Below are 56,930 nucleotides of genomic sequence, written 5' to 3'. Positions count from 1 at the left end.
CGGTACGTGGTCAAGGACCGCGAGGACTCCTACTACGTCCGCTTCGGCCGCCTGATCACCGCCATCGGGGTACTCGCCTCGATCGGCACGGCCTTCCTGGCCTCCTCGTTCTCCAACATCATGGCCTACCTCCAGACGCTGTTCTCCTTCTTCAACGTGCCGATGTTCGTGGTGTTCATCATCGGCATGTTCTGGAAGCGCGCGTCGATGAAGTCCGGCTTCTGGGGGCTGCTCGCCGGCACCACCGCCGCGATGGTGAACTACTTCGTGTTCTACAAGCAGGGCGTCATCGGCATCCCCACCGACCAGGGCGCCAACTTCGTCTCGGCGATCGCCGGCTTCGTCGCCGGCGGCGTGGTCATGGTCGCGGTGTCCCTCTTCACCGCGCCGAAGCCGGCCGAGGACCTGGAGGGCCTCGTCTACGGCACCCGTTCCCCGGGCATGGCGGAGCCGCCGGCCGAGGGCGACGACGCCTGGTACCGCAAGCCCGCCCTGCTCGGCTGGGGCGCGGTGATCCTGGCCGCCGCCTGCTACATCCCGTTCTCGTTCTGATCACGTCCCGGCCGGGCAGGTGATCACGCCCGGCCGGGGAGATGGAGAGACCATGTCCGAGCACTACTCCGACCGTGACCTGCAGCGGGAGATCTCCGAGCTGGAGGCCAAGTCCACCACGGCCGCCCGCCTCTTCGACATCCGCCGCATCATCGGCATCCTGTTCGTCGTGTACGGGGTCATCGTCACGATCGCGGGCATCGTGGCGTCCGACGAGGACATCGACAAGGCGGAAGGCGTCAACATCAACCTGTGGACGGGGCTGGGGATGCTCGTCCTGGGCCTGCTGTTCCTGCTCTGGCTGAAGCTGCGGCCCACCGCCCCGCCCCCGCCGGACGTCCTGACGGACGACGACGGTACGCCCGGCGGTGCGCAGGGGGCCGGTGAGGCCGGCGGACCCGGCGGACCCGGCGGCCCCGGGAAGGGCTGAGCGGACCCGTCGCGACGGCGGGGTCGGGCGGCGGACACGCCGGGCCGGCCCCGCCGTCCCCGTGCGGGCCCTGCCTCGCCGTGCGGGCCCTGCCTCGCCGTGCGGACCCCGCCTCCGCCCATGCGGGCCCCGCCGTCCCGCCTCCTGCCGGCCGGCGGTGGCCGCTCAGGGCTCCCGGGACGGCTGGGCGGCGGGCCGCAGCGGCCCGGCCCGGTCCAGCAGGCCGGTGCGGGCCGCCAGCGCCGCCGCCTCCAGCCGGGAACCCACCCCCAGCTTCATCAGGACCCGCTGGACGTGCGTCCGGGCCGTCGACGGGGCGATGTTCATGCCCGCCGCGATCTGCCGGGTGTCCTCGCCCTCCGCGACCCGGACCAGCACCTCCACCTCGCGCGGGGTCAGCATCCGCAACAGCCGCTGCCCCTCGTCGTCCGGCTGCGCCGCCGGGTGGAGCAGCTCCCCGAACGCCCCCTGGAGCAGTTGCGGCGCCACTGCGGCCTCCCCGGCGCGCGCCTTCATGATCGCGCGCTCGACCGTCTCGATGCGCTCGTCGTGCCGCACGTAGCCGGACGCCCCGGACGCGAACGCCGCCGCGATCCCGCGCGGACTGGGCACCGGGCCCAGGACCAGCACCGCCACCTGCGGCCGCTCCCGCTTGATCTTCACCACCGGGTCAAAGATGCCCGGCTCGGCCGGTGCCGCCGTGCCCAGCAGGCACACCTCCGGTGCCCGGCTGATCACCAGGTCCGCGGCCCCCGCCACGGGCGCCGCCGCGGCCAGCACCCGGTGCCCCCGCAGCTTCAGCGCCGAGGCCAGCGCCTCCGCCAGCAAGCGGTGGTCGTCGACCACCATCAGCCGTACTGCCATCCGACAACCCCCCAAGTCCCCCACCGGACACCCACGCACACCCGCGACGCCCCCGCGCCCATCCCCTGGATGCCCCCGGAAGCTACACGCTTGTTCGACGTCGCGCTTCCCCTACCGGCGAGAATCGCCCCGGATCACCGAAATTCTCTCATTCGCAGGCGTAGGGCACCGGATGCGCGGTACGCGCACGGCCCCGTCCCTGAGCGGGGACGGGGCCGTGGGGCGGAGGACCGGAACCGATCAGCCGGTTCCGAACGCGACCACCAGGTATTCCTTCCTGCTGCTCTCGTAGTCACTGGCGTACACGGCCGACATGTAGAGCCGTCCGTCCGAGAACAGGATCTCCGAGTACTCGGGCAGCATGCCCGTCTCGGCGTCGCGCACCGCCTTGTCCGACGGGTTGCGCAGCAGCGTCGTCGACTTGAACGAGCCGCCGTCGATGCTGACGATCTCGCCGCCCTTGTCGTACGGGGGCCGCTTGTAGGCGATGATGTCGGCGCCGTCCATGCGCAGCGGGGTCAGCGTGTAGCCGTCGCCCGCGTCGGCCCGCTCGCCGGTCTGCTTGCCGGTGGCCAGGTCGATGGCGACGACCTCGTTGGTGTCGCTGTACTCGCCGCTTCCCTCGTGCTCCTCGGTCGCGATGTACAGCTTGTCCTGGCCGACGGCGAGCCCGGAGCACTTCTCGATCTTGGTGATGCCGTCGCAGCGGGCCGCGTAGTCGTCGCCGGGGGCGGAGATGCGGGCGCGCAGCTTGCCGGTCTTGTTGTCGATGGAGAAGAAGTCGGAGATCCCGCTGCCGTCGCCGGCCGAGTCGCCGACGTCGGCGGCCACGACCAGCGGGTCGGTGGACACCACGCTCGCGTACTCGATGCCCTCGCTCATCTTGTACTCGGTGACCACCTTGCCGGACTTCGGGTCGATGGTCTGGATGTGCAGCTGGCGCTGCGAGTACGGGCCGCACTTGCGCACGGCGACGAGCTTCGCGCCGCCGCCGTAGCCGGAGTCGTAGCAGGAGTCGGACGGCTTGGGCGCCCACAGCTGCTTGCCGCCGTTGATGTCCCAGGCGGCGCCGCCGCTGGTGCTGCCCGCGGCGACGGTGTCGCCGCTGACGGTGACGTTGTTGAAGCTGATCGGCCGGGTGCCCGCCTTGGCGGTCTTGCTCCACAGCTCCTTGCCCTCGTCCAGGTCGATCGCCGCGACCTCGGTGCAGGACTGCGGCTCGGACTTGGTGGGCATCTCGGGCTTGTAGACGATCGCCGTCCTGTTGTCCTCGGTGGCGTGCCTGCTGGCCTCGCACACCGGACCGGGCAGCTCGATGGTCCACAGCTTGGTGCCCTTGTCGCGGTCGTAGCCGACAATCTCGGCGATGCCGCTCTTGGCGTACACCTTGTCGGTGAGCCAGGAGCCGGCGGTGACGATGGTGCTGCTGTCCTTGGGCGGCTTCGGCGACGGCACCTGGAACAGGACCTTGGAGGAGGGGTCGTCCGGGGCCTTCTCGGAGCCGGAGGTGCCGCCGCTCGTGCCGCCGGTGTCGCCGCCCTTGTCGTTCTTGCCGGCCTTGTCGCCGCCCTCCTCGGCGGTGGTCTGCTTGTCGTCGTCCTTGACGTTCGCGTAGAGGACGCCGCCCCCGATGATCAGGGCGATGGCCGTGACCGCCGCGACGATGATCGCCAGCTGGGCGTTGACCTTGCGGCCGCCGCCCGGCGGCTGGGCCTGCGGCTGCATCGGCACGGTGGCGTGCGGGTAGCCGTAGCCGGGCTGGCCGTAGGGGCCCGGCTGCTGCGGCTGGCCGTAGGGCGCGGTCTGGCCGTAGCCGGCCGGCGGCGTCGGGTGACCGTACGGGCCCGGCTGCCCGCCCGGGTAGCCGTAACCGGCCGGGGGCTGCTGCGGGTAGCCGTAACCGGGGCCCTGCGGAGGCGTCGGCGGACCGGCCGGAGGTGCCGGCGGGCCGGCCGGGGGCGGGGCCTGCGGGTAGCCGTAGCCGGGCTCGGGTGCCTTGGTGAGGTCCGGGCCGGCCGGGGCGGCGGGCGGCTGCGCCGGCGGGGCGGGCTGGGCGGCCGGCTGGTCCGGCTGCTGCTCGGGCTGTGCCTGCTCCGGCTGCGGGGCGTCCGCGGGCGGTTCCGGCTGCGCCTGCGCGGAGGACTGCTGGTCCGGCTGCGGCGCTGGGTCCTGCGGCGGGCCGAATCCCGGCTGCTGCGGGGGCTCGTTGGGCGGCTGGGGCGGCTGGGTCATGACGGGAACACCTCGGTGACGGGGACGGGCGACGGGGAAGTGACCGGACGGAGCGAGGGCGCCGGCCTCCGTCGGCCGACGCTCCTCGCCGCTGTCACGCGCCTCACTTGCCGTAGGCGAGCATCAGCTTCTCCTTCGCGTCGTCATTGCCGGACAGCCGCGTGGTCGAGATGTAGAAGCGCCCGTCGACCCAGTCGACGGTCTTGTTGTAGAAGCCGTTCTCGATCCGCGCGACGCCCTGCGGGTTCTGCATCAGCTTGACCGGCTTGTGGCTGCTGCCGGTGAGCGGGATGGACACGACCTGGCCGCCCGCGTCGTAGGACGGGTCCACGTAGGCGATGAGCTTGCCGCCCTCCACCTTGACGGGCCGCATCGGCTCGCCGACGGGGGACTTCACCCGCCACTTCTCCTTGCCGGTGGCCAGGTTGACGGCGACGATCTCGTTGGCCCCGGTGCGGGCCTCGGTGGGCAGGTAGAGCGTGTCGGCGTCGGCGGCGACGCCCTCGCAGCCCTCCAGGTTCCGGGCGAGGACGGCCCAGCCGCACTGGGGGGCGAAGTCCTCGTCGAAGCCGACCTGGGAGCGGAACTTCCCGCTGGACGTGAAGGTGGAGATGTTCCACGCCTTCTTGTCGTTGTTGGTGCTGTAGATGACCACCGGGTCGACGGAGTAGGCGCGCGAGATGCGCCAGCCCTTGTCGAACTTCTGGGTCCACTTCACCTTGCCGGTCTTCGGGTCCAGCTCGCGCAGCTCGTCGTGCTCGTTCTTGCCGCCGGCGCCGCACGAGGCGACCTGGAGCAGCTTCTTGCCGCCCGCGAAGGCGGTCGGGAAGCAGGCGTCGCCGTACTTCTTGCTGTCGAACAGCTTCTTGCCGCTGTTGACGTCGTACGCGGTGCCGGACTGCGAGCGGCCCACCATGAGGGTGTCGCCCGCCAGGGACATCTCGATGGAGGTCGCGCTGTCGAACAGGGCGCCGTCGGCGACCTCCTCGGACCAGCCCTTCTCACCGGTCTTCAGGTCGACCTGCTGGAGCTGGTTGCACTTGGCGCGGCTGCTGCTGCCGCTCATGGAGGCCACGACGATCTTGTCGTCGTCCGTGGTGCCCTTGGTGACGGCGCAGATCTTCTCCGGGAAGGTCAGCTCCTCCCAGGCGGGGCTGCCGTCGGCGACCTTGTACGCGAAGAGCTGCTTGTAGGCGGCCTTCACCGCCGTGTCGCCGGTGATCCACATGCCGGGGGCCTCGGCGCCGGAACCGGGGGCGTCGGGCGCCTCCTTGTACCAGAGCACCTTGGACTCGCCCGCCTGGCGGCCCGCGTTGAGGTCCTCGGGGTCGGAGTCGCCGTCGCCGCTGCCGTCGCCGGGGTTGACCGGGTCGTCGGAGGCGGTGGGCTTGGGGTCGTCGCTCTTGCCGGCGACGGGCTTCTTGTCCTTCTTGCCGTCGTCGTCACCGCCGACCAGGGCCCAGGTGGTACCGCCGGCGACGAGCAGCGCCGCCACCGCGGCAGCGATGATCATGGCCGGTCTGCCCTTGAACGGGTTGCGCGAACCGCCCCCGCCGGGCGGGGTGCCGGGCGCACCGGGGAACTGCGGCTGCGGGTATCCGTAGCCGGGCTGACCGTAGGGACCGGGCTGCTGCGGCTGGCCGTAGGGGCCCGACTGGTAGGGCCCGGGGGCGTAGGGGCCGGGCTGCTGCCCGTAGGGTCCCGCCTGCTGCGGGGGCTGCTGCGGGTAGCCGTACCCGGGCTGCGGCGCACCCGACGGCGGGCCCTGCGGAGGCGGCGGCGTCGGGGGCTGCCCCTGCGGGGGCAGCGGTGTCCCGGGCGGTCCGAAGCCCCCGGCGGACTGCGGATCCTGCGGCGCTCCGAAGCCACCCTGCGGCGGCTGGTTGGGCGGCTGAGACATCAGCGCGTTCCCCCTTACTCACTGATTTTTAGCCACGCCCTGAGGTAGCGATGAACCCAGAGTCGTATTCAGACGTGCAGACGGGCCCTTTCTATCACCCGGCACCGACACGTCACCGGGCCGCGTCCGCCCCTGTTCCCAAGGGAGGACCGGCCCGTGATGCCCCCGTTACGCGCCTTCACCGCCCCTTCACGACCCGCGCGCCCCGTGCGCGCGCCCCGGGGCGCGCGGTCAGGCGTCCTCGGCGAGTTCCAGCCACCGCAGCTCCAGCTCCTCGCGCTGACCAGTCAGTTCCCGCAGCTCGGCGTCGAGTTCGGCCACCTTCGCGAAGTCGGTGGCGTGCTCGGCGATGGCCGCGTGCAGCGCGGTCTCCCGCTCGGACACCTTGTCCAGCCGGCGTTCGATCTTCTGCAGTTCCTTCTTGGCAGCGCGCTGGTCGGCGGCGCTGCGCTCCGTCGTCGTGGCCGGGGTCACGGCGGCCGGGGCGGGTGACGCGGAGGCGGCGGCCTCCTCCATCCGCCTGCGGCGCTCCAGGTACTCGTCGATGCCGCGCGGCAGCATCCGCAGGGTGCCGTCGCCGAGCAGGGCGAAGACGCGGTCGGTGGTGCGCTCGATGAAGAACCGGTCGTGGGAGATGACGATCATCGAGCCGGGCCAGCCGTCGAGGAGGTCCTCGAGCTGGGTGAGGGTCTCGATGTCGAGGTCGTTGGTGGGCTCGTCGAGGAAGAGCACGTTGGGCTCGTCCATGAGCAGCCGCAGCAGCTGGAGCCTGCGCCGCTCACCGCCGGACAGGTCCCCGACCGGCGTCCACTGCTTCTCCTTGCCGAAGCCGAAGGTCTCGCACAGCTGCCCGGCGGTCATCTCGCGCCCCTTGCCGAGGTCGACGCGTTCGCGGACCTGCTGCACGGCCTGCAGGACCCGCCAGGTGGGGTCGAGTTCGGCGACCTCCTGGGAGAGGTAGGCCAGCTTCACGGTCTTGCCGACGCGGATGCTGCCCCCGGCGGGCTGCACGGCGCCCTCGCTGCGGGCGGCCTCGGTCAGCGCGCGCAGCAGGGACGTCTTGCCGGCGCCGTTGACACCGACCAGGCCGACGCGGTCGCCGGGACCGAGCTGCCAGGTGACGTGCCGGAGCAGCACCTTCGGTCCGGCCTGGACGGTGACGTCCTCCAGGTCGAAGACCGTCCTGCCCAGCCGGGACGAGGCGAACTTCATCAGCTCGCTGGTGTCCCGGGGCGGCGGCACGTCCTTGATCAGCTCGTTGGCGGCCTCCACCCGGAAGCGCGGCTTCGACGTCCGCGCGGGGGCACCGCGGCGCAGCCAGGCCAGCTCCTTGCGGACCAGGTTCTGCCGCTTGGCCTCCTCGGTGGCGGCGATGCGCTCGCGTTCGGCGCGGGCGAAGACGTAGTCGGAGTAGCCGCCCTCGTACTCGTAGACGTCGCCGCGCTGCACGTCCCACATGCGGGTGCAGACCTGGTCGAGGAACCACCGGTCGTGGGTGACGCAGACGAGCGCGGAGCGGCGGGTGCGCAGGTGCTCGGCGAGCCAGGCGATGCCCTCGACGTCGAGGTGGTTGGTGGGCTCGTCGAGGACGATCAGGTCCTGCTCCTCGATGAGCAGCTTGGCCAGCGCGATGCGCCGCCGCTCACCGCCGGACAGCGGTCCGATGACGGTGTCCAGGCCCTTGGGGAAGCCGGGCAGGTCCAGCCCGCCGAACAGGCCGGTCAGCACGTCCCGGACCTTGGCGTTCCCGGCCCACTCGTGGTCGGCCAGGTCCCCGATGACCTCGTGGCGGACGGTCGCGGCGGGGTCGAGGGAGTCGTACTGGGTGAGCACGCCGATGCGCAGCCCACCGGAGTGCGTCACCCGGCCCGTGTCGGCGTCCTCCAGCTTGGCGAGCATCCGGATGAGGGTGGTCTTGCCGTCACCGTTGCGCCCGACGACCCCGATCCGGTCCCCTTCGGAGACGCCGAGCGACACCCCGTCGAGCAGCGCACGGGTGCCGTACACCTTGCTCACGTTCTCGACATTGACCAGGTTGACGGCCATTTCTCTCCTGCCCGGTGGATCGATCAGCTCTCCAGCGTAGGGCCTGACGGAGGACGCTCCGCGCGCGAGGTGACCGTCACTCGATGTCATGACGTGATCGGAAAGAGGCGACTACCTTGGTATCAGGCAGCAGGATCCCGTCCATGGGAGGAACCATGACCGCCGAGTCCGCACAGCACCGCTGCACCTGGCCGGTGCCGCCCGTGGACGGCTACACCGTGGACGACCTGTTCACCCTGCCGGATCTCCCGCCGCACACCGAGCTGATCGACGGGAGCCTTGTCTTCGTGAGTCCGCAGCGGGATTTCCACAGCATCGTCATCGACCTGTTGGTCAACGGACTTCGTCAGACTGTGCCGCCCGGGCTCAGAATCAGGCGGGAGATGACCATCGTCCTCGACCGGCGCAACGGCCCGGAGCCCGATGTGAGCGTTGTCCGCACCGACGCGATCACCGGATCGGGCCAGACGCGCTACGCGGCGAAGGACGTGCTGCTCGCCGTCGAGGTCGTCTCGCCGGACTCCGAATCACGCGACCGCACCACCAAGCCGCAGAAGTACGCGGTTGCGGGCATCCCGAACTTCTGGCGCGTCGAGGAGAACGGTACGAGCGGCAGGCCCGTCATCCACGTCTACGAACTGGACCCGCTCACCCAGGCGTACGTGCACATGGGCATGCACCGCGACCGCATCAAGGTCGACAAGCCCTACTCCATCGACATCGACCTGACCGCCGTCGACGAGCTCTGAGCCGCTCCCCTCAGAGAACCGTCGCCCCGGGGACCGGCCCCGCCGCCGTGCGGACCGTGCGGCAGCTGTCCGAGGTGCGCAGGGCGGCGGCGATCGACACCGCCGCGTCCGCGTCCCGCGCCAGGAACGCCGTCGTCGGGCCCGAGCCCGAGACCAGGCAGGCGAGTGCTCCCGCCGCGCGCCCCGCCGCCAGCGTGTCCGCCAGTTCCGGGAACAGCGACAGCGCGGCCGGCTGGAGGTCGTTGGATACGGCGGCGGCGAGGGCGTCCGCGTCGCCCTTGGCGAGGGCGGCGATCAGGTCCTGCGAGGCGGTGGGCGCGGGGATGTCCCGGCCCTCGGCCAGCCGGTCGAACTCGCGGAACACCGCCGGGGTGGACAGCCCGCGCGGGGCCATCGCGAACACCCAGTGGAAGGTGCCGCCGACCTCCAGCTCCGTCAGCCGCTCGCCCCGCCCGGTCCCGAGGGCCGCCCCGCCGACCAGGCTGAACGGCACGTCGCTGCCCAACTCGGCGCAGATGCCGAGGAGTTCCTCGCGCGAAGCGCCGGTGCCCCACAGCGCGTCGCAGGCGAGCAGCGCGCCCGCGCCGTCCGCGCTGCCGCCCGCCATGCCGCCGGCGACGGGAATGTCCTTGGCGATGTGCAGGTGCACGTCGGCCGGGCGCCCGTACCGCTCGGCGAGGGCGACGGCCGCCCGGGCGGCGAGGTTCGTGCCGTCAAGGGGGACCTGCCCGGCGTCGGTGCCCTCGCACGTGACGCGCGGACCGCCGGGCGACGGGGTGGCGGTGACCTCGTCGTACAGGCCGACGGCGAGGAAGACGTTGGCCAGGTCGTGGAAGCCGTCGGGCCGGGCCGCGCCGACCGCGAGCTGGACGTTGACCTTGGCGGGGACACGGACGGTGACGCCTGCGCTCACGCGGCGGACTCCTTGCTCGGGGCGTGCTCGGCGATCCGCGCGAACTCCTCGACGGTCAGCGACTCCCCGCGCGCCTGCGGGGACACACCCGCCGCGACCAGGGCGGCCTCGGCCGCCGCGGCCGAGCCGGCCCAGCCGGCGAGGGCGGCCCGCAGGGTCTTGCGGCGCTGCGCGAAGGCCGCGTCGACGACGGCGAAGACCTCCCGCCGGGAGGCGGTGGTCTTCAGCGGCTCGGCCCGGCGGACCAGGGACACCAGTCCGCTGTCGACGTTGGGGGCGGGCCAGAACACGGTCCGGCCGATCGCGCCGGCCCGCTTGACCTCCGCGTACCAGTTGGCCTTGACCGAGGGCACGCCGTACACCTTCGAGCCCGGCGCGGCGGCGAGCCGGTCGGCGACCTCCGACTGGACCATGACGAGGGTGCGTTCGATGCTCGGGAACGTCTCCAGCATGTGCAGCAGCACGGGCACGGCGACGTTGTAGGGCAGGTTGGCGACCAGCGCCGTCGGGGCCGGACCGGGCAGCTCGGTGACGTGCATCGCGTCGGAGTGGACCAGCGCGAACCGGTCGGCGCGCTCGGGCATCCGGGCCTCGACGGTGGCGGGCAGGGCGGCGGCCAGCACGTCGTCGATCTCGACGGCGGTGACCCGGTCGGCGGCCTCCAGCAGGGCCAGGGTGAGCGAACCGAGCCCCGGGCCGACCTCGACGACCACGTCGTCGGGGCGCACCTCGGCGGTGCGGACGATGCGGCGGACGGTGTTGGCGTCGATGACGAAGTTCTGGCCGCGCTGCTTGGTCGGCCGTACACCGAGGGCCGCCGCGAGGTCGCGGACGTCGGCGGGGCCCAGGAGGGCGTCGGGGGTGGGGCTGGTCACGGGACAAGGGTACGGGGCGCCGGGACCGCCCCGGTCACGCACGGGGGCCGGAGCGGTGGCGGGGGCGGGGGCGGCCCGGTAAGCGCGGGGCGGGGGCGGGTGTACGCGGCGGGGATGGGTGTGGGCGCGGCGCGGGAGACCGGCGGTCGGCTGCCGGGCTCGCGGGCGTTCAGTCGTGCAGATGGGACCCGCAGTGCGGCCACGGGCCGGTGCCGCTGCGGGCGTACAGCTGCTGCGCGCGGTGCGTCTGCTCCTCGGCCGGGGCGTCCTGGGGCCGGCCCCGGCCGCCCAGACCCTGCCAGGTGCGGGTGTCGAACTGGTACAGCCCGCCGTACGTCCCGGAGGCGTCCACCGCGTCGGGTCGGCCGCCGGACTCGCAGAGCGCCAGCCGGTGCCAGGCGAGCCGTCCGGCCGGGGCGGGTGCCGTGCCGGTGCCGACCCGCACCTGCTGCGGGCGGGGCTCGCGGACCACCTCGGCGTGCAGCCTGCGCGGCTTCTGCCGGACCCCGTTGACCGTGCGCAGCGCGTACGTGACCCGGCGGACGCCCGGCCGGCCGGGCCGGTCGACGACCTCCGTGCCGCGCGGCAGGGAACGGTCCTCGACGCGCACCTCGTCGAACGGGACGAGCTCGTCGCGCACCTCCCGGCCGTCGGTGACCCGCAGCACGGTGACGGTCTGGCCGTCGCGCGGGAAGCTGCCGGGGTCGACCGAGAGGGTGTCCTGGCCGCGCAGCCCGACCCCGGCCCGATCGACGGCCTCGCGCACCGTCGCCGCGTTGGTGCGGACGGTGCGGGCCCGCCCGTCCGCCAGGACCGTCACGGTGCGTTCGGTGCGCACCTCCAGAGCGAGGCCCTCCCGCCCGATCCGGCGGGAGCGCGAGGTGGACAGGCGGGCGCCCTCCGCGCGCACCCCGAGCTCGCGCAGCGCCCCCTCGACGGTGTCGGCGGTGGTCCACACCTCGCGGCGGCGGCCGTCCAGGGTGAGCACCAGGGGCCGGCCGTGGCGGACCTCGACCTCGTCGCCGTGGCCGAGTTCGGCGCCGGGCCCGGGAGTCACCACGTCGTGCGGGCCGACCCGTACGCCCTCCTCGGCGAGGAGTTCGGTGACGTCGTCGGCGAAGGTGTGCAGGGTGCGGGTCCGGCCGTCGACGTCGAGCCGTACCGCCTTGTCCTCGGCGACGAAGGCGGCGGTGCCCCCGGCCAGGAACGCGACGACGAGCGCCCGCGGCAGCAGGCGGCGCATGCTGTCCGCACGGTCGGCGCAGCGGGCGCGGCGCCGGTGCGCGGACCGGCGGCCGGGGCCGGGGCTGCGACCGGGACCCGGACCGGGACCGGGACCGGGGTTCGTGTCCGGTGCGCCCCCGGCGCCGGGACCGGGGTCCGTGTCCGCTGCGCCACCGGCGCCGAGGACGGCCATGGCCCCGGTGCCGACAACGGTCTCCGCCCAGGGGCTGATGGCGGTCCCGGCCCCGGAGCCCGGAACGGTCTGCGCCCAGGCGCCGGGGGCGGCCCCGGCCCCGGTGTCGAGCAGGGTGGGCGGACCGTACGGGTACGGCCCGCCGGGGAGGCCGTACCCGACGGTCTCCGCGAGGTGCAGGGCGTCCCCGGGGGTCGTCCGAGGGGCCGCGCCGTGCGCGGGGTGCGTCTCGAACCGCGCGTTGCTCACGCCGACACGCTCCAGGGTCAGAGGGGTCCGGTCGAACTCCCGCAACGTAACCGAGCGCCGGTCACTCTCCCAAGCGACGCGACCACGGAACGTGTGCGCGAGCACCGCCCCTCGATCGCCCGGTCAGTAGCCGAACGCGCGTGCCGTGTTGGCGCCGAGCGCCGCCGCCATCGTGTCCTCGTCGATCCCCCGCACGGCCGCCATGGCCCGCACGGTCACCGGCACCAGATAGGGGGCGTTGGGCCGCCCCCGGTGGGGCACCGGGGTGAGGAACGGGGCGTCGGTCTCGACCAGCACCAGGTCGAGCGGGGCGACGGCGAGGGCGTCGCGCAGGTTCTGGGCGTTCTTGAAGGTGACGTTGCCGGCGAAGGACATGAAGTACCCGGCGCGAGCGCAGATCTGCGCCATCTCCGCGTCCCCCGAGTAGCAGTGGAAGACGGTGCGCTCGGGGGCGCCCTCCTCCTTCAGCACGCGCAGGACGTCGGCGTGCGCGTCGCGGTCGTGGATCACCAGGGCCTTGCCGTGCCGCTTGGCGATCTCGATGTGGGCGCGGAAGGACCGTTCCTGTGCCTCCTTGCCCTCGGGTCCGGTCCTGAAGTAGTCCAGTCCCGTCTCGCCGACCCCCTTGACCTGCGGCAGCGCGGCCAGCCGGTCGATCTCGGCGAGCGCCTCGTCCAGCGCCGCGTCGCCGCCGGGTTCCCGCGCCCCCTGCCGGGACCAGCCGTCGGGGTCGCCGTGCACGATGCGCGGGGCCTCGTTGGGGTGGAGGGCGACGGTGGCGTGCACGGCCTCGTGCGCCGCCGCCGTCTGTGCCGCCCAGCGGGAGCCGTTGACGTCGCAGCCGACCTGTACGACCGTCTCCACGCCCACCGAGGCGGCCTTGGCGAGCGCCTCCTCCACGGTCCCGGACTGCATGTCGAGGTGGGTGTGGGAGTCCGCGACCGGCACCCGCAGGGGTTCGGGGAGCGGCGGGGCGGCGTTCTTGTCGGTGGCGTCGGCAGGCATGCCCCCGATCCTACGGAAGGGCGCGCCACTGCCTGCCGGGCCTCAGTAAACGCCCCGGCCGGGCCTCAGTGGGCACCCCGGCCCGGGCCTCAGTGGGCGCCCCGCAGGGAGCGCAGCAGGCCGGCCAGGTGCCAGGAGTGCTGCAGGTGCTCCCTGCTCCGCTGCCCGGGCTTCGGCACCTCGGCGGGGCCGTCGGCCGGCGTCCGGTGGCCGACGGGGCCGGTGCCCCGGGCGGAGGCGACCCTGGCGGAGGCGACGCGGCCGGGGCGCAGGATCCGCACCAGGTGGCCGCCGCAGTTGCCGCACGTCGGCCGGCTCAGCGGCGAGGGCACGACGGCGCCGTTCGCGACGTAGACGAGCAGGTCAGCGCCGTCGGCCCGGGTGTGGTGCTCGATCTCGTACGTCTCCTCCCAGCCGAACCCGCACCGCATGCAGGCGAAGGAGTACGACTCGTCGACGACGGCGGTGGCACCTGCGCGCAGCCCTTGCGGCTGCCCTGCGTTCCCAGTCATGCCCGCTCCTGTCGGTCCGCTCGAGGGCCGGATCCGTTCCTGTCTCCAGTGGACTCCTCGGCGGACTCGGAAGCACCCGGCCTGTGAAGTGTTGGGAGCGATTTGGGCGTTCCTTGCCTGAACGGCCGGTCCCCTTGGCGAGCCCGTGGGGCGACGGGGAGAAACCCGTGGGGCGAGCGGCCGGGCGCCCAGCAGGCGGCCCGGGGACCACCGACGGCCGCGAACGGCCCCGGGGCCACCGACGGTCACGGGCGGCCCCGGAGTCACCGTCGGCCACAGGGGCCCCAGGGTCGCCGTCAGCCACAGACCACCCCGAAGTCACCGTCAGCCACAGACTGCCCCGAAGTCACCGTCGGCCGCAGACGGCCCAAGAACCCTGTGACGGACGACCGACGGACGACCGACGGACGACCGACGGACGACCGGCGGTCACCCGCCCGCCCGCTTGGCCGCCACGACCGCGTCGAACACCTCGCGCTTCGGCACCCCCGCCTCCACCGCCACCGCCGCGATCGCCTCCTTGCGCCGATCGCCGGCCTCCTCCCGCACCCGCACCCGGCGCACCAGCTCGTCGGCGTCCACGTCCCCCGGCCCCGGCTCGGGCGCCCCCTCCACGACGACGGTGATCTCACCGCGCACGCCCTCGGCGGCCCACGCGGCCAGCTCGGCCAGCGGACCGCGCCGGACCTCCTCGTAGGTCTTGGTCAGCTCGCGGCAGACGGCGGCCCGGCGGTCCGCGCCGAACACCTCGGCCATCGCGGCGAGGGTGTCGTCGAGGCGGTGCGGGGCCTCGAAGTAGACGAGGGTGCGCCGCTCCCCGGCGGCCTCCCGGAGCCGGCCCAGCCGCTCGCCGGCCTTGCGCGGCAGGAAGCCCTCGAAGCAGAACCGGTCGACCGGCAGCCCCGACAGGGCGAGCGCGGTCAGCACGGCCGACGGGCCGGGCACCGCGGTGACCCGCACGTCCCGCTCGACGGCCGCGGCGACCAGCCGGTACCCGGGGTCGGACACCGACGGCATGCCCGCGTCCGTCACCAGCAGCACGCGCGCGCCGCCGGTCAGTTCCTCCACCAGCTCGGGCGTGCGGGCGGACTCGTTGCCCTCGAAGTACGACACGACGCGCCCCTTGGGCGTGACGCCGAGCGCCTGGGTGAGCCGCCGCAGCCGCCGGGTGTCCTCCGCGGCGACGACGTCGGCGGCGGCGAGCTCCTCGGCGAGCCGGGGCGGGGCGTCGGAGACGTCGCCGATGGGAGTGCCTGCGAGTACGAGGGTTCCGGTCACTCCCCCATCCTCCCAGGGCCCGGCGCGGCCGGAGCCGGGGCATACCGCCCATGGACGGGACTCGCACCGCACGGTTCCCTACGATGGCGCGGTGACCAGTACCGCGTCCTCCACGGACACCCGGCAGGAGCAGGCGCCGCACGAGCAGCGGCCGTCGTGGCAGCACCGGCTGCGCCGTTTCGGCTACACGGCGTCGGGGCCGAGAGGCGACGTCCGCGACCAACTGGTCCCGCCGTACACCGAGCCCTCCGGACGGCTGTGGTCGTCGCTGGGCGTGCCGCCGGACCGGGCGCAGCGCCTCGTCCGCTGGTCGGGATGGGGCGGCCCGCTGCTGGTCACGCTGCTGGCGGGCGTCCTGCGGTTCTGGAACCTGGGCAGCCCCCGGGGCGTGATATTCGACGAGACGTACTACGCCAAGGACGCGTGGGCGCTGGTCCACCGCGGCTTCGAGGTCAACTGGGCGAAGAACGCCAACAGTCAGGTCCTGTCCTCCGGCGGGGACCTGCCCATCCCGACCGACGCCTCCTACGTGGTCCATCCGCCGGTCGGCAAGTACGTCATCGGGCTCGGCGAACTGATCTTCGGCTTCGACCCGTTCGGCTGGCGGTTCATGACCGCCCTGCTCGGCACGCTGTCGGTGCTGATGCTGTGCCGGATCGGGCGCCGGCTGTTCCGGTCCACGTTCCTGGGCTGCCTCGCGGGCGCGCTGATGGCCGTGGACGGGCTGCACTTCGTGATGAGCCGGACCGCGCTGCTCGACGGCGTGCTGATGTTCTTCGTGCTGGCCGCCTTCGGCTGCCTGCTGATCGACCGGGACCGGGCCCGCGAGAAGCTGGCCGCCGCGCTGCCCGCCGACGCGGACGGCCGGGTCCGCCCGAACGCCCGGATCGCGGAGAGCACCCGCATCGGCTTCCGGCCGTGGCGGGTGGCGGCCGGCCTGATGCTGGGCCTGGCGATCGGCACCAAGTGGAACGGCCTGTACGTCATGGCCGCGTTCTGCGTGATGGCGGTGCTCTGGGACGTCGGCATGCGCAAGGTCGCGGGCGCCCACCACCCCTACCGGGCGGTGGTCCGCCGCGACCTGGGCTGGGCCTTCCTGTCCACGGTGCCCGTCGCCGTCGTCACCTACGTCGTCTCCTGGACCGGCTGGATCCTCTCCCCCTCCGACGGCACCGGCGGCTACTACCGCGACTGGGCGGTCAAGGACGGCCGCGACAGCGACTGGTCCTGGCTGTTCCCCGACTGGTGGCGCAGCCTGTGGCACTACGAGGCCCAGGTCTACGAGTTCCACGTCGGCCTGTCCTCGCCGCACACCTACGAGTCCAACCCGTGGAGCTGGCTGGTCACCGGCCGCCCGGTCTCCTACTTCTACGAGTCCCCGGCCCCCGGCACCGACGGCTGCCCGGCCGACGCGGCCGAGAAGTGCGCCCGCGAGGTCCTGGCGATCGGCACCCCGGTGCTGTGGTGGGTGGCCTGCCTGGCCCTCCTCTACGTCCTGTGGCGCTGGTTCTTCCGCCGCGACTGGCGCGCGGGCGCCATCGCCTGCGGCGTCGCCGCCGGGTACCTGCCCTGGTTCCTCTACCAGGAACGCACCATCTTCTACTTCTACGCCATCGTCTTCCTGCCCTTCCTGTGCCTGGCCGTGGCCATGCTCCTGGGCGCCCTCGTCGGCCCACCCCGCTCCACCGACACCCGCCGCGTCGCGGGCGCCACGGCGGCGGGCGTGGTGACCCTGCTGATCGCCTGGAACTTCATCTACTTCTGGCCGATCTACACCGGCACCCCGATCCCGATCGACGACTGGCGGTCACGGATGTGGCTGGACACGTGGGTTTAGCTGGACGGACGTCCCACGGGGGCGCGGCGGAGCGCCGCGCCCCCGTGGCCGTTGTCGGTCGTTAGTGGCTGTCGTTGGCCTCCCTCGCACGGCCCCGTCACGGCCCGGCTGTGGTGCTCAGCAGCTCTACAACGAGCTAGGTTCGATCTTCTAGCCTGCGGACTCGTCATCGTGATGTGCTCTGAGGGCTAGCCGGGGTTAAAGCGCGCTCTGGGGAAGGTCACCTCATTGCAGAACGCGCGTGGCCAACACGGATCCGTCTGGGTGTACTGAGACGGGCCCCCACCACTCGTGGTCCCAGGTGTCACGAGGCCAGGTTGCGCGCCGTGCGTGCACCTCAGCGCGGTATTGCTCCACCTTGCCCGCCTCGAGGTGACGGAAGAGATCTTCAGCAATCCCCGAGAACGCCTCCACACGTGTTCTGTTCAGGCGGAACACGTGGTCCGTACCGACGCAGGGAATGCCCAGAAACTCCCCGTATGCGTCCTGAACGCTGCCAGCGGCCGCATGAGCGAAGCCAGTGAAGTGACGCTGTCCCTGCCGCTTGGTCAAGTACTGGGCAGTTGCTGCCCCATCACCAGCAAAGGCCGTCAGCCCAGCAGCTGCTGTGCGCGCCAGTACGTGGCGGAACCACTCATAGTGCTTCGGCCTCACATGGAAGCCAGGGACGGACGGCTGCGTCTCGTCTCCGACGGGCGGCGGCTGGATACCTGGATAGATGTTTTCGTCTTCAAGCGGATCATCCAGGTTTCTCTCATAGGAGCACGCCCGCCCAGTCAGACGCCCACCCTGACCCGTGGACTGCAGTACGTGAACTGTAAGCGGGCCCTTCAAGGGGAGCTCCGTACTGAACACCAGACTCGGCGTTTCGTTCCATCCCCCGATGTGCACCGCCTCTACGGCTGCCGAGGCAGCGGCAAGCTGGTCGTGCGAGTCGGGAGCGTTACCGTGGTGCCCTCTGCACTCGATCGGGAACACCAACGACTCTGCCTCTGGCTTCCAGACCTCAGCGAAGAAGCGCGGACGGTAGCGGTACCCGGATCGCGGCCCCTTGTCCCTACTGTTAAGGGCCCAACCCGCCCTAAGAGTTGTATCGGCCGGGACTATCGAAACGCAGTACCCAGGATGGCGCCGAACCAGAATCTGCTTGGCTAGTGCCAACGCGAAGCCGACCCCTAGCTCGCCAGATTGAAGCGCCTTGTAGTGCTCCGCTGTTTCCCGCCCCTCAGCAGAGAGCTTCATGTGCTCGCTGAAGCTACCAGCCAAGGCTTGGCTGTACTTCAAACTGCCCCAATGCTCAGCGAGCCCTCGGCCGGCGCCTCGCCGGGACAGCGCCATGGCTCGACCAAGCGTGTGCAAGACGCTCCAGGGGGTCAGCTGCAGAGGGCTAACTTCCCCAGTCCGTACAGGTTGCAGGTCCGGCTTCCGCCGCAGCGCCTCACCTTCCTTCTCCTTACGCTTCTCGTCGTCCTTGGCCGCAGCCGCAGCTACGCTGCCGACCAGCGCTCTGTCCGAATGCACCGCAACGTTCGACATCTGCGCGAGGTCGCTGAGTACGTCCGCTGCTGGCTTCATGTTGCTCCCCCTCCGACACGCCCCTTGGCTGACGTCGCAACGTAGGGGGCGGGTCAGGGGCGCACACAAGTACGCATGGGGCGTAAGAAGGGGCGGATTGAGAGGTCTACGTCGGGGCCTGTACACCTAGGGCATCACGAAGGTAGCGCTGTACTTGGCGCGCGTGACAGCGACGTAGAGCTTTGCTCTGTCCCCGGCCTGCTTGAAGTCTCGGGTCTGGTAGAACCTGATCATTGGCTTCGTCGGGAAGATGAGCACCCGGTCGAAGGTGCTGCCCTTCGAGGTGCCCATGTTCATTGCTTCGAGACCGCAGGTGTCGGCCCGCTTGTCCCAACGTAGGACGACCGGTGCGTACTGCTCCGCGTACTCCTGCACTTTCGACTTCTTGATCTCGAAGATACCGTCATGGCCAGTGATTTCAGTGTTCTTGGAGATCGTCCGCGCAAGCTCCGGATACAGATCATCGGCGAAGTTGCAGATGTCTTGGTTACAGCGGTAGCTCTCGACTCGATTCTCGATTTGGCAGAGCCTAGTGCGCTTACCAAGCCAATCGACGATTCCGCTCCCCTTGAACTGCTTGTTCTTGGCAGCGTTGTTCGTCACGAATGTGGCCTGGCGGGGGTCGCCCACCACAGTCACAGCAATTGACGAATTCATCAATATCTCTAGAAGCTCTAGATCGTATCCCGCCATGTCTTGAATTTCATCAATGTAGATGTGATCGTACATCCGCGAGAGCCGATCAACGACCATACCATTGCTCAACTTGTTGGCTTCGTAGGCGAGCGCAGAGACGCCGTCCCGGTACACAGCTTGGCCGGAGTCGAGGTAGTAGCGCGTGGGTTCGCTCCGGGGGAGATACCTGGAACGCTGCCCGACAAAGTTGAGCCCGCCCATCATCCCCGTCTCGCCGAGGACAAAGCTCTGGTAGGGGCGAGCGCACTCATTCAGAAGAAAGGTGAACCAACCCATCACCGTGACGTGGCCGGGGAGGACACCAGTTCCTGCGCTCAGCCTGTTGACGATCTGATGTAGGTTTTCGTTGGTGTAAGTCGTCACCAGGACGCGTTTGTTGGGGTCAGAAAGGACGCAGTCGATGATGTGCTGGGTCTTGCGCGAGCCAGCTGCGGCAATTACGGCAAGGTTGTTATGCAACTGCATCCCTGATGTACTCCGGCATGGTGATGATCTGGCCACTTTCGAAGATTGCCAGCGCGCAGGTTGTCTTGTTATTCTTCATGTAATTGAGCAGATCTTCCTCGGTCGTGAAATTTTGACCGAGGACTTCATTCATTCTTGCCAGACCATTCGCCTTGAAAAGTTGCGGTTCTAGTGTCTGGAACGTCGCGTCCTCACCTACGTGGACGGAGATGTTCGTGAACGCAGCGTAGGTACTGTAACCCTGTTTAACGACGCTCGCGTCCTTGCCATCATTGTCGGTGATGACGGCTACACGGTTTTGAGTGAGCAGCGACGCGATATCAAGGAACCGCTTGAAGGAGAGCCCGCGAACGTTGATGACGTCCACTCCATCCTCAGCGGGCAGAACGCCGTGAGCGTCCTTGTAGGCCCGCTGGACGACCAGCTCGTCGGACGGGCCTTCAACGAGGAGTGACCGCTTCGCCAAGACCACGCGCAGCGTGTCATAGCCCGAGAGCTTCCTGAAGTAGTTTTGAGTATCGGACGGGAGGCTATCGAGTCGCACCCCCTCCGTGGCGGAGAGCAAAACCAGCTTTTCCAGGCCCAGCTTGTTCAGGACGTACGAGCTGTGCGTGGTGATGAACACCTGCTTGTTCTCACACTTGTCGCTGATCCTTTTGACCAACTTACCCAAGTTAGGAAAGGACAGATGATTTTCCGGCTCCTCAACGAGGACGACGTGCGCTTCCTCAACCTTTTTGTTCAACGCTAGCAGGATTTTAAGCGTGCTCTGCTCGCCCTTGCCTACAAACTGGAAGGGGAGATCATCAAGGTGAGGGATGATACTGCTTTCCCAACTTGACTTCTGCGACACGTCAATACTGAGGGTCAACTCACGGTCGCTTACCTCTCGGGGAGCGCCTCGCAGCTTCTCATTGATCTTGATGATCGAGTCATCCTCCGCGAAATTCTCTCGGAGGCTTCGGTAGGCGCGCGCCAACTCGACCCGTTCACCCGGCGCAAGGTGCGAACTGATAATTCCGTTCAAGTAGTAGTCAACACCGCTTTGAAGGTGAATGTTCGCAGCGTCAATGAGTGAGGCAGTGGCAGGGATACTGCGGAAGGTGATTCCATTCCCAGAGAACGCCAACCAGTCGACCTTATAATACTCGGTCGGGACCAACCGAACCTGAGTGGGATCTTTAATGAACTCCTTGTATTCAGGCTCATAGTCCGGGTTAAGGGAAACACGGATTCGCACTCCAGGCTCATTAGCCTTGAGGAGGTTGTTAGTCCCCATCAGTTCAGCGGGCGCCACCTTGCCATCGAGGAAAAGGTCGATGATAATTTCAGGCGGCCGAGCTTCTCGCCCCTCACGCAAGGCGGCAATGTACTCTGCGGCGACATCCTTGTGAAATAGATAGGGCGAGAGATCCTGGGCGAGAAGTCGACCTCGCAACCTTCCGGTGAGTGCAAGACTGATCGCTTCCAGAATCGTCGACTTTCCGGCGTCGTTGTCGCCGACCAAAATGTTCATCTTAGGGTCGAAGTCGAGCTTGAACCGACGAAACGTGCGGTAGTTCTGAATGACGACTTTAGAAAGCACGCGCCCCCCTAGTGAAAAGACGTTCACTTTCGGAGGTGAGCATGCTGTTAATTGCTGGAACCAGGCTCCCCACGAGGTTCCACCTGCACACCTTCGAACAAGTAGCGAGGAGCGTAGCAGGCACCTCACCGACCTCGAGGGTAGGATCGATAAAGTCGAACAAACTATCTATTTTGCTTTGGCCAAAGCCTCTAGATGAACATGACTTGCCAGTAACGAAAGAGCGGCTGTGCTAAGCGAAAGGTTGAGCACAGCAGGCCTCGCGCAGCTCCCGGGCGTCGCTACTTCCGCTCTACGGTGTCTCCCACGAGTCGGCTTGTGAACCCGGCGTCACGCAGCCGCTCGTACGCTGCGACCACGTCCTCGGGTACGGGCTGCTCGATCATGAATCCTTGTTGTGGGTAGACCATGAGTCGCTGCTGCGCGCCGGTCAACATGTCGATGACGAGGCGTGCGTCTCCGATCGAGTCCACGTAGTCAGCCAGGGTCATGGGTGTGGATGCGTTGACCCACTCGACTTCGGGCCACAGTTTGCGGGCGGTCGCGTAGGCCCGTCGTTCCTCGTACGGCTTGCTGATCAGGAGGACGGAGGACACAGCGGCTCCGCGCTCTTCGAGGAGTGCACGGGAGAAGCGGATGTTCTCTCCTGTGTTCCGGGCCCGCGGCTCCACGAGGATGGCATCGGCCGGCACTCTCAGTTCCATCGCCCGCTCGCGGTAGTGCTCGGCCTCCCCGCGCGGCATGCGGTCGCGTGTGGTGCGGCTGGTCGCCCCAGTAAAGACGATCAACGGCATCATGCCCCGGTGGTAGAGATCGGCGGTTGTGTCGGCGACTCCCAGGTCATGGCTGCCAAGCCCGATCGCAACAGAGCATGGGCGCAGTTCGTGCCTCATCTGTTGGAAGTCCCAGAGCCGTTGAGCGTCGGCCCATGCCCGTGCTGAGATCACTTGCTCTCGCCCTCCGCTTTCGCTGAGTCGGGGACCTTGAAGTCGTACGTCCAGGCAAAGCGTGTCGCTGCGTGGACACCGATCGCGAACTCCACCACGGTGCCGTCGGCCGTGTACGTCGTCCGGTGCAGCTCCACCACCCATTCGCCCGGTGCAAGCTGGAGCAGCTGGACTTCGTCCGCCGTGGGGATCCGGGCGAACAGCGTCTCCTGCATGTGGTCGATCTCGTACCCAGCGTCGTACAGGACACGGAAGCCACCGCCCCGGCCGGCGGGCCCTGGTGCCGGGTCGACGATGCGCGTCCCTTCCACGTGCTCGGGACGGTAGTAACTGGTCAGCGTGTGCGTCGGCTGTGACCCTTCCTTGACCACGCGCGCACGTGCGTAGACCTCTGCGCCCTCCGGAAGACCGTGCGCCTGGGCGACGACGGCCGGCGCCGGAACACGGCTGACGGTCTGCGTCTGCTCGTTGCGCTTGTACGTACGGCCGGACGCCACGCGGTCCGCGATGAACGCCACTTCATCGCCGTCCCGCCACTTGGCCTTGTCGTACCGCGCGATGCCGAGCCGCTTGAGCGGGGCTCGCTCGCGGACGACCGTGCCGTGTCCGCGCGACGACGTGACCAGCCCTTCGGCCTCCAACGCCTTATAGGCCGCATGGACGGTGGACTTCGAGCCTTCGCCCGCTTCCACCAGGTCCCTGATCTGCGGCAACTGGGCACCGGGCGCGTACTCGCCGTTCCTGATCTGTTCGGCCAGTCGGTCCGCAAGCTCCCGCCACTTGGGCGCCATGCAGCACTCCTCTCGACACCGACCAGTGAAACACAGTCCCAGGACTGTTGACAGTCCTGGGACTGTGCGCCATGGTCTTATCGAGCGGCTCGCAGTCCCAGGACAGCGAGTCAGGGGCGTCCCATCGGGCTGCTCCCATGCCGTCCCAAGGGGCTCCGTGAAACGGGCTCGGAGGAAGCGCCAGCTCTTTGACAACTGCAGAGGTGGGCCCCGCCTCCCCGAGTCGAAAAGGCGGATCGCGCGACTGGATCGTGCATCGACCCTCGCGGCTTCCGCCGCGCCGGTTGCCTCCGCTGCGCGTCTCGTACGTGCAGCGCTGAGGGGAGCCGGTTCCCCGCCCACTTCGGGCGGGCCGGTCGTCCACCCCGTCCCAGTGACCCGAGAGGGGCAGGCATGCGCCGGATCACCAACCCCAAGCACGTCAACGTCGACCAGGTCGGCACGGTCGTCGACTACGAGGGCGAGAAGCACCTGATCACCGACGTGGGCGGCGGCTGCTTCAAGGTCGTCCGCCTGCGCGACGGCTACGGCCGCAACGTCGAGATCCGCAAGGTCCTCCACCGCTGACAGCGGACCCCACCACACAACGGCGCGCCCCCGGAGTTGCAGCTCCGGGGGCGCTGTTCGGGCCGTCCCATCCTGAGAGGAAACACGACCCAATGAACCCCATCGTCACTGTTCAGGACGCCGTTACCGCGTTCGCCGACTTCGTGGAGCCGACGAACGCGGAACTGGACGCCACCGAGCGGGAGATGCCCGTCATCCTGGCGGACGTCGAGCTGCTGGACGCGCACATCGTCACCCTGGACCGCACGCCGACCGAGCTGGACAACCGGCGCATCCGCCGGGCCCGCCGCCGCGCGCTCGCCGCCCGCGTCGCCCTGCTCAACCAGGACGCCGGCGCGAGCCTGCCCGGGGGTGCCGCGTGAGGACGCTGACCGCGCAGATGTCGAGCGACGGCAGCGCATGGCGGCTGTACGTCGTGCTGTACGGCGAGACCGAGTGGCCCACCTTCCGGTGGGAGCGCACCGCTCCGGTCCCCACCGGGGCGGAGCGTCGGGCGGCGCTGGCCTCCCTCGGCTACGAGGTCGCACCGGACGCCGTGTGGTCCTGGACGGAAGACAGCCGGGACCCCGACGACGACTCCACCCCGGTCCTGCTGATCGCGGCCGTCACGGTGCGCGACCGGGACGGGGGTGCGGCATGAGGGCGAAGACCGTTCTGCCGGCCGTCGCGATGACGGCCGTGTCCATGGTGCTCACCCTCGCCGTGGTCGTCATGTGGCTGGGGGCGGCGGTGCCGTGGCCGGTCGCCCTGGTCGTCGGGCTCGGCATCGACGGGGGATGGCTGGCCACCCTCGCCTACGAACGCCGCCTCGCCGCACAGGGCGACCACAACCGCGCCGTGACCGCCGTCGGCTGGTCCTTCGGCATCCTCGCCGCCGGCGTCCTCATCGCCCACGCCCTCACGGCAGAACACTCCGCCGGGGCATGGCTGGCCGTCGCCTGGCTCCCGATCGCGGCCAAAGCCCTGTGGCTGGTGCACGCGATGTGGGAGCGCACCGCCCTCACCCCCGTCGCGCTGGACGCTATCCGCGGTATCCAGCAGGAAGCGCGCGACGAGGCCGCCGTGGCACGCGCCCGGCTGCGGGCGGAAGCGGCCACCGAGGAGACGCGGCTGACGGCCGTGACGGAGGCCGGGGCCCGCGTCGCACGCGTCCAGGCCAAGACCGCGCAGACCCTCGCGGGGGCGTGGTCGACGCTGGAGACGGCCCGCGCGGGTGAGGAGACCGGCAGGGCGCTGACCAGCGTGACGGCCCGCGTCACACCCGGTGTCACCCCCCACTGGGAACTGCCCGTGTGGGGGCCGACGGAGCCGGTTGCGGCCCGGTCGCTGGAGAGCGCACCGGCTCTCACCGATGATGCGCTGGACGTCATCGTCGACGAGATCCGCACCAGCGAGACACCCGCCCTGTCCTACCGGGAGATGGCCGCCCGGTTCCGCGCCGCCGGCCACGCCGCGAGCGAGATGCGGCTGCGGGCCGCGTGGAAGCGCGTGGCCGCATGATGGGGGCGCTGCCGGTGTTCCGGTGGCGCCTCGCCCCGGACGGCTACGCCACCCGCCGCCAACTCCGCGCCCTGGGCCTGCGGCCCGGCGGTCAAGACGTGGCCGCGCAACTCGAACGGCCCCGCCGCCGACGGGGCCCGCTGGTCGCCTACCTCTACCGCGTCGACCTCGCCGTGCCGGTGCGTCCAATGACCCCGGCACGGCGGGCGGCGCTGGCCAAGGCCAACCGAGCCCGCCGCATCTGCCCTGTCTGCCGGCGCGATGCCGGATACGTCATCCCCACCTCGCTGGGCACCTGCGTGCCCTGCACCGACGCCGACCCGCACGGGTCCGATGGGAGCACCCGATGAGCAACGCCGACCTGCGCCGCCTGGACCGCGAGATCCGGGCGACCAGCAAGAAGCTGGAGGCCGTGCGGCGGGGTGAGTTGTGGCCGCTGAACGGCCGCGAGCGCCGCGCCATGCTCCGCGCCGCCGCCGGTGGCGCCTACCGCACCGCGCGGGGCCGCAGCGCCGGCCGCGCCGAAACGCAGATGGAGTCCACCTCGTCGGCCGCTGAGATGCGGCTCGCGGCGGAGTTGAACGCGCTGCACGGCGAGCGGCAGCGGCTCATTACGGAGGCCGCGCGCGAGAAGGCGGCCAAGAAGTCGTCCGGCTGGTGGTGACCAGCCCCAACGTGCACCGGGGTGGCCGCTCTTTCCACGGACCCGGCCACCCCGGCTCTCACCCACAACCGCCCCGCGAAGGGGGCAGTCAGGAGCTGTTCCAGCATGTCTGAGAACGTCGTTCACCTCCACAAGCACTCCAACCCGCCTGCCGAACCCACGACCGTCGGCACGGCCCCGACGGTGCTCACTGTCGTGCCGGACGCGCCGCCCGCGCGGCCGGTGCCGCTGTGGGTGCGCTCCGGCCGCGCGGTGAAGACCGTTGTCACGCACGAGCGCACCCGGTCGGCCGGCCGCGCCGTCGTCCGGCACGGCCTCTACACGTTCAACGGCGGCAGGATCGCCGCCCGTCGGGCGTGGGACGGCCGGACCGGGGCCCGCTATGAGCGGATGATCCGGGCGGCGGAGGCCGCCGGGAACCTGGAAGCGGCGGAGGAGTGGGAGGAGCGGCTGAGCCGCTTCCGCGCCGCCCGCCACCACCGCCGCATGGACCTCCTGCACTCCCCGGTCGACGCCGCCAAGGGTGTAGCCGTCGGCGCTGGTATGAGCGTCGGTGTGCTGGTCGCCCTCGGCGTTGTGATGGCGATCAGCACCGGTCAGGTCGGGGATGTGGTCACGCCGCTGACCGCGACCATCGACTTCATCGCCTTACTGATCCGCATCGTGCAGATCGTGTGGGGCCCGGCCATCACCATCGGCCCGTTCCTCGCGCTGCTCGCGCTGTGGTCGGTGGGCCGTCGGCAGCAGGCGGCCCCGCAGTGGGCGCTCCCGGCGAACGTGCGGTCGGGTGAGGGGGAGCCGATCACGCCGTCCATCGTGGTCAAGGCACTGCGCGACCTCGGCATTTCCGCCCTGCGCAACGCCATCAAGGAGATGGGCGATGCCGGCGCGAGCATGCTCGGACCCATCACGATCGCCGGATGCGGCGTCGAGGTCGACGTCACGCTCCCCTCGGGGGTGTCGACGATCGAGGTGCAGAACCGGCGGCGGAAGCTCGCGGAGAACCTGACCCGGCATGAGCACGAGGTGTTCATCACCATCCCGCAGGCCGCCCGCACCGTCCGCCTGTGGATCGCCGACAGCGGGGCGCTGGATGAGCCGATCGGTCCGTCGCCGCTGGTCACCGACGAGACGATGACCGCCGACTACAAGAAGGGCAAGGCACCGTGGGGTCAGGACCTGCGCGGCGACGCCGCCGCCCTGTCCCTCTACCAGCGGCACCTGCTCATCACGGGCCTGTCCAACCAGGGCAAGACCGTCGCCCTGCGCTCCCTGGCCCTGTGGCTGTCGCTTGACCGGTCGGTGGAGTTCCTCATCGGCGACCTGAAGGGCGTGGGCGACTGGGCCATGTTCGACGGCCTCGCCCGCACCCTCATCCAAGGGCCGACCGATGAGCACGTGATCCAGGTGACCGAGATGGTCGAGGGCGCGGTGGCCGAGATGAACCGCCGCATCCAGGCCCCGCCCGGCACCACCTTCCCGCCACTCATCGTGCTGGTCGACGAAGCGCAGGTCGCGTTCATGTGCCCCGCCAAGGACGAGGACAAGCGCCCCTACGGCGGCAGCAAGGCCAACTCCCGCTACTTCATGGCCGTCCGCAAAATCCACAACCAGGGGCGGGCCGTGAACGTGCTCATGTGGCAGGGCACCCAGGACCCGACCAACGAGAACCTGCCCAAGCTGGTGCGCGAGGGCGCCCACACCCGCGCCTCCCTCGCCCTCGGCACCGAGTCGCAGGCCCGCATGGCACTCGGGGACAAGGCCGTCGACGGCGGCGCCGCACCGAACCTGCTCCGTCCCGGCCTGGACCGGGGAACCCTGGTCGTCGCCTCCGACGGGATCACCATCCCGGCGGGGCAGTCGTCCATCACGGTGCGCACCCACTACATCGACGACGACGCAGCCACCGCAATCACCGACCGGGCCAAGGCCCTGCGCGACGGCGTCACCACCCTCCACGCCATCGAGCACAAAGAGGAGCACGACCCGCTCGCCGACATCGCCGCCGTCATCGGCGACGCACCCCGCGTCCGCACCAAGGACGTCCTCGCCCGCCTCGCCACCCGCAACCCCAGCGCCTATGGCGAGTGGTCGTTCATCGACCTCAAGCGCGTCCTGGACGACGCCGACGCCGAGCCCTACAAGTCCGACGGCGTCATGGTCGTCTCCCGCGACCGCGTCGCCCGCGCCCTCACCAACCGCAACAGTGAGGGTTCCGCTTCCGCCAACTGATCGCAGGGAGCCGACCCGCTGCGGGTCAGGGAGGCAGGGAGAACTCCCTGACCACCTCCCTGACCCACCTCCCTGGCCCTGACCTGCACGAATGATCGTTCAGGGAGTCAGGGAGGCCCGCAGGTCAGACCCCCGAAACACCCTCCACACGGCACCCCGAAAGGGGGTGTCTCCACCTCCCTGGCCATACGCCGGAAGGGATTCCGCATGTACCCCGACCACACCCCTCAGCGGGCCGTGAAAGTACACCAGCCCACCCCGATACCGCCCCCGGTCATCCACTCCGCGCCGGTCGTTCCGGCGCAGCCGGGCACCGTTCCGACAGTGGCGAGCATCGTCCTCCCGGACGGCCACGTCGTCACCGGCTACGCCATCGACCCCGCCCGCCCCGAACCCGTCACCACCAAGCCGGCCATCTCCCGCGCGGCGGTGAACGTCGCCCTCGGAGGCGTCGGGTTCCTCGCAGTGTGCGGCGGACTGCTCCTGCTCACCTCGTTCATCGCCGCCCTCACCGCGTTCATCGGCCAGCTCATCACCCTCGCCGCCGTCATCTTCGGCGGCTGGATCGCCATCCAGGTGCTCAGCGGGAGCGGCCACAAGGGCGGCACGACCGTGAACATCCGCCGCGCCGTGATCAAGCGCAACCACTTCCACGGCTAGCTACGCCAAGGGCGGCCCCCCACTCACGCCAATGAACCGGGGCCGCCCTTGCCCAACCAATCCGCAACAGATCTGTTGGAGGCATCCAGCATGACCCAACCCGCCACCATCCGGCGAGACACCCGCCCACGACCGCCGCTGCCGGAACACCTACGGACGGCACTGTCGCTGGCCGCGAAGGGTGTGCCGGTGCTGCCGCTGCGACGGGGCAAGGTGCCGTTCGGCAACTGCCCCTCGTGCGCCGGCAACGCGTGCGGCGGCCGGCCGAACATGAAGACCCCCGGCCCCTGCCAGTGCCCCGGCATCTGCCACGCCTGGGCCGCGGCCACCACCGACCCGGACGTCATCACCTCAGCCGCATGGGCGGCGGCGTGGCGGCGGGCGGTGTGCGTCGGCTACCACCCCGGCGGCGCCGGCCTGACCGTCGTCGACCTGGACGACGCGGGAGCCATGGTCTGGGCCCGGACCGCCCTGCCCGCGACGCGGACTGTGCCGACGACGCGCGGGGAACACTGGATCTACCGGGGCACCATGCCCTCGCGGAACGCGGTCCGGCCCGGCGTCGACATCAAGTCGACCATGTCTTACGCCCGCTACCTCGGCCCCGGCACCGGCCCGATGGCCGACCTGCCGGACGCCGCACGGGCCCTGGCCGTCAAGGAGCCTCCTGCGGCCCGCCTGGCGGTGCGAGCGGCCGTCGCGCCCGCCGGTGTCCAGGGCGGGGAGTGCCCGCACCGTACGCCCGCCTACCTGGAGCGTGGCGTCGCCATGGCAGAGCAGCGCATCACCGAGGCGTCCAGGGCTGTTCACGCGACCGTTTACCGGGTGTTCCTCGCGGTGCTGTCCCGGCACGGCCGATGCGGCTGCCTGACCGACGCCCACATCGCCCGTCTGTTCACCGCCGCGCAGGCCAAGGGCGAGTCCCCGCGGCACTGCGCGGATGCGTGGACCAACGCCCGTACGACGTTGGGACTGTGACCATGTCCGAGGACGAGAAGACTCCCGCCCGCGAGGTCATCGCCGATTACGCGCAGGCGCACTTCCGGTACTTCCGCACCGCCGACGGGACCGTGTACGCGCAGCGCAACGGCCACCCCGTGGCCCGTCCGATCCGCTCTCAGGGCACCTCGGGCAGTCACCGGCAGGAACTCATGGTCGGCCTGTTCAACGACGGGCACGGCGTGTTCAACGGCACCGCTCTGAAGGAGGCACTGGACTTGATCGAGGCACTGGCGATGAGCCAGCAAGTACAGCCCGTTCACATCCGCGTGGCTCCCGGATTCGACGGTGCGACGTGGCTGGACCTGGGCCGCGACGACGGGCGGTCGGTCCGTATCCATCCCACCGGCTGGGACATCGCCATTCCCGACCCGCGTGAGGTGTGCTGGCGGCGCACCCAGCTCACTGGGGAACTGCCCGTGCCCGTCAAGGACACCGACGGCAAGGGCATCGACGCCCTGCTGCGGCTGTGCAACTTCGCCACTGCGGAGACCGAGTGCTTGGCCATCGCCTGGCTTATCGGCTGCCTTGAACCGTCTGTGCCCGTCCCCGCCCCGTTCCTCACCGGCCCGCAGGGCGCGGGGAAGTCCACCGGCGGCCGGATGCTCGTGCGGATCATCGAGGGCATGACCGGGGACCTGCGCCGGGCACCGAAGGACGAGGAGAACCTGATCGCGGCCGTGGCTGCCGGTTGGGTCACCGCCCTGGACAACCTCTCTCACCTCGCCCCAGACCTGTCCGACCTCATGTGCTGCATCGTCACCGGTGCCGAGACCATCAAGCGCGCCCTCTACACCGACGGCGACGTCGTCCGCGCCCGCTATCGCCGCCCCCTGCTCCTGACCGGCATCGACGTGGGCGTCATCCGGCCCGACCTCGCCGAACGACTCCTCCCGCTGCGCCTGGAACGCCCCCGCACCCGGCGTACCGAAGCGGAACTGTGGGCGGAGTTCGAAGAGGCCCTGCCCGTGATCCTGGGCTCCCTCCTGGACCTCACCGTGCAGGTGCGCGCGGCGGAAGCGGACATCCCCACTGACCTGCGCATGGCCGACTTCGCGCACCTGTGCGCGCAGCTGGACGCGGCGACCGGTCTCGGAGCGCTGGGCGCCTACCGGGCCGCCCTGGACGACCTGAACGATGACGTCATCGAAGGCGACCTCCTGGCACAGACCGTGCTGAAGCACGCCGCCGGCCTGGACGCCGGGGCAGAGCAGCGGATGACGTCGACTGAGTGGCTGCACTGCCTCACCGGCCTCTACAGCGGCGAGGAGTGCCGTCCCCTGCCCAAGGGGTGGCCGACCACGGGCAAGGTGCTCTCCGACCGTCTCAAGCGCCTTCAGCCCACCCTCGCCGCCCGGGGCGTTCTCATCGACTGGGGCCGCACCAGCACGGCGCGCTTCATCGAGATGACCCGCCCCCCGGCCCCGCCGCCCACTCACGAGCAGGCACCAGCGTTCTGACCGGCGGCACCACGCCCTGCACAAGCAAGAGGAGCACCCCGCCCGGCGTGCTCCTCTTGCTGTTCGGCGGCGGCAGCCGCCCAGCGATGGTCGCGCCGCGAAGCGGCTCCTTCTTCTCGCTTGAACCGCGCACCACAACAGACATCCCCTTCTCTTGTCCGAAGGGAAGAGACGCTGCGTCACCTGCGTCACCCGAAGACGGCAAGCGCCCGGCGACCTGCCGTTACAGCGGTGACGCAGGGAAGCGGACCCTGCGTCATCGGGCGTCACCCGCGTCATCTGGTGACGAAGTGCTGTGTCACCAGATGACGTGCCCAGAAGTCCTGCGTCACCGCTAGACCGCAGGTCAGAGCAACGCGTGTCACAGGTGACGCGATGACGCAGAGTTCCCTACCTCGGACAGAGGCGGCCATGCCCTCCCCGCTTGGAGTCCCTATGGCACAGCCGACGGCCCCCGACCCCCGCGCCACTCTCCGCGGCGGCCTCCCCGACCGGTACCTCACCCCCGCCGACATCGCCGAGATGTTCGAGGTGCCCCTGGAGACCGTCTACCAGTGGCGCAAGAAGCGCACCGGCCCGCCCGGCTTCCGCATCGGCAAGCACCTCCGCTACGACCCCACCGACGTACGCGCCTACGTCACCGCCCTCAAGAACACCGCCACCGCCGCCTAGCCAGACACCACCACACACAGCAGGGAGAGCCGCCGTGCGCGGCTCTCCCTGCTGTGTGTTGAGAGAGGACCGCCGCCCCATGGCAGGCCACATCCAGGACCGCTGGTACAAGACCGAGACCGACGCCAACGGGAAGCCCGTCAAAACCAAGACCGACCGCCACGGAACGGGCCTCCGCTACCGCGCCCGGTACGTCGGCCCGGACGGCACCGAGAAGAGCAAGTCGTTCCGTGACAAGGAGCTGCGGCTCGCCAAGCAGTGGCTCGCGCACATCGAAGCGGACATGTCCCGTGGCCAGTACGTCGACCCGCGCTCCTCCCGGACGACATTCCGGCAGTACGCGGAACGCTGGGTGCAGACGCACACCGGCGAGATCAACAGCCGTGAGGCCGCGGAGCGTCGGCTCCGGCTGCACGCCTACCCCCACATCGGCTCGCGCCCGCTCGGCTCCTTCAAGCCCGAGCACATCCGCGCCTGGATCGCCGCCCTTGAAGCCACAGTGCCGGCGGAGTCGCATCGCCGCATCATCGTGGGAACCGTCTCCGCTGCGCTGAGTGCGGCGGTCGACGACGGACTGCTCAGCAAGAACCCCTGCCGGGCCCGCACGGTGCAACTCCCGAAGGCCGGCAAGCCGCGCGTCATCCCGTGGACGGCAGAGCATGTCTTCGGGGTGCGCACGGCCCTCCCCCGGCGCTACCAGGCCGCCGTGGATGCCGGGGCGGGATGCGGACTGCGACAGGGCGAGATCTTCGGTCTGTCCGTCGATGAACTCGACTTCGAAGGCGGATGGCTGGCCGTGGGCCATCAGCTCAAGCGGATCCGGGGCAAGTATGTTTTCGCCCTCCCCAAGGGCGGCAAGGTCCGCGACGTGCCGCTCCCCAAGGCTGTGGCGACCGCTCTCCGGGCCCACGCCGATGAGTGCGAGCCGATCGACGTGACGCTTCCCTGGCGTACGCCCGACGGCCCTCTCGTGACCAAGCGGCTCATCTTCAGCGGAGCTGAGGGCGACCACGTCCGTGTGAGCCACTTCAACGATCACTATTGGAAACCCGCTTTGGCCGCCGCCGGCATCATCCCCGAGGCGAAGCCGGGCGAGCGCTACGCGTCCGCCCGCGAGCACGGGATGCACGCGCTCAGGCACTTCTACGCCTCCGTGCTGCTGGACGCCGGCGAGAGCATCCGAGCCCTGAGCCAGTACCTCGGTCACAGCGATCCGGGCTTCACGCTCCGGACGTACACGCACCTCATGCCGAGCAGCGAGGGACGCACCCGAAAGGCCGTCGACAGCCTCTACCTGGCGTCGAGCACGCATGATCACGGCCCAGGGACGGCCCAAGCCGCCTGATACGGCCCCGGCCAGAGACGAACGCCCTGGTCGGGGCCCCACGGGGCCGGAGCACACGAACTTTATCTACTTCTGGCCCCTCTACACCGGCCAGGCCATCCCCATCGACGACTGGCGGGCGCGGATGTGGCTCGATACGTGGGTGTGACTGCGACGGCGGTGACGGGGCCCGGGCCGACCGGGCCCCGGCCGACGCGAGGGTCGGACGCGCCGGCCGGGTCTCCTCCGGACGGACGCGCGCGGTGCCCCGGAGGGCGTCCGGTGCCTCAACCAGCCTTCAGTGCACGCCATTTGTCCACGTGCCGGAAGGGTGCGGCCACGATGGCCCGGAACTGCGCCGGGGTGTGAAAGGCGACCACCAGTTCGCCGGGCTCGTCACCGTCACGTACGTCCGCGATCCGGGTCCGCGAGGTCTGCCAGCCGCCGCCCGGTTCCGTGAGTTCGGCGTTCGCGGTGAAGTGGATGTGGTCGCCGTGGACCTCCAGGACACCCGTGGTGCCCGCCCTCGCCAGGCGCCGCTCCCATGTCTCGTAGGCCGTGGCGTCGGCGACCAGGACCCGCCCGGCGTGCACCGCCTCGGCCATGCGATCGATCCGGGCGCCCGCTCTGCGGTCCGTCCACCAGCTGCGCAGTCCCACGCCCTGCCCCGCCCCTCGCTCACTCACTGGACCGCCACACACTGTCTCCCACCTCGGTGACCAGGCCCTGTGAGGGTCCCAGGGGGACGCGCTCCGGGCGGTCCGGCACCGTCGGTGCACGCCGGTCCCGCGGCTCGGCGGCTCGCCCCTCGCCCCTCGGGTCGGCGTACGAGGTCCGGGGCGCGGGGGTTCCGGCCCGAGCGGCACTCCCGCCCACGCAAACAACCCCCTTTCGCTTCGGCCACCGAACGGAAACAGTGGCTCCTCTGTCACGCGCCGTGCGTAGAGTGCCAGGGCATCGGACCTCATGGACATGTCCACAAGGCGTGGGGGGACCGGTGGGGAGGGGAGTCGCCCGATGGGCAAGGGGGTCAAGGTCGCCGTCGTCGGCGGGGTGTTCGCGGTGATGGTCGGCGGGGCCGGGTACGGCGCGTACACCTTCGTGTCGGCGATCGGCGGGGACGGCGGGCCGGGGGCGTCGGCGGCGGTGCCGAAGTCGGGGCCGCCGGAAGGGGCCGAGGTGAAGAAGGCGTCCGGCGCGTTCTTCACGGCCTGGGAGAAGGGGCGCGCGGCGCAGGCGGCGGCGCTGACCGACAACGCGCAGGAGGCGGGCGCGCTGCTGGAGGCGTACGGGGAGGACGCCCGGATCACCGGGGTGCGGATCTCCCCGGGCACGCCCGCCGGAGCCACCGTGCCCTTCCGCGTCCGGGCGACCGTGACGTTCGAGGGCAGGTCGGCGCCGCTGGAGTACGCGAGCGAACTGACGGTGGTGCGGGGGAAGTCGACCGGGCGGGCGCTGGTGGACTGGGAGCCGTCGGTGGTCCATCCGGACCTGCAGGAGGGCGACACCCTGGTCACCGGGAAGTCGGAGCAGCCTCCCATCGAGGCGGTGGGGCGGAACGGCAAGGTGCTCACGAAGGCCGACCACCCGTCGCTGGGCCCGGTCCTGGACACCCTGCGCGAGAAGTACGGCGACAAGGCGGGCGGCACCCCCGCTGTCGAGCTGGTGATCCGGCACGCCGGGGACGCCTCGGGCGAGACGCCCGCCGACACCCCGCTGGTGACCCTGAGGAAGGGCAAGGCCGGCAAGCTCCGTACGACGCTCAGCGCGGCGGCGCAGACGGCGGCGGAGGAGGCGGTGAAGTCGCACCGCAACGCCTCGGTGGTGGCGGTGCAGCCGAGCACCGGTGAGGTGCTGGCCATGGCCAACCAGCGCGAGGACGGCTTCAACGCGGCCTTCCTCGGCAGGGTCGCCCCCGGCTCCACCATGAAGATCATCACCGCGGCCATGCTCATCGACCACGGTGTGACCACGATGAACGGACCGGCGCCCTGCCCCGCCACCGCGACCTGGCAGAGCCAGACCTTCAAGAACATCACCGGGCTGCAGCCGAACGAGAACGCCAGCCTCGCCGACAGCTTCCTGCGCTCCTGCAACACCGCCTTCATCAAGCTGATCGACGAGAAGCCGCTCACCGACGCCTCCCTCACCCAGGAGGCGCAGAACCGGTTCGGGCTGGGCCGGGACGACTGGAAGACCGGCATCGCCTCCTTCGACGGGCGGGTGCCGGCCGTGAGCGGACCGGACCGGGCGGCGAACGCCATCGGTCAGGGCCAGGTGCAGATGAACCCGCTGACCATGGCCTCGGTGACGGCCACCGCCATCACCGGCACCTTCCGGCAGCCGTACCTGGTCTCCCCCCGGCTGGACGGGCGTCAACTGGCGCGGGCCGAGGGTCTGTCGGCCAGGACCGCCGCCCAGCTCAAGCAGATGATGCGGCTCACCGCCACGCAGGGCACCGGGCGGAAGGCGATGGCCGGGCTCAGCGGTGACATCGGGGCGAAGACGGGCTCCGCCGAGGTCGACGGCAACGCCACGTCCGACAGCTGGTTCACCGGTTTCCGGGGCGACGTCGCGGCGGCGGCCATGGCCCAGCAGGGCGGGCACGGCGGCGACGCGGCCGGTCCGATCGTCGCGGCCGTGCTACGAGCGGTGGGCTGAGCGGGCCGGTCCCGCGCGGGACCCCAGTACCGCAACAGGCGGCGTCTGCCGCGGCACTAGGGTAGGGCCGTCGTGTGTGCACAGGCCCGTCACGACGGCCACCAGGAGACGTCCTGGCGCACCCGAGCCCGGCGGCGCGACGCCACGGGCCGGTGCCGGACACACACCCCAGGGGCTGCGGGGGCCCGGCGAGCAGCGGAGGAACGGACAGCAGTGGGCAACAGGAAGCGCGTCGTCGAGCGACGGAAGACAAGACCCGCCGTGCTGGGCGGGATGATCGCCGTGGTGGTCGGGGGCGCCGGGGTCGGCGCCTACGCGCTGTTCGGGGGCGGTGCCGCCGCCGAGGACGACACCCGCTCGGCGTCCGCTCAGCAGGCGGAGAAGGTGAAGACGGGCCCGCTGACCGCCGCCGAGATCACCGGGACGGCCGAGCGGTTCCTCACCGCCTGGCAGCAGGGCGAGGTGAGCGAGGCCGCCGCCCTCACCGACGACCCGAAGGCCGCCACCGCCCTGCTCACCGGATACACCAAGGACGCCCGGGTCCGGGACGTCTCCCTCACCCCGTCCGAGCCGACCGGGGACAAGGTCCCCTTCTCCGTCAAGGGCACGGTGGAGCACGGGGACATCAGCAAGCCGCTCTCCTACGCCAGCGTGCTGACCGTCGTCCGGGGGGCCGCGGACGGCGAACCGCGGGTCGCCTGGCGGTCGTCGGTGGTGCACCCCGACCTCAAGGACGGCGACCGGCTGGTCACCGGCGAGTCGGGCACCCCGCCGGTCAAGGCCCTGGACCGGGACGGCGGCGAGCTGACCACCGCGAAGTACCCGAGCCTGGGCCTGGTGCTGGACGGGCTGCGCGAGAAGTACGGCAAGACGGCCGGCGGCACGGCGGGGATCGAGCTCCGGGTGGTGCGCGGCAAGGCGTCCGAGAAGGCGGAGCTGTCCGACAAGACGCTGCTGGCGCTGAGCGAGGGCACCCCGGGCACGGTGGAGACCACGCTGGATCCGAAGCTCCAGGCCGCCGCCGAGGCCCAGGTCGCCAAGAAGCGCCGGGCGTCGGTGGTGCTGGTGCGCCCGTCGACCGGGGAGATCCTCGCGGCGGCGAACTCCTCACGGGGCTTCAACACCGCGTTCCAGGGCTCGTTGGCCCCCGGTTCGACGATGAAGGTCGTCACGGCCTCGATGCTGCTGGAGAAGAACCTGGCGGGCGTCGACGACAAGCACCCCTGCCCCAAGTACTTCAGCTACGGCGGCTGGAAGTTCCAGAACCTCGACAAGTTCCAGATCAAGGACGGCACGTTCCGGGCCAGCTTCGCCCGCTCCTGCAACACCGCGTTCATCAGCCAGGCGCCGGAACTGGGGAACGACGACCTGACGAAGCAGGCCCAGCAGGTCTTCGGGCTGTCGAAGAACGACTGGCAGGTGGGCGTGGCCACCTTCGACGGCTCGGTGCCGGTGCAGTCGGACGCGTCGATGGCGGCTTCCCTGATCGGCCAGGGCGGGGTACGGATGAACCCGCTGAACATGGCGTCGGTGTCGGCGACGGTCAAGGCGGGCGTGTTCCGTCAGCCGTACCTGGTCTCACCGGAGGTGGACGGCCGGACGCTGGCGAAGGCCGCGCGCACCATGTCGCCGGGGACGGCGGCGCAGTTGCGGGACCTGATGGCGTACACGGCGACCTCCGGCACGGCCGCGGAGGCGATGGCCGGGGTTCCGGGTGACAAGGGCGCCAAGACCGGGTCGGCGGAAGTGGACGGGCAGAAGAAGCCCAACGGCTGGTTCACCGCCTACCGCGGGGACGTGGCGGGCGCGGCGGTCGTCCAGCAGGGCGGGCACGGCGGGTCGTCGGCGGGGCCGATCGTGGCGTCGCTGCTGAAGCTGGGCGGCTGACCGGGCCCGGGGCCGGACGGGCCGAACCCGGCGGGCCAGGGGTGCGGGGCGACGCCGGCCGCCCCGGTCCTCCGCGCGGATCCCGGCCCCCGGCACGGACGGTGTGCGGCCGCCCCCTTCCCGTGGGGCGGCCGGGCACGGCTGCCGGCGCTCGACGGACCTCGTGGCTCAGTGCGGGACCGGTTCGGCCGTGGTGGCGTGCGTGCGGTGCAGGAAGCGGGTCAGCACCTTGTTCTCGAACTGCACCACCGACACCCCGCGCGCGGTGTGGAACTCCACCACCGTCTGCACCCGCCCGCACGGCCACACCTGCACCTCGCCGTGGCTCACCGGCATCCGCAGTCCCTGCTCCAGCAGTTCACGGGGCACCACGAACTCGCGCGGCCCGGAACCCGGGAGCACCACGCGGACGGACCGGGGATCGGTGGCGGGGTCGTACCTGAGCACCACGGGGACGGCCCCGCGATCGCCCAGCAGGGGGTCCGCGTCGGTGACGATGTGGGCTCGCGCGTACTGCTCGACTACGGACATCGTGGGCCCCTTCGCGGTGCTTCCTCAGCTGTGCCGTGTCATTCGTGTACCCACCCCCGTCCAATGTCCCACCAAAAAGCGGAATATGCCCGTCCGGTCCGGGCTCGTCCCCCTCCGGTTGCGGCCCGCCGCACTCCGGGAACCCGGACCGGTGCGTGCGGGGACGGCGTGGAGGGCTGCCGGCCTCGGGACCGGCTCCGGGCCCGGTTCCGGGGCAACGGCGACATAACGATCGCGGCGACCCCCGGTGACCCTGGAATCGCAGGCGGACGGCGGTCGTTGCACCCACTGTCACAGGTGAGCGAAGGGACGTCGGGCGTGGACGCGGAACGGGACCCGGGCGCGGGCGTGGACGTGCACGGCACGGTGGCGGAGGGCTTCGAGCGGGTCGCCGAGGCGTTCGCCCGCAACGTCACCGCGCTGGGGGAACGGGGCGCCGCCCTCGCCGTGTACCGCGACGGGCAGCGGATCGTCGACCTGTGGGCCGGGACGCGGGACGTCGACGGGACGGCCCCCTGGCAGCGGGACACGACCCAGGTGGTGCGCTCGGCGACCAAGGGCGTCGCCGCGGCCGTCCTGCTGATGCTGCACGAACGCGGGGCCCTGGACCTGGACGCCCCGGTCTCCCACTACTGGCCGGAGTTCAAGGCGCACGGCAAGGAGGGCGTGCTCGTCCGCCACGTGCTCGGCCACCGGGCCGGTGTGCCGGTGCTGGACCGGCCCCTCACCCCGGGCGAGGCGGCCGATCCGTTCCGGGCCGACGAGGCCCTGGCCGCGCAGGCACCCGCCTGGGAGCCGGGCACCGACCACGGCTACCACGCGCTGACCTACGGCTGGCTGGCCGACGCCCTGGTCCGGCGGGTGACCGGCAGGGACACCGGCCAGTGGATCGCCGACGAGATCGCCGGCCCGCTCGGCGCGGACCTCTGGGTGGGGCTGCCCGCGGCGCAGGCCCACCGGGTGGGCCGGGTGGGCCGGATCGAGGGCGCCGAACCGGCCGGTGCGCTACGGGCCCGCCCCAAGCCGGCGGTGACCGAGGCGTACGCCGACCCGGCCTCCCTCACCCGCCGGGCCTTCGCGGCGATCACCCCGTCCCCGGACCAGAACGATCCGGCCTTCCACGCGGCCGTCCTGCCCGCCGCCAACGGCATCGCCACGGCGGACGGGCTGGCCCGCTTCCACGCCGCGCTGATCGGCCCGGTCGACGGCACCCGCCTCCTCGGACCGGCCACTGTCGACCTGGCCCGCGCGGAGGAGTCGGCGGGCCCCGACCGCGTGCTCGTGGTCGGCACCCGCTTCGGCCTCGGCTTCATGCTGCACGGCAGCGCCTCGCCGCTCCTCGGCCCCGGCTCCTTCGGCCACCCCGGCCGCGGCGGCCCCCTGGGCTTCGCCGACCCCGGCTCCGGCATCGCGTTCGGCTACGTCACCAACGGCTTCCGCCGGTCGGTCACCGCCGACCCGAGGGCGCAGTCCCTCATCCGCGCGCTGCGCGCCTGCCTCAGCGCCTGACCGGTCCGCACGACCGCCCGGCGACACGACCGAACGACCACCCAGCGGCACGTCCGCACGACCGGTCGGCGGTACGACCGCACGACCGTCCGGCGGCACGACCGCGCGACCGCCCCGCCGGACGTCCTCCCGACCGCCTGGCCGCGCCTCCGGCCGTCCGCCCGGGCCGGGCGGATGCGCCGGGCAGCACCGGTCCGGACGGGAACGGTGGTCAGACGTGGATCGGGTGCGAGATGCGCCCCGACGCCTCGTCGATCTCCCCGTGCGCCTTGGTCAGCAGCTGCATCGCCAGCTCGTTCAACGCCCGGGCCCCGGCGATCTCCTCCCCGACCCGTGGCTGATTCGCGTCCGTGTGGTGCCGGACCGCGTGCCCGTGCGCCCGTATCTCCGAGCCGTCGGGCAGCCGCACCATCGCGGCCGCGCGGGTGTGCTGGTCGTCCTCGCTGAACTCGAGCTCTACGTGCCAGCCCACAATGGTGTGCGCCATGACGATCACCTCCGGAATCCCTGGGGTCCTTCGTTCGGATCAGGCCGGATCAGGCCGGACCCGCTTCCTGATCCGGCCTGATCCGAACGAGAGGGCCCTGGTTCCAGGGTGCGCCCGCCACCGGGCGCGCGCACCCGCCGCGGTGAGGCCGGCGACATCACGGCACCCCGGCCGGCACCCGTGCCGCCACCGCACAGGACACCGGCGCGGCTGCCTCGGGCACCGGGGAATGCGCGGTGGGCGGTTCCCGATGCAGGGGTTCCCGGTGCGGGGGTTCTCGGTGCACGGGTTCTCGGTACGGGGGTTCCCGGTGGGCGGTGAGGAACCGGCCATCGGCCGAAGCCGGCCGCCCGTTCCCGGCCGGCGGGGAGGCCGCTGCACGGCGCTCGCGTCACCTCACACCCCCTGGTGTCCGCCGGCCATTTCCGGCCACGGCAGAACAGGCCCCCGCTGGCTCCGTGGGAACGCCGGATATCTTCTCCCTCGCCCCGCTGACCACGGGGCGCGCATGCGGCTCCCCCGGCATCCGGCCGACGGGGGCTGCGCCACCTTTCACCACGGGGAGACTTCATGAGATCGACGCTTCTGCGAGCCGGAACCGACCCGGTGTCCGTTCCGGTGTCCGTTCCGCCGGCCCCCGGCGCGGGCGGTCCGCCGGGCTCGGCGCGCGGGTCACGGCCCGCGTGGAGTCGTACCGCGTCCGCCCTGTCGGCCGCCGCGCTGGCGTGCCTCCTCCTCGGTGGGTGCACCGGCTCCCCGGACACCGCCGCCTCGTCCCCCCGGGAGACCGGCTCCCCGGACACCACCGTCTCGTCCCCCCTCCCCTCCGGTGCGCCGGCGGAGGCGCCCGACGCGCCCCGCCTGGAGGTTCCCGCCGGGGCTCGGATGCTGGTGGCGGAGACCGGCGGGTCCGGCAGCCGGGACCTGCCCACGTTCACGCCCCCGGACAAGGTCTACACGGTGTACGCCGAGTGCACCGGCCCGGGCGAGGTGACGCTCGTGGACCGGGACGGGGCGGGCACACCCCACCGGGTCCTGTGCGACGGCGCCGGCATCGAGGGCGTCGTGCACACCGACGGTGAACCGCAGCGGCTCGCGATGCGGGTGACGGGCGGGGCGAGCACGTGGAAGGTGGCTGTCGTCTCGGGCGAACAGTCCGGCTGACCGCCGCCCCCCGGCCACGCCCCGTCAGCGGGCGTCACACGGTCCGTTCGCGCACGTCCACCAGGGTGCCGCCGGCGTGGGCCACGAGCGTCTCGGGGTCCATCGGGAACACGGTGTACGGGGTGCCGGCCGCCGCCCAGACGAGGTCGTGCTCCAGGAGGGAGCGGTCGGCGAGGACGCGGGTGCCGGACGTGCGGTGGCCGAAGGGCGGGACGCCGCCGATGGCGTAGCCGGTGGCCTCGCGGACGGCGTCCGCCTTGGCGCGGGTGACCTTCTTCGCGCCGAGTTCCCGCCGTACCGCGTCGAGGTCGACGCGGGAGGCGCCGTCCATGAGGACGAGCACGGGGACGCCGTCCGCGGCGAAGATCAGGGACTTGCAGATCTGGCTGAGGTCGCACCCGACGGCCGCCGCGGCCTCGGCGGCGGTGCGGGTGGCGTCGGGGAAGCGGCGGACCTCGCCGATCAGCTGCTCCAGGCCGAGGTCCCGCAGCGCCTGCGCGAAGCGGGGGTGGGCCACGGAGCCGTCGGCGGCGGGGCCGGTGGCGTCGGTCGTCATGCGGGGCACGGTAGCGGCCGGCGGGCCGGGCGGGCGACCGGGGGTCGCCGTGCCCGGCCCGCCGGCCGGTGGAAGCCGGTGAGGGCGCCCCCGTCCCCACGGGAACCCTCACCGGCTGGTGTGCGGCGGCCGTCGCGACGGCCGCTCGGAGGGGGTGGTCAGGTCCTGACCAGCTCCCGGTCCTCGTCGCCCTTCTCCTTCTCGGAGCCGGTGCGCAGCCCGTCGCCCTCGACGTCGACGTTGGGCAGGATCCGGTCCAGCCAGGCCGGCAGCCACCAGGCGCGCTTGCCGAGCAGGGCCAGCACGGCCGGGACGATCGCCATGCGGACGACGAAGGCGTCGAAGAGGACGGCGATCGCGAGGCCGAAGCCGATCATCTTGACCATGGACTCGGTGGAGCCGATGAAGCCGGAGAAGACCGCGATCATGATCACCGCGGCGGCGGTGACCACCCGGGCGCCGTGCCGGAAGCCGGTGACGACGGCCTGGCTGGGCTCCTCCCCGTGGACGTACGCCTCCCGCATGCGGGTCACGAGGAAGACCTCGTAGTCCATCGCCAGGCCGAAGACCACGCCGACCATGAAGATCGGCATCATCGACATGACCGGGCCCGTCTCCTCGACGCCCATCAGGCCGGACAGCCAGCCCCACTGGAAGACCGCGACGACGGCACCGAGGGCGGCCATCACCGACAGCAGGAAGCCGAGGGCCGCCTTCAGCGGGACGAGGATCGAGCGGAAGACCACGATCAGCAGGAGAAAGGCCAGCCCGACGACCAGGATCAGGTAGGGCACGAGGGCGTCGTTGAGCTTCTCCGACACGTCGATGTTCATCGCCGTGGCGCCGGTGACCAGGACCTCGGCGTCGGTGTCGGACCGCAGGTCCTTCCCGGCGTCGCGGATGTCGTGGACCAGGTCCTCGGTGGTCACGGAGGACGGCTTGGACTCGGGGATGACGGTGATGGTGGCGGTGTCGCCGGCCTTGTTGGGGGCGGCGGGGGCGACGGCCACCACGTTGTCGAGTGCCTCGATCCGCTTGCCGGTCTGCTCGAAGACGCCCTGGGCGTCGTCGCTGCCCTTGGCGTCGACCACGACCACGAGCGGGCCGTTGAAGCCGGGGCCGAAGCCCTCGGAGAGCAGGTCGTAGGCGCGGCGCTGGGTGGTGGACGTCGGCTGGGAGCCGTCGTCGGGCAGGCCCAGTTCCAGGGAGCCGGCGGGCACGGCGGCGGCGCCGAGGCCGACGACGCCGAGCAACAGCACGGCGACGGGCCGGCGGACCACGAACCGCGCCCAGCGGGTGCCCATGTTCTCGCGCTGCGGCTTGTCGGTGGAGCGGCCTCCGCCGAGCAGCCGGCTCTTGGCGCCGGCCGGGCGGACCCGGCGTCCGGCGTAGCCGAGCAGGGCGGGGATCATGGTGAGGGCGATCAGCACGGCGATGGCGACCGTGCCGGCCGCGGCCACGCCCATCTTGGTCAGCATCGGGATGTTGACCACGGACAGGCCGACCAGGGCGATGATCACGGTGAGGCCGGCGAAGACGACCGCGGAGCCCGCGGTGCCGACGGCCCGGCCGGCCGCCTCCTCGCGTTCGCGTCCGTCGGCGAGTTCGCCGCGGTAGCGGGAGACGATGAACAGGGCGTAGTCGATGCCGACCGCGAGGCCGATCATCGTGGCCAGGATGGACGTGGTGGAGCCCAGGTCCAGGGTGACGGCGAGCGCGGTGATGGTGGCGACGCCGATGCCGACGCCGATCAGCGCGGTGAGCAGCGGCAGTCCGGCCGCGAGCAGGGAGCCGAAGGTGATGACGAGGACGACCGCGGCGACACCGATGCCGATGACCTCGGCGGCCCCGGTCTCCGGGATCGCCTGGAGGGCGTCACCGCCGATCTCGACGGTCAGCCCGGCGTCGCGGGCGTCCTCGGCGGCGGCCAGCAGGGCGTCGCGGGAGGAGTCCTCCAGTTCGATGCCGGACACCTTGTAGGTGACCGAGGTGTAGGCGATGCCGCCGTCCTGGCTGACGCCGCCGCCCTGGTAGGGGTCGGTGACGCGGGCGACCTCGGAGCCGCCGGACAGCTCCTCGACGGTGTCCCCGACGGTCGCCTTGTGGGCGGCGTCGGTCACCTTCTCGCCGTCGGGCGCCTTGAAGACGACGCGTGCGGTCGCTCCGTCGGCACTGGTGCCGGGGAAGCGTTCCTCGAGCAGGTCGAAGGCCTTCTGGGCCTCGGTGCCGGGGATGGAGAACGAGCTGTTCCCGGCCACCGGCGCACCGGCCGCGCCGACGCCGGCGAGGGCGAGCAGGGCGACCCAGATCAGGGCGACGAAGTGCCGTCGCCGGAAGGACAGTCGACCGAGTCGATAGAGGAATGTGGCCACGAGGGAGGTCTCCCGGTCAGTCGTGGTTCTTTCAGGGCAGGGAGGTACGGCCCGACGACGTGAGCGGAGGCGTCAGGTACTGGCTGACCGGGGTGCGGTCAGTGAAGGGGGTGTGGCGGCCGGGGCGACCGCCGGATCAGCGTGGGGAGACGCCGAGTGCGGGCAGGACCACGGCGTCGATGTACGAGGCCAGGAACTCCCGCGTGGGTGGCAGGTCGTCGATCAGCGTCCGCGTGACGAACGCGCCGACCATCATGTGCACCAGGTACGACAGGGCCGGGGTGTCGGATCTGATCTCGCCGCGGCCGATCGCCCGCCGGACGATGCGGGTGAACTCCTCGACCTCGGGCTCCACCAGGAGTTCCTTGAACGCCTGGCGCAGGTCCTCGTTCGCCTGGACCGCCATGGACAGCGCCCGCATCAGGGCGGCGTTCTGTGCCATGGCGCAGTCGTCCTCGCGAGCGATGATCGCGTGCAGGTCGCCCCGCAGGGAGCCGGTGTCGATGTCCGCGATGCTGCCCGGGTTCTGGGACCGCAGCGCCCTCACCACCAGTTCCGGCTTGCCGCCCCACTGGCGGTAGAGCGTGGCCTTGCTGGACCGGGTGCGGGCGGCGACGGCGTCCATGGTGACGGCGTCGTAGCCGACCTCGCGGAGCAGATCGAGCACGGCCGCGTACAGTTCGGCCTCACGCTCGGGCGTGATCCGGCTGCGACGCGGTGCCGCCGTCTCCGTCATCCCGCTCACCTTCCGTCCCTGGCACCGTGCGAACGACACGGTTTCGTACACGTGACGACGATACCGCCGCCCACTAAGGAAACGAAACCGTTTCGTACGTGTTCTGCGTCACGGCCCCTCCCCCCTGCGGCACGGCATCACGACCCACCCCACCCGAATGCCCCGGATCGGCCGACTTGCTCCCGCCCACCCCCGGGAAAAGCATGGGGAGGGTGACCTACCTGCGCCTGCCGCACCTCAACGGCGACCTGCTGTGCTTCGTGGCCGAGGACGACCTGTGGATCGCCCCGCTGGACCGGCCCGGCCGGGCCTGGCGGCTCACCGTGGACCGCACCAAGCTGGGCCACCCCCGCTTCTCCCCCGACGGCCGGCACATCGCGTACACCAGCTGGCACAGCCTCGACCCCGAGGTGCACGTGATCCCGGTGGACGGCGGACCCGGCACCCGGCTGACCTACTGGGGCAGCGACGACACCCGGGTCTGCGGCTGGGAACCGCCCGACGAGGACGGCAACGCCGAGATCCTCGCCGTCGCCTCGCACGGCGAACCGTTCTCCTACTTCACCTGGGCCTACAAGCTCCCCTGCGACGGCAGCCCCGGCCGCAAGCTGCCCTGGGGCCCGGTGAGCGACATCCAGGTCGCCGAGATCGACGGCGAACGCAGGTCGCTGCTGCTCACCGGCACCCCGCCGCACGAGCCCGCCTCCTGGAAGCGCTACCGAGGCGGCGCCACCGGCCGGCTGTGGCTGCACGGCACCCGGCTCCTCGACGGCATCGACGGCCACCTGCACTCCCCGATGTTCGTCGCCGGCCGGATCGCCTTCCTCTCCGACCACGAGGGCGTCGGCAACCTCTACTCCTGCGCCCACGACGGCACCGACCTGCGCCGCCACACCGACCACGACACCTTCTACGCCCGGCACGCCTCCAGTGACGGCACCCGGATCGTCTACCAGTGCGCCGGCGACCTGTGGATGGTGGACGACCTGTCCCCCGGCGCCGTCCCGCACCGCCTCGACGTGCGCCTGAGCGGCCCGCGCGCCGGACGCCGCCGCCACCAGGTGCCCGCCGCGCAGCACCTGGACGGCATCTCCGTCGACGAGACCGGCCGGGCCAGCGCCGTTGTGATCCGCGGCAGCCTGTACTGGCTCACCCACCGCGACGGCCCCGCCCGCACCCTCACCGACACCCCGGGCGTCCGCGTCCGGCTCCCCGAGATGCTCGGCGCGAGCGGGCAGGTCGCCTACGTGACGGACGCCGAGGGCGAGGACGCCGTCGAGATCGCCTCGCTGCCCCGGGCCACCGGCCAGCGTCCCGTCCGGCGGCTCGCCGCCGGACGGCTGGGCCGGGTCCAGGAACTCGTCGCGGACCCGGAGGGCGGGCGGCTCGCCGTCGCGGCCCACGACGGACGGCTGCTGCTCCTCGGCACGGGCGGGGACGACGACGGAGGCAGCGGGGAGGGCAGCGGCGGCGACGGCGCGGAGGTCACCGAGCTGATCCGCTCCCTCAACGGCCCGGTGCGCGACCTCGCCTTCTCCCCCGACGGAGCATGGCTGACCTGGTCCCACCCCGGCATCGGCCGGTCGCTGCGGCAGATCAAACTGGCCCGGCTCGCGGACCGGCTGATCGTCGACGTCACCAACGGCCGCTTCGAGGACGAGAGTCCGGTGTTCACCCGGGACGGCCGCTACCTGGCCTTCCTGTCCTGGCGCGGCTTCGACCCCGTCTACGACGTGCACACCGGCGACCTGTCCTTCCCGCTCGGCTGCCGCCCGTACCTCGTCCCGCTGTCGTCCGCGACCCCCTCACCGTTCGCGCTCAACCCGGAGGGCCGCCCGGCCGCCGGCGGACTGGACCCGGTGGAGCGCGAGGACGCGGCGGAGGGCGAGAACGGCACCGTCACCGTGGAGACCGAAGGGCTGGAGAGCCGGGTCACCCCCTTCCCGGTGGCCGCGTCCAAGTACTCAGCGCTGCACCCGGTCGCCGGATGCGGGCTGGTGTGGCTGCGCTGGCCGATCTCCGGGGCGCTCGGCGAGACCTTCGCCAACCCGGACGACACCAGCGGCCGTCCCACCCTGGAGCACTTCGACATCGGCAAGGCCCGCAGGACCGAACTCGTCGACCACCTCGACGTGTTCGCGGTCAGCGGCGACGGCACCCGACTGGTGGTGGCCGACGAGGGAGACCTGCGCGCGGTGCCCGCCACCGAACCCGGCGACAGCGACTCCACCGTGTGGATCGACGCCCGCCGCATCCTGCACCAGGTCGACCCGGCCGCGGAGTGGCGGCAGTCCTACGAGGAGGCGGGGCGGCTGATCCGCGCCTACTTCTGGGACCCGGGCATGTGCGGCATCGACTGGGACGCCGTCCTGGACCAGTACCGCCCGCTGGTCGAACGGGTTGCCTCCCCCGACGACTTCGCCGACCTGCTGCGCGAGGTGCTCGGCGAACTCGGCACCTCCCACGCCTACGTGTCCGCCGCCCGGCGCAACGAGGGCCCCCCGCACTACCAGCGCCGCCAGGGCCTGCTGGGCGCCAACCTGGTGCCGCGCGAGGAGGGCTGGACGGTCCGGCGGATCCTGCCCGGCGACGCCTCCGACTCCCGCGCCCGCTCCCCGCTGGCCGGGACCGGCATCCGCGAGGGCGCGGTCCTCACCCACGTCGACGGCCGCCCCGTGGACCCGGTGACCGGCCCCTTCCCGCTGCTCGCGGGCGCCGGCGGCACCACCGTGGAGCTGACCTTCGCGCCCGCCGGCGGCCAAGGCCCCCCGCGCCGGGTCGCCGTGGTCCCGCTGATCGACGAACGTCCCCTGCGCTACCAGGACTGGGTCACCAAACGCCGCCAGGTCGTGCGGGAGTTGAGCGACGGACGGTGCGGCTACCTGCACATCCCCGACATGGGCGGCTCCGGCTGGGCCCAGTTCAACCGCGACCTGCGCATGGAGGTGTCCCGCCCCGCCCTCATCGTGGACGTGCGCGGCAACGCCGGCGGCCACATCAGCGAGCTCGTGGTGGAGAAACTGACCCGCACCATCCTCGGCTGGGACCTCACCCGCGACGCCCAGCCGGTGTCGTACGCCTCCAACGCGCCGCGCGGGCCGGTGGTGGCCCTCGCCGACGAGGCGACCAGCTCCGACGGCGACATGATCACCGCCGCGTTCAAGTTGCTGCGGCTCGGCCCGGTGGTCGGCCAGCGCACCTGGGGCGGCGTCGTCGGCATGACCGGACGGCACCGGCTCGGCGACGGCACGGTCATCACGGTGCCGATGAACGCGGCCTGGTTCGACGCCTACGGCTGGTCGGTGGAGAACCACGGTGTCGCGCCCGACCTGGAGGCGCTGCGCACCCCGCTGGACTGGGCGGAGGGCCGGTACGCCCAGCTCGACGACGCCGTCCGACTGGCCCTGGAACTCCTGGAGTCCGAGCCGCCGGCCACACCCCCCGCCCGCCGCGACCTGCCGGACCGCTCGCGCCCGAAACTGCCGCCGAGGACGTAGCGGAGCACGCGTCGCCGGGGGCGCGGGGAGCTCCGGTCCCGGCCGGGCACACCAGGGCGTCCCGGCCGGGCACACGGAGAAGGGGCGCCTCCCTCGGGGCGCCCCTTCCCGCGTCACTCCGCCTCCTCGCGGGGACCGTCAGACCTCGCGGTCGCGGTCCATCCGCTCCTCGGGCTCCTGCCGACGGCGCGGGTTGTCCATGTCGTCCTCGCGACGACGACCGCGGTTCTGCAGCTGCTCCTTGCCCTGCTGGGCCTTCTGCTTGGCCTGCTGCTGGAACTGCTCGGACTTCTCCTGGAACTGGTCCTTCATACCCATGTGGGTTCACTCCCGTGGGGGGTGAGGGGATCTGGCCCGACCAGATTCACACGGGCGGTGACCCTGCGCATGTCGATCACTTACGCTGCGTGAGCCGGTGCTCCTCGTCGGCGCTGCCGCCCGCTCCGACCAGCCCCGTCCGCATCCCGTCGAGCCGGTCCGCGAAGCGCCGCATCTCCCGCCCTCCGACGGTCCCGATCATCCCGGGCAGGTAGCCGCGCACGCCCTGCATCCCGCGCAGCCACCACTGCCCGTAGACGTGCGCGGAGCGCCGTTCGATCCCGGCCACGATCCGGTCGACGGCGGGACCGAGCGGGTACGTCCTGTTCGTCGGCCACGGCAGCCGCTGCCGCAACTCCCGCATGACGTCCTCCTGGTCGGCCCCGCGCACCATGTCGGTGTCCGTCCACGACAGGTACGCCACGCCGACCTTCACCCCGCGGTGCCCGACCTCGGCGCGCAGGCTGTGCGCGTACGCCTCCACACCGGACTTGGAGGCGCAGTAGGCCGACATCATGGGTGCCGGGGTGATCGCGGCGAGGGAGGCGATCTGGAGCAGGTAACCGCGGGACTCGGTCAGCGAAGGCAGGAAGGCGCGGGCGGTGACCGCCGAGCCGATGAGGTTGACCTCGATCACCCGCCGCCAGGACTCCGGGTCGGAGTCGGCGAACGGACCGCCCGTCGCCACACCGGCGTTGGCGACCACGATGTCGACCCGGCCGAACCGCTCCTTCACCTCGGCCGCGACCCGGGTCATCGCCTCGTGGTCGGTGACGTCGGCGTACCAGTGGTCGCTGTCGCTGTGCAGCCGCGCCGAGACGTCCTTGAGCGCGTCCGGCTCCAGGCCGACCAGCGCGACCTTCACGCCGCGCGCGGACAGCTTGCGGGCCAGCAACTCGCCCACGCCGCGCGCCGCTCCGGTGACGACGGCGACCCGTCCTTCGAGACTGACCCTGCTCATGCGGTGTCCTCCACTGGTGCTGCGGGTGCGGTGGGTGCGGTGCGGGGGGCGGGTACGGCGGGGACGGGCGGGGCGGCCGACGCCTCCGCCGCAGACGGCCGTTCCGCCGTGACCGGGGCCGCCGTGACCGGGGCCGCCGTCGCCGAGGCCGCCGTCGTCGCCGGGGCCTGCTCCTCGGCGGCCGGTGGAGAGCCGGTCGGGAGGTGGGCGGCCACCAGGGCGCGGATCATCCCGGTGACCTCGTCCGGCGCCTCGACCGGCGTCATGTGGCCGATGCCGGGCAGTTCGGTGAGCCCGAGGCAGTGCGGCAGCGCGGCGGCCAGCGACCGGGCGTGCACGGGCGGGGTGAGCCGGTCGGCCGTCCCCACGAGGACCTCCGCCGGCACCCTCAACTCCCGTACGCGGTCGTCGAGGTCGAGCAGGTCGAGGACGTGGGACCAGGCGTGCCGCACCTGCCGGGGGCAGGCGTGCACGACGCGGGCGCAGGCGTCGACCATGTCGGGCGCCGAACCGGGCCCCATCGTCCCGTACTTGAGGATGCGGCGGGCCATCGGCGTCACCGGGCCGAGCGGCAGCCGGGAGCCGAGGACGCGCCGGGTCAGCGCGGTCCGCAGCCGGCCGGGACGCAGGGGCAGCACGGTCGACTCGGCGACCAGGCGCGCACTGCCCGTGCTGCACAGCAGGACGGCCGCCGCGTGGGCGGTGAGCGCGGGCCGGGAGGCGGCGGCCAGGACGGTCATCGCGCCCATGGAGTGCCCGGCGACGACGGCCCGTTCACCCGGCTCGAGGGTCGCGGTGAGCACGGCCTCCAGGTCGTCGGCGAGCGCTTCGGCACTGCACGCGGCACTGGCCGGGCTGCGGCCGTGACCGCGCTGGTCGTAGACGACGACCCGGTGGTCGGCGGCCAGGGCGCGGACCTGTGCCGCCCAGAAGGCGGTGGAGCAGGTCCAGCCGTGGGACAGGACGACCGCGGGCGCCCCGTCGGGCCCGTGCGTCTCGACGTGCAGCCGGGAGCCGTCGGCGGAGACGACGGTCAGTTCCCGGACGGGGGCGGGCGGGGCGTACCGCCCGGCCGTGACGTGTGCGGGCCGGCTCACGCGTCCACCCCCGTGGTGTCATCGGCGCGGGAGCCACCGGTGGCGTCGGAGGCTCCCGCCGGGGCGGCGGCGGACGCGGACTCCGTCGAGGAGGCCCGCAGCACCGCGTACTCGGCGAGGTCGACCCGCCGGGTCTCGCGGCGGAACTCGCCCGTGGTGCCCGGCCAGATGGTGGTGTTGCGGCCGCTCGCGTCGAGGTACCAGCTGGTGCAGCCGCCGGTGTTCCACACCGTGCGCTTCATCCGCTCCTGCACCCGGTGGTTCCAGGCGCGCACCGCGCTGGGCCGGGCGTCGAGGGCGACCCGGCCGCCCAGGACGTCGAGCTGGCGCAGGTAGTCGGCCAGGTAGTTCAACTGGGACTCGATCATCAGGATCATGGAGGAGTTCCCGAGCCCGGTGTTCGGCCCGATGATCGTCATCCAGTTGGGGAAGCCGGCCGCCGCCGCGCCGCGCAGCGCCTGCATGCCGCCCTTCCAGGTCTCGGCGAGGGTCTTCCCCTCGGCGCCGACGACCCGTTCGGCGATGGGCATGTCGGTGACGTGGAAGCCGGTGCCGAACACGATCGCGTCGACCTCGGCCTCGCTCCCGTCGGCGGCGATCACGGTGGAACCGCGCACCTCCCGCAGCCCGCTCGCGACGACGTCGACGTTGGGCTCGGCGAGCGCCGGATAGTAGGTGCTCGACAGCAGGATCCGCTTGCACCCGATGCGGTAGTCCGGGGTGAGCTTGGCGCGCAGGGCCGGATCCTTGATGGCGCGGGCCATGTTGCGCTTGGCCAGCTGCTCCACGAAGCCGAGCTGGCCGGGGTGCTTGGTGAACGCCTGCACCTGCAGCTCCCGCACGCCCCAGAGCAGTCCGCGCCGCAGCTGGGTGGTGAAGGGCAGCGTGCGGTGCAGGGCCCGCTCGGCGGCGCCGATCGGCCGGTCGACGCGGGGCAGGACCCAGGCGGGGGTGCGCTGGAAGAGGGTGAGCCGGGAGACCAGCGGCTGGATCGAGGGCACGATCTGGATGGCGGAGGCCCCGGTGCCGACCATCGCGACCCGCTTGCCGCGCAGGTCGTAGTCGTGGTCCCAGCGGGCGGAGTGGAAGACCTTGCCGGGGAAGGTGTCGAGTCCGGGGATGTCCGGGACCTTCGGCTCGGACAGGGGTCCGGTGGCGGAGACGACGACGTCGGCACTGAGGCTGCCGCTGCTGGTCTCGATGTCCCAGCGCAGCCGCTCGGTGTCCCACGCCATCCGTTTGACCTCGGAGTCGAAGCGGAGGTGGGGGCGCAGGCCGAACGCGTCGGTCACGTGCTCCAGGTAGGCGCGGATGTGTTCCTGGCCGGAGAAGGAGCGGGGCCAGTCGGGGTTGGGCGCGAAGGAGAAGGAGTACAGGTGCGACGGGACGTCACAGGCGCACCCGGGGTAGCTGTTGTCACGCCAGGTGCCGCCGACGCTGCCGGCCCGTTCCAGGACGACGAAATCGGTGATCCCCTCGCGCCGCAGCCGCACGGCGGCTCCCAGGCCGCCGAACCCCGACCCGACCACCGCGACCCGTACATGCTCGTGCTCGGCCATCCGGAAGCCTCCACGCATCGCTCAGAACCCTGCCAGTGAACACTGGCGCAATGGGGAGCGTAGAGCAGCACCGTACTGATGGGTAGGGGTCGGCGAGGGAAAGTTACCGCCGGTAGGCAGACCCGATTCCCGGGCGGGCGGGACGGCGGAAGCAGGCTCTAGGCTGCTGATGTGGCAGAAGACGGCACGGAACCCGGTGAGCGGCGCGAGGAGCACGGGCGGCGCGTGGGGCACGACCGGCGGGAGGCGAACGACCGGCAGGAGGGGCGCGACCGGCAGGAGGCGCGGGAGGGTGCGCACGAGCGGCGCGAGTACCGCATGGAGGAGCTGGCCCGGCTCGCGGGCGTCACGGTGCGCACCCTGCGCTTCTACCGCGAACGCAAACTGATCCCGCCGCCCCGCCGCGAGGGCCGCATCGCCTGGTACGACGACCACCACCTGGCCCGCCTGCGCACCATCACGGCCCTGCTGGAACGCGGCCACACCCTCAACGGCATAGCCGAACTCGCCGAGGCCTTCGACCACGGCCGGGACGTCGGCGAACTCCTCGGCGTGGGCGCCCCCACCGAGGAGACCCCGGTCCGCCTCACCCCCGAGGAGCTCGCCGACCGCTTCGCCGGACAGGTCACCCCGGAGAACCTGGCGGCGGCCCTGGAACTCGGCTACCTGGGCACCGACGGCCAGGAGATCGTCCACATCAGCCGCCGCCTGCTGGACGTCTCCGCCGCCCTGGTCCGCGAGGGCATCCCGCTGGCCGAGGTCCTGCACGCCGGCGCGGTGGTCCGCACCCACGCCGACGCCCTGGCCGACCTGTTCGCCGACCTCGTCCTGCGCCACGCCCCCGAGGAGGCCCTGGACCGCCTGCGCCCGCTGGCCCGCAGCGTCGTCGACTCGGAACTCTCCCTGGCACTCGACCGACGGCGGCGCAAGCAGCCGGGGACCGGCGGGACCGGGGAGCCTCAGACGCCGTAGCCCACGGGCGCGGGGGAACGTCCGGCACCGTACGTGACGGTCACCGGGGAGCCTCAGGCGCCGTCCGTCACGGTCACCAGGGAACGTCAGGCGCCGTAGACCACGGTCACCGGCGCGTGGTCGGACCAGCGCTCGGCGTGCGTGGCGGCCCGCTCGACGTACGCCTTGAGCGCCCGGCCGGCGAGTCCGGGGGTCGCCATCTGGTAGTCGATGCGCCAGCCGCTGTCGTTGTCGAACGCCCGCCCGCGGTACGACCACCACGAGTACGGCCCGTCGACGTCCGGGTGCAGCGCCCGCACGACGTCGACGTACCCGCCGTCGTCCGGGTCCAGCACGCGGGACAGCCACTCCCGCTCCTCGGGCAGGAAGCCCGAGTTCTTGGTGTTGCCCCGCCAGTTCTTCAGGTCGGCCCGCTCGTGGGCGATGTTCCAGTCGCCGCACACCACGACCTCGCGCCCCTCGGCCGCGGCCCGCTCCCGCAGCAGCTTGAGGTGGGCGCGGAACTCGCCCATGAACCGCAGCTTCTCCTCCTGCCGCTCGGTGCCGACCTCGCCGGAGGGCAGGTACAGGGAGGCAACGGTCACGCCGGGCAGGTCCGCCTCGACGTACCGCCCGCTGCCGTCGAACTCGACCGAGCCGAACCCGATCCGCACGCGGTCGGGCTCGCGCCGGGTGTACAGCGAGACCCCGGCCCGTCCCTTCGCCGCCGCGGGCGCGTGCACGACGTGCCACCCCTCGGGCTCCCGCACCTGCTCGGGCAGCTGGTGCGGTTCCGCGCGCACCTCCTGCAGGCACACCACATCGGCGGAGGTCCCGGCCAGCCACTCCACGAAGCCCTTCTTCGCGGCGGCACGCAGACCATTGACGTTGACAGAGGTCACAGTGAACACCCGGGCACGATACCGCTACCCTGGACAAGGTCCAATTCCGGACCGAATTCCGGCTGCCGCTCACCCCGGGTCGTGTTTTACCGTGCTCGACATGAACATCCGCCCAGTCCCCTACGACCACCCCGACGCCGTGAAGCTGGACGCCGAGGTACAGGCCGAATACGACATCCGCTACGGCGACGGCGGCGACGCCACCCCCATGGACCCGGCGGACTTCACACCCCCGAACGGCACCTACCTGATCGTCTACGACGACGACGGCGTCCCCGTGGCCTCCGGCGGCTGGCGCGTGCAGAACGCCAACGGCGAGGGCAACCGGGACGGCGACGCCGAACTGAAGCGGATGTACGTGATCGAGTCCATGCGCGGCCGCGGCCTGGCCCGCCGCATCCTGGCCGCCCTGGAGGCAGACGCCCGCGCCGCCGGCCGCGTCCGCATGGTCCTGGAGACCGGCACCAAGCAGCCGGAGGCCATCGCCCTGTACACCTCCAGCGGCTACGAGCCCTGCGAGCCCTTCGGCTACTACCGCTTCCACGAGGAGAGCCGCTGCTACGCCAAAGCGCTGCGGTCCCCCGCGTGACGGCGGCACGGCCCCCCGCCGAGCAGGCCCTCGCCCGCTCGTACACCACCGGTGACGGCAGCACCCGGTTCGGCGTCGACGCCCTGACGGTCACCCACCCCGCGGACGGTCACCCGGTGCTGGCCTACCGCCTCACCGTGGACCGCCTCGACCGGCCCGACCGGCCGGGCGAGCGCTGGGCGTTCACCCTCCCCCTGGCCGACCGCTCCGTCACGGACGTCCTCACCTCCCCGTCCCCGGACCCGGCCCGCCTGGCCCGACTGGTCCACCTGGTCCGGGCGTTGCTGGAGGAGTGGTGGGACACCAGGGCCCACGACCGGCGGTCGGCGCGGATGGGGCAGCGGCTCGACTGAGACGGGGGCGCGGGCGGGGCCGGGGGCGGGAGAGGGCCGCGCATGCAGCGCCCGTGCGACCCGTGGGCTCCCCCTCGGCGGCTCCGGGGGGCCGGTCCGGGCAGCCAACGCTCGCCGGGTCCCGTCCGGTTACCCCGCCGGATCAGCGGTCCCGACGTCCTACGGGCGCGCTCGGGTGCACCTCACGCTCGACGCGCGGCAGGATCTCGGGCAGGTAGATCCCCTGGATCGCCTCTCCGGCGTCGTGGGCTTCCCAGTGCCCCCGACTCGCCCACCGCTCGACCAGGACGAACCGTGCGGGATCCTCCTCCGACTGGTACGCCTCCCAGCTGACGCAGCCCTCCTCCGCGAGACACAGCGGACGCATCCGGGCCAACGCGTCGGCGACGGGAGCGACGTCGTCGGCCTCCGGAACGCGCACGATGACGATGAGGTCGAACATCACCACTCCTTCCTCCCCGCCGGACATGACCGGACCACCCACACCCTGCCCTCGCGGGCGACGGCGACGGGCGCAGGCACCCCACCCATCGGGCGCCGCGCACACCGGCCGGCGCCTCGGCAAGCAGCATCCGGACCAGCCGCTGCACTTCACTGCCGTACGACATGTCGAAGCCCCGGCCGGGAGATCCCGACCGGGGCTTCGAGCTGCGTGGACCTGAGGGGATTTGAACCCCTGGCCCCCTCGATGCGAACTACGGGCGGAGCGGTCGCTGAGGTCTGTCGGGCTGGCCATCCGGGTGCCTGCGGTCGGTGACGACTGGCTGCGGTCGCGGTGGTTGCTGTACTTCCCTGCTGTACAGCTCCTGTCGTCGGGGCGGTCAGCCCTTCGGCCTAGGCTGCGCCTATGTGGAAAGAAGCTGCTGCCGAAGCCTTGCCCGAGGTCGAGTTCCGCGCACCCGTTGACGCGACTGCTCTAGCCGAGGCGGAGCGGCGCCTTGGCCGAGGCTTGCCGGCGCAGCTGACTGCTCTGCTGATGGAGACCAACGGGATGGTCGGCGAGTACGGGACTGACGTCGTGTGGTCCCTGGATCGGATTGTGGAGCAGAACCTGCTGTTCTGGTCCCCCGATACGTTCCCCGGCCTGTACATGCCCTTCGATCCGCTGCTGTTCTTCGGCGACAATGGCGGGGGCGACCAGTTCGCCTTCGTGCTGACGCCTGAGCGTCCGGACATCTTCGTCTGGGACCACGAAAATGACAGTAGGTTGTGGGCTGCGCGCGAGCTGGAGGACTACCTGCACCGTTCCCTCGCAGGCGATGGCGACTGGTACCGGTAGCCACCCTCCATGTCCCTAGTTTGGAAGATCGCGTATGCGGATGATGGCTGACCTGGGGAGACGCTGACCTGCGCGTTCGTGCGGTGTTTCCCCTGTCTTCCCCTGCTTCCCGCAAGACGCCAACCGGCCGGGCACGCAGGGGGCACGCTTGTCCCAGCTTCTACTGCGTGATCAGGCGAACAAGTCCCACGACCGCAAGAGGGGGCCCCAAGATCGCGAACACTCCTCCAATGAGTCTTGCGATGATGCACCTTCTGCGATGTTCTTCGGCGGTTGGCGGCCTTCCACGTTGGTAGGCAGCGTGGATGTCGTGCTGCACGCACCTGTTGGTGTCAGCCGCTGATGTCAACCGACCGACTCCCTCTTGCAGGGTGCTACTACCTCGCGTAGATGAAGATCACAAGGGCTGTGGCTCCCACAGCGAAAACGGCTCCCCGTTATGTTTTCCGCGGTCCTGCAAGAGGGCCGCTGGCCTCCGGGCCCGGCATGACTGTGTCCCCCTGTCGATGGGATGACCTGGGGGGT

General features: G+C 71.5%; 52 protein-coding genes (1 of these 52 running past the window's edge). 25 read left to right on the top strand and 27 right to left on the bottom strand.

The window, feature by feature from the left end; all coding sequences use genetic code 11:
- On the top strand, nt 1–552 hold the final stretch of the coding sequence (locus AB0F01_RS26865) for a sodium:solute symporter family protein (protein ID WP_362100808.1). Its footprint begins 1,137 nt before the window's first position; the window shows 552 of its 1,689 coding nt (coding positions 1,138–1,689); the start codon falls outside the window, past its left edge; it ends in the stop codon at nt 550–552.
- Between the two features lie 52 nt (nt 553–604).
- Nucleotides 605–982, top strand: coding sequence for a hypothetical protein (locus AB0F01_RS26860; protein WP_362100806.1), 378 nt, complete (start codon nt 605–607; stop codon nt 980–982).
- Between the two features lie 165 nt (nt 983–1,147).
- Here the strand turns inward: AB0F01_RS26860 and AB0F01_RS26855 are convergent, their stop codons facing one another.
- From AB0F01_RS26855 to AB0F01_RS26840, 4 genes are all read right to left on the bottom strand, one after another.
- Nucleotides 1,148–1,846: a response regulator transcription factor gene (locus AB0F01_RS26855; RefSeq protein WP_362100804.1), complete on the bottom strand. Its 699-nt coding sequence runs from the start codon at nt 1,844–1,846 to the stop codon at nt 1,148–1,150.
- Between the two features lie 240 nt (nt 1,847–2,086).
- Nucleotides 2,087–4,078 carry a PQQ-binding-like beta-propeller repeat protein gene (locus tag AB0F01_RS26850; RefSeq protein WP_362100801.1) on the bottom strand — a complete coding sequence of 664 codons (1,992 nt, stop codon included), beginning with the start codon at nt 4,076–4,078 and terminating at the stop codon, nt 2,087–2,089.
- A gap of 103 nt (nt 4,079–4,181) precedes the next feature.
- Nucleotides 4,182–5,978 (bottom strand): PQQ-binding-like beta-propeller repeat protein, encoded by a 1,797-nt coding sequence (locus AB0F01_RS26845; protein WP_362100798.1) that lies wholly within the window; start codon nt 5,976–5,978, stop codon nt 4,182–4,184.
- A gap of 231 nt (nt 5,979–6,209) precedes the next feature.
- On the bottom strand, nt 6,210–8,024 hold the full coding sequence (locus AB0F01_RS26840) for an ABC-F family ATP-binding cassette domain-containing protein (protein WP_362100796.1): 1,815 nt from the start codon (nt 8,022–8,024) through the stop codon (nt 6,210–6,212).
- 143 nt (nt 8,025–8,167) lie between these two features.
- Between AB0F01_RS26840 and AB0F01_RS26835 the strand changes: the two genes are divergently transcribed.
- On the top strand, nt 8,168–8,773 hold the full coding sequence (locus AB0F01_RS26835) for a Uma2 family endonuclease (RefSeq protein ID WP_362100794.1): 606 nt from the start codon (nt 8,168–8,170) through the stop codon (nt 8,771–8,773).
- Between the two features lie 10 nt (nt 8,774–8,783).
- Here the strand turns inward: AB0F01_RS26835 and AB0F01_RS26830 are convergent, their stop codons facing one another.
- From AB0F01_RS26830 to rsmI, 6 genes are all read right to left on the bottom strand, one after another.
- The gene (locus tag AB0F01_RS26830) at nt 8,784–9,686 is read right to left on the bottom strand and encodes a 4-(cytidine 5'-diphospho)-2-C-methyl-D-erythritol kinase (protein WP_362100792.1); all 903 of its coding nucleotides are present in this window, start codon (nt 9,684–9,686) and stop codon (nt 8,784–8,786) included.
- Nucleotides 9,683–10,561 carry a 16S rRNA (adenine(1518)-N(6)/adenine(1519)-N(6))-dimethyltransferase RsmA gene (rsmA, locus tag AB0F01_RS26825; protein ID WP_362100790.1) on the bottom strand — a complete coding sequence of 293 codons (879 nt, stop codon included), beginning with the start codon at nt 10,559–10,561 and terminating at the stop codon, nt 9,683–9,685. Before rsmA ends, AB0F01_RS26830 begins: the two co-directional genes overlap by 4 nt.
- Before the next feature lie 169 nt (nt 10,562–10,730).
- A complete protein-coding gene (locus AB0F01_RS26820; RefSeq protein WP_362100914.1) occupies nt 10,731–11,978 on the bottom strand; it encodes a ubiquitin-like domain-containing protein in 1,248 nt (415 codons plus the stop codon).
- Nucleotides 11,979–12,350: 372 nt separating this feature from the next.
- Nucleotides 12,351–13,232 carry a TatD family hydrolase gene (locus tag AB0F01_RS26815; RefSeq protein ID WP_362100787.1) on the bottom strand — a complete coding sequence of 294 codons (882 nt, stop codon included), beginning with the start codon at nt 13,230–13,232 and terminating at the stop codon, nt 12,351–12,353.
- 89 nt (nt 13,233–13,321) lie between these two features.
- Nucleotides 13,322–13,744, bottom strand: coding sequence for a hypothetical protein (locus AB0F01_RS26810; protein WP_362100785.1), 423 nt, complete (start codon nt 13,742–13,744; stop codon nt 13,322–13,324).
- Nucleotides 13,745–14,173: 429 nt separating this feature from the next.
- On the bottom strand, nt 14,174–15,022 hold the full coding sequence (gene rsmI, locus AB0F01_RS26805; protein ID WP_362100783.1) for a 16S rRNA (cytidine(1402)-2'-O)-methyltransferase: 849 nt from the start codon (nt 15,020–15,022) through the stop codon (nt 14,174–14,176).
- 91 nt (nt 15,023–15,113) lie between these two features.
- Between rsmI and AB0F01_RS26800 the strand changes: the two genes are divergently transcribed.
- Nucleotides 15,114–16,859: a phospholipid carrier-dependent glycosyltransferase gene (locus tag AB0F01_RS26800; protein ID WP_362100781.1), complete on the top strand. Its 1,746-nt coding sequence runs from the start codon at nt 15,114–15,116 to the stop codon at nt 16,857–16,859.
- A gap of 225 nt (nt 16,860–17,084) precedes the next feature.
- Here the strand turns inward: AB0F01_RS26800 and AB0F01_RS26795 are convergent, their stop codons facing one another.
- From AB0F01_RS26795 to AB0F01_RS26775, 5 genes are all read right to left on the bottom strand, one after another.
- On the bottom strand, nt 17,085–18,434 hold the full coding sequence (locus tag AB0F01_RS26795) for a hypothetical protein (protein WP_362100779.1): 1,350 nt from the start codon (nt 18,432–18,434) through the stop codon (nt 17,085–17,087).
- A gap of 126 nt (nt 18,435–18,560) precedes the next feature.
- A complete protein-coding gene (locus AB0F01_RS26790) occupies nt 18,561–19,595 on the bottom strand; it encodes a UvrD-helicase domain-containing protein (RefSeq protein ID WP_362100777.1) in 1,035 nt (344 codons plus the stop codon).
- Nucleotides 19,582–21,207, bottom strand: coding sequence for an AAA family ATPase (locus tag AB0F01_RS26785; RefSeq protein WP_362100775.1), 1,626 nt, complete (start codon nt 21,205–21,207; stop codon nt 19,582–19,584). Before AB0F01_RS26785 ends, AB0F01_RS26790 begins: the two co-directional genes overlap by 14 nt.
- A gap of 254 nt (nt 21,208–21,461) precedes the next feature.
- Nucleotides 21,462–22,127 (bottom strand): YdcF family protein, encoded by a 666-nt coding sequence (locus AB0F01_RS26780; RefSeq protein WP_362100772.1) that lies wholly within the window; start codon nt 22,125–22,127, stop codon nt 21,462–21,464.
- The gene (locus AB0F01_RS26775; protein WP_362100769.1) at nt 22,124–22,918 is read right to left on the bottom strand and encodes a GntR family transcriptional regulator; all 795 of its coding nucleotides are present in this window, start codon (nt 22,916–22,918) and stop codon (nt 22,124–22,126) included. The genes AB0F01_RS26780 and AB0F01_RS26775 overlap by 4 nt, the downstream gene beginning before the upstream one ends.
- 393 nt (nt 22,919–23,311) lie before the next feature.
- Between AB0F01_RS26775 and AB0F01_RS26770 the strand changes: the two genes are divergently transcribed.
- The 12 genes from AB0F01_RS26770 (at nt 23,312) to AB0F01_RS26715 (ending at nt 33,017) form a co-directional block, all read left to right on the top strand.
- Nucleotides 23,312–23,485, top strand: a complete 174-nt coding sequence (locus AB0F01_RS26770) for a hypothetical protein (protein ID WP_362100765.1) — start codon at nt 23,312–23,314, stop codon at nt 23,483–23,485.
- 92 nt (nt 23,486–23,577) lie between these two features.
- Complete coding sequence (locus tag AB0F01_RS26765; protein ID WP_362100763.1) at nt 23,578–23,847, top strand: DUF6284 family protein; 270 nt, start codon at nt 23,578–23,580, stop codon at nt 23,845–23,847.
- Nucleotides 23,844–24,125, top strand: a complete 282-nt coding sequence (locus tag AB0F01_RS26760) for a DUF6303 family protein (RefSeq protein ID WP_362100760.1) — start codon at nt 23,844–23,846, stop codon at nt 24,123–24,125. The genes AB0F01_RS26765 and AB0F01_RS26760 overlap by 4 nt, the downstream gene beginning before the upstream one ends.
- Entirely contained in the window at nt 24,122–24,985 is an 864-nt protein-coding gene (locus AB0F01_RS26755; protein ID WP_362100757.1) for a protein spdB, read from the top strand. Before AB0F01_RS26760 ends, AB0F01_RS26755 begins: the two co-directional genes overlap by 4 nt.
- Nucleotides 24,985–25,335: an RRQRL motif-containing zinc-binding protein gene (locus AB0F01_RS26750; RefSeq protein ID WP_362100911.1), complete on the top strand. Its 351-nt coding sequence runs from the start codon at nt 24,985–24,987 to the stop codon at nt 25,333–25,335. Before AB0F01_RS26755 ends, AB0F01_RS26750 begins: the two co-directional genes overlap by 1 nt.
- A complete protein-coding gene (locus AB0F01_RS26745) occupies nt 25,332–25,649 on the top strand; it encodes a hypothetical protein (protein WP_362100754.1) in 318 nt (105 codons plus the stop codon). Before AB0F01_RS26750 ends, AB0F01_RS26745 begins: the two co-directional genes overlap by 4 nt.
- A 105-nt stretch (nt 25,650–25,754) precedes the next feature.
- Nucleotides 25,755–27,881 carry an ATP-binding protein gene (locus tag AB0F01_RS26740; protein ID WP_362100751.1) on the top strand — a complete coding sequence of 709 codons (2,127 nt, stop codon included), beginning with the start codon at nt 25,755–25,757 and terminating at the stop codon, nt 27,879–27,881.
- Nucleotides 27,882–28,088: 207 nt separating this feature from the next.
- Nucleotides 28,089–28,541 (top strand): hypothetical protein, encoded by a 453-nt coding sequence (locus tag AB0F01_RS26735; protein WP_362100748.1) that lies wholly within the window; start codon nt 28,089–28,091, stop codon nt 28,539–28,541.
- Nucleotides 28,542–28,631: 90 nt separating this feature from the next.
- Nucleotides 28,632–29,519, top strand: a complete 888-nt coding sequence (locus AB0F01_RS26730; RefSeq protein WP_362100745.1) for a bifunctional DNA primase/polymerase — start codon at nt 28,632–28,634, stop codon at nt 29,517–29,519.
- Between the two features lie 2 nt (nt 29,520–29,521).
- On the top strand, nt 29,522–31,000 hold the full coding sequence (locus tag AB0F01_RS26725) for an ATP-binding protein (protein WP_362100908.1): 1,479 nt from the start codon (nt 29,522–29,524) through the stop codon (nt 30,998–31,000).
- Nucleotides 31,001–31,435: 435 nt separating this feature from the next.
- A complete protein-coding gene (locus tag AB0F01_RS26720) occupies nt 31,436–31,672 on the top strand; it encodes a helix-turn-helix domain-containing protein (RefSeq protein WP_163080355.1) in 237 nt (78 codons plus the stop codon).
- Between the two features lie 79 nt (nt 31,673–31,751).
- Complete coding sequence (locus AB0F01_RS26715) at nt 31,752–33,017, top strand: site-specific integrase (RefSeq protein ID WP_362100742.1); 1,266 nt, start codon at nt 31,752–31,754, stop codon at nt 33,015–33,017.
- Between the two features lie 266 nt (nt 33,018–33,283).
- On the opposite strand, the gene AB0F01_RS26710 is transcribed toward AB0F01_RS26715, so the two are convergent.
- Nucleotides 33,284–33,682, bottom strand: coding sequence for a hypothetical protein (locus AB0F01_RS26710; protein WP_362100740.1), 399 nt, complete (start codon nt 33,680–33,682; stop codon nt 33,284–33,286).
- A gap of 331 nt (nt 33,683–34,013) precedes the next feature.
- Between AB0F01_RS26710 and AB0F01_RS26705 the strand changes: the two genes are divergently transcribed.
- Nucleotides 34,014–35,657: a penicillin-binding transpeptidase domain-containing protein gene (locus AB0F01_RS26705; protein ID WP_362100737.1), complete on the top strand. Its 1,644-nt coding sequence runs from the start codon at nt 34,014–34,016 to the stop codon at nt 35,655–35,657.
- 213 nt (nt 35,658–35,870) lie between these two features.
- A complete protein-coding gene (locus AB0F01_RS26700) occupies nt 35,871–37,544 on the top strand; it encodes a penicillin-binding transpeptidase domain-containing protein (protein ID WP_362100734.1) in 1,674 nt (557 codons plus the stop codon).
- A 168-nt stretch (nt 37,545–37,712) separates the two neighbouring features.
- On the opposite strand, the gene AB0F01_RS26695 is transcribed toward AB0F01_RS26700, so the two are convergent.
- Complete coding sequence (locus AB0F01_RS26695; RefSeq protein WP_362100732.1) at nt 37,713–38,075, bottom strand: SsgA family sporulation/cell division regulator; 363 nt, start codon at nt 38,073–38,075, stop codon at nt 37,713–37,715.
- Nucleotides 38,076–38,423: 348 nt separating this feature from the next.
- Here AB0F01_RS26695 and AB0F01_RS26690 point away from each other — a divergent pair, with 348 nt between their 5' ends.
- On the top strand, nt 38,424–39,584 hold the full coding sequence (locus tag AB0F01_RS26690; RefSeq protein ID WP_362100906.1) for a serine hydrolase domain-containing protein: 1,161 nt from the start codon (nt 38,424–38,426) through the stop codon (nt 39,582–39,584).
- 211 nt (nt 39,585–39,795) lie between these two features.
- On the opposite strand, the gene AB0F01_RS26685 is transcribed toward AB0F01_RS26690, so the two are convergent.
- The gene (locus AB0F01_RS26685; RefSeq protein WP_164338006.1) at nt 39,796–40,071 is read right to left on the bottom strand and encodes a DUF1876 domain-containing protein; all 276 of its coding nucleotides are present in this window, start codon (nt 40,069–40,071) and stop codon (nt 39,796–39,798) included.
- A 570-nt stretch (nt 40,072–40,641) separates the two neighbouring features.
- On the opposite strand from AB0F01_RS26685, the gene AB0F01_RS26680 reads away from it, so the two are divergent.
- Nucleotides 40,642–41,235: a hypothetical protein gene (locus AB0F01_RS26680; protein WP_362100729.1), complete on the top strand. Its 594-nt coding sequence runs from the start codon at nt 40,642–40,644 to the stop codon at nt 41,233–41,235.
- Nucleotides 41,236–41,269: 34 nt separating this feature from the next.
- On the opposite strand, the gene AB0F01_RS26675 is transcribed toward AB0F01_RS26680, so the two are convergent.
- The 3 genes from AB0F01_RS26675 to AB0F01_RS26665 all read right to left on the bottom strand — a co-directional run bounded on the left by AB0F01_RS26675 (nt 41,270) and on the right by AB0F01_RS26665 (nt 44,899).
- On the bottom strand, nt 41,270–41,791 hold the full coding sequence (locus AB0F01_RS26675; protein ID WP_362100726.1) for a YbaK/EbsC family protein: 522 nt from the start codon (nt 41,789–41,791) through the stop codon (nt 41,270–41,272).
- Between the two features lie 158 nt (nt 41,792–41,949).
- Nucleotides 41,950–44,163 carry an MMPL family transporter gene (locus tag AB0F01_RS26670; protein WP_362100724.1) on the bottom strand — a complete coding sequence of 738 codons (2,214 nt, stop codon included), beginning with the start codon at nt 44,161–44,163 and terminating at the stop codon, nt 41,950–41,952.
- Nucleotides 44,164–44,299: 136 nt separating this feature from the next.
- Nucleotides 44,300–44,899 carry a TetR/AcrR family transcriptional regulator gene (locus tag AB0F01_RS26665; protein ID WP_362100722.1) on the bottom strand — a complete coding sequence of 200 codons (600 nt, stop codon included), beginning with the start codon at nt 44,897–44,899 and terminating at the stop codon, nt 44,300–44,302.
- 212 nt (nt 44,900–45,111) lie between these two features.
- Between AB0F01_RS26665 and AB0F01_RS26660 the strand changes: the two genes are divergently transcribed.
- On the top strand, nt 45,112–48,396 hold the full coding sequence (locus tag AB0F01_RS26660; RefSeq protein WP_362100719.1) for a S41 family peptidase: 3,285 nt from the start codon (nt 45,112–45,114) through the stop codon (nt 48,394–48,396).
- A gap of 138 nt (nt 48,397–48,534) precedes the next feature.
- On the opposite strand, the gene AB0F01_RS26655 is transcribed toward AB0F01_RS26660, so the two are convergent.
- The 4 genes from AB0F01_RS26655 to AB0F01_RS26640 form a co-directional block, all read right to left on the bottom strand.
- Entirely contained in the window at nt 48,535–48,714 is a 180-nt protein-coding gene (locus AB0F01_RS26655; protein WP_362100718.1) for a hypothetical protein, read from the bottom strand.
- Nucleotides 48,715–48,790: 76 nt separating this feature from the next.
- Nucleotides 48,791–49,675, bottom strand: coding sequence for an SDR family oxidoreductase (locus tag AB0F01_RS26650; protein ID WP_362100716.1), 885 nt, complete (start codon nt 49,673–49,675; stop codon nt 48,791–48,793).
- Nucleotides 49,672–50,772 (bottom strand): alpha/beta hydrolase, encoded by a 1,101-nt coding sequence (locus tag AB0F01_RS26645; RefSeq protein ID WP_362100714.1) that lies wholly within the window; start codon nt 50,770–50,772, stop codon nt 49,672–49,674. The genes AB0F01_RS26650 and AB0F01_RS26645 overlap by 4 nt, the downstream gene beginning before the upstream one ends.
- The gene (locus AB0F01_RS26640) at nt 50,769–52,331 is read right to left on the bottom strand and encodes an NAD(P)/FAD-dependent oxidoreductase (protein WP_362100711.1); all 1,563 of its coding nucleotides are present in this window, start codon (nt 52,329–52,331) and stop codon (nt 50,769–50,771) included. The genes AB0F01_RS26645 and AB0F01_RS26640 overlap by 4 nt, the downstream gene beginning before the upstream one ends.
- Nucleotides 52,332–52,649: 318 nt before the next feature.
- Here AB0F01_RS26640 and AB0F01_RS26635 point away from each other — a divergent pair, with 318 nt between their 5' ends.
- The gene (locus AB0F01_RS26635; RefSeq protein WP_362100903.1) at nt 52,650–53,303 is read left to right on the top strand and encodes a MerR family transcriptional regulator; all 654 of its coding nucleotides are present in this window, start codon (nt 52,650–52,652) and stop codon (nt 53,301–53,303) included.
- A gap of 86 nt (nt 53,304–53,389) precedes the next feature.
- Here AB0F01_RS26635 and AB0F01_RS26630 read toward each other — a convergent pair whose 3' ends face one another.
- Nucleotides 53,390–54,193: an exodeoxyribonuclease III gene (locus AB0F01_RS26630; protein WP_362100710.1), complete on the bottom strand. Its 804-nt coding sequence runs from the start codon at nt 54,191–54,193 to the stop codon at nt 53,390–53,392.
- Between the two features lie 91 nt (nt 54,194–54,284).
- On the opposite strand from AB0F01_RS26630, the gene AB0F01_RS26625 reads away from it, so the two are divergent.
- The gene (locus tag AB0F01_RS26625; protein WP_362100707.1) at nt 54,285–54,773 is read left to right on the top strand and encodes a GNAT family N-acetyltransferase; all 489 of its coding nucleotides are present in this window, start codon (nt 54,285–54,287) and stop codon (nt 54,771–54,773) included.
- Nucleotides 54,770–55,126, top strand: coding sequence for a hypothetical protein (locus AB0F01_RS26620; protein WP_362100705.1), 357 nt, complete (start codon nt 54,770–54,772; stop codon nt 55,124–55,126). The genes AB0F01_RS26625 and AB0F01_RS26620 overlap by 4 nt, the downstream gene beginning before the upstream one ends.
- A gap of 142 nt (nt 55,127–55,268) precedes the next feature.
- On the opposite strand, the gene AB0F01_RS26615 is transcribed toward AB0F01_RS26620, so the two are convergent.
- Nucleotides 55,269–55,568 (bottom strand): antibiotic biosynthesis monooxygenase, encoded by a 300-nt coding sequence (locus AB0F01_RS26615; protein ID WP_362100702.1) that lies wholly within the window; start codon nt 55,566–55,568, stop codon nt 55,269–55,271.
- Between the two features lie 405 nt (nt 55,569–55,973).
- Here AB0F01_RS26615 and AB0F01_RS26610 point away from each other — a divergent pair, with 405 nt between their 5' ends.
- Nucleotides 55,974–56,405: an SMI1/KNR4 family protein gene (locus AB0F01_RS26610; protein WP_362100699.1), complete on the top strand. Its 432-nt coding sequence runs from the start codon at nt 55,974–55,976 to the stop codon at nt 56,403–56,405.
- The last annotated feature ends 525 nt before the right edge of the window (nt 56,406–56,930 follow it).

Source organism: Streptomyces sp. NPDC029526 (genome assembly GCF_040637405.1).
GTDB lineage: Bacteria > Actinomycetota > Actinomycetes > Streptomycetales > Streptomycetaceae > Streptomyces.
The sequence above is the reverse complement of the archived record's forward strand: the minus strand, read 5'-3'. Positions and strand labels throughout refer to the sequence as shown.

Coding starts and splice junctions, on each gene's coding strand:
- AB0F01_RS26860 (WP_362100806.1), top strand. CDS start 605: ATGTCCGAGCACTACTCCGACCGTGACCTGCAGCGGGAGATCTCCGAG.
- AB0F01_RS26855 (WP_362100804.1), bottom strand. CDS start 1,846: ATGGCAGTACGGCTGATGGTGGTCGACGACCACCGCTTGCTGGCGGAG.
- AB0F01_RS26850 (WP_362100801.1), bottom strand. CDS start 4,078: ATGACCCAGCCGCCCCAGCCGCCCAACGAGCCCCCGCAGCAGCCGGGA.
- AB0F01_RS26845 (WP_362100798.1), bottom strand. CDS start 5,978: ATGTCTCAGCCGCCCAACCAGCCGCCGCAGGGTGGCTTCGGAGCGCCG.
- AB0F01_RS26840 (WP_362100796.1), bottom strand. CDS start 8,024: ATGGCCGTCAACCTGGTCAATGTCGAGAACGTGAGCAAGGTGTACGGC.
- AB0F01_RS26835 (WP_362100794.1), top strand. CDS start 8,168: ATGGGAGGAACCATGACCGCCGAGTCCGCACAGCACCGCTGCACCTGG.
- AB0F01_RS26820 (WP_362100914.1), bottom strand. CDS start 11,978: ATGGCCGTCCTCGGCGCCGGTGGCGCAGCGGACACGGACCCCGGTCCC.
- AB0F01_RS26815 (WP_362100787.1), bottom strand. CDS start 13,232: ATGCCTGCCGACGCCACCGACAAGAACGCCGCCCCGCCGCTCCCCGAA.
- AB0F01_RS26810 (WP_362100785.1), bottom strand. CDS start 13,744: ATGACTGGGAACGCAGGGCAGCCGCAAGGGCTGCGCGCAGGTGCCACC.
- AB0F01_RS26795 (WP_362100779.1), bottom strand. CDS start 18,434: ATGAAGCCAGCAGCGGACGTACTCAGCGACCTCGCGCAGATGTCGAAC.
- AB0F01_RS26790 (WP_362100777.1), bottom strand. CDS start 19,595: ATGCAGTTGCATAACAACCTTGCCGTAATTGCCGCAGCTGGCTCGCGC.
- AB0F01_RS26775 (WP_362100769.1), bottom strand. CDS start 22,918: ATGGCGCCCAAGTGGCGGGAGCTTGCGGACCGACTGGCCGAACAGATC.
- AB0F01_RS26770 (WP_362100765.1), top strand. CDS start 23,312: ATGCGCCGGATCACCAACCCCAAGCACGTCAACGTCGACCAGGTCGGC.
- AB0F01_RS26765 (WP_362100763.1), top strand. CDS start 23,578: ATGAACCCCATCGTCACTGTTCAGGACGCCGTTACCGCGTTCGCCGAC.
- AB0F01_RS26755 (WP_362100757.1), top strand. CDS start 24,122: ATGAGGGCGAAGACCGTTCTGCCGGCCGTCGCGATGACGGCCGTGTCC.
- AB0F01_RS26750 (WP_362100911.1), top strand. CDS start 24,985: ATGGGGGCGCTGCCGGTGTTCCGGTGGCGCCTCGCCCCGGACGGCTAC.
- AB0F01_RS26745 (WP_362100754.1), top strand. CDS start 25,332: ATGAGCAACGCCGACCTGCGCCGCCTGGACCGCGAGATCCGGGCGACC.
- AB0F01_RS26740 (WP_362100751.1), top strand. CDS start 25,755: ATGTCTGAGAACGTCGTTCACCTCCACAAGCACTCCAACCCGCCTGCC.
- AB0F01_RS26735 (WP_362100748.1), top strand. CDS start 28,089: ATGTACCCCGACCACACCCCTCAGCGGGCCGTGAAAGTACACCAGCCC.
- AB0F01_RS26730 (WP_362100745.1), top strand. CDS start 28,632: ATGACCCAACCCGCCACCATCCGGCGAGACACCCGCCCACGACCGCCG.
- AB0F01_RS26725 (WP_362100908.1), top strand. CDS start 29,522: ATGTCCGAGGACGAGAAGACTCCCGCCCGCGAGGTCATCGCCGATTAC.
- AB0F01_RS26720 (WP_163080355.1), top strand. CDS start 31,436: ATGGCACAGCCGACGGCCCCCGACCCCCGCGCCACTCTCCGCGGCGGC.
- AB0F01_RS26715 (WP_362100742.1), top strand. CDS start 31,752: ATGGCAGGCCACATCCAGGACCGCTGGTACAAGACCGAGACCGACGCC.
- AB0F01_RS26705 (WP_362100737.1), top strand. CDS start 34,014: ATGGGCAAGGGGGTCAAGGTCGCCGTCGTCGGCGGGGTGTTCGCGGTG.
- AB0F01_RS26695 (WP_362100732.1), bottom strand. CDS start 38,075: ATGTCCGTAGTCGAGCAGTACGCGCGAGCCCACATCGTCACCGACGCG.
- AB0F01_RS26685 (WP_164338006.1), bottom strand. CDS start 40,071: ATGGCGCACACCATTGTGGGCTGGCACGTAGAGCTCGAGTTCAGCGAG.
- AB0F01_RS26680 (WP_362100729.1), top strand. CDS start 40,642: ATGAGATCGACGCTTCTGCGAGCCGGAACCGACCCGGTGTCCGTTCCG.
- AB0F01_RS26675 (WP_362100726.1), bottom strand. CDS start 41,791: ATGACGACCGACGCCACCGGCCCCGCCGCCGACGGCTCCGTGGCCCAC.
- AB0F01_RS26665 (WP_362100722.1), bottom strand. CDS start 44,899: ATGACGGAGACGGCGGCACCGCGTCGCAGCCGGATCACGCCCGAGCGT.
- AB0F01_RS26655 (WP_362100718.1), bottom strand. CDS start 48,714: ATGGGTATGAAGGACCAGTTCCAGGAGAAGTCCGAGCAGTTCCAGCAG.
- AB0F01_RS26650 (WP_362100716.1), bottom strand. CDS start 49,675: ATGAGCAGGGTCAGTCTCGAAGGACGGGTCGCCGTCGTCACCGGAGCG.
- AB0F01_RS26640 (WP_362100711.1), bottom strand. CDS start 52,331: ATGGCCGAGCACGAGCATGTACGGGTCGCGGTGGTCGGGTCGGGGTTC.
- AB0F01_RS26635 (WP_362100903.1), top strand. CDS start 52,650: ATGGAGGAGCTGGCCCGGCTCGCGGGCGTCACGGTGCGCACCCTGCGC.
- AB0F01_RS26625 (WP_362100707.1), top strand. CDS start 54,285: ATGAACATCCGCCCAGTCCCCTACGACCACCCCGACGCCGTGAAGCTG.
- AB0F01_RS26615 (WP_362100702.1), bottom strand. CDS start 55,568: ATGTTCGACCTCATCGTCATCGTGCGCGTTCCGGAGGCCGACGACGTC.
- AB0F01_RS26610 (WP_362100699.1), top strand. CDS start 55,974: ATGTGGAAAGAAGCTGCTGCCGAAGCCTTGCCCGAGGTCGAGTTCCGC.